Below are 41362 nucleotides of genomic sequence, written 5' to 3'. Positions count from 1 at the left end.
GAAAATATATTAAGTTTGATCAATGAGAGACCGGTAAAACATTGTATAGTATTTTACACAGGATTATGGACTTGACTTTTATTTAGGAGTGGATGACGATGGTGTATCAGTAACTTGTTCAATTGAAGGAGATAAAAATAAAAAGTATAAGGTCTGGGAAGAAACTATAAGTAATTGGGTGGCTAATGGTTTAGACCAGAGGTAATCGGACTTATACATGTAGATCCTAATAGTGATCCGTTTAAAATTTCTGTTTTCTCTGAGTTAAATACTTCCGTCCCAGCCTCTTTAATAGTTTGAATTTTTAGAAAGTTCATCTTTTATTTCTATTTTAGAGATGTTAAAATGGAAGTTAAACTATTATAGGGGTGATGATTTGTTAGATAAGTTTTTGGATATGTCTTTAGTTCAACGAATTGGTTGCGGTATCGTAGTTGGTATTATAGTTGGTATTTTTTTGCCCTCATGGACATTTATCGCCATACTGGGAACCTTATTTGTTAGTTGCTTAAAAGCCATTGCGCCTCTCTTAGTATTTTTTCTGACAGCAGCTTCGATTGAAAAACATAAAGTTGGAAATGAAACCTATGTCAAACCTATTTTATTTTTATACTTAGGTGGCACGTTCCTCTCTGCATTAGTTGCAGTAATCGTTAGTTCGATGGTTACGATTCCGATCACCTTGCAGGAACAGGTCACTGAAAAGGCACCACAAAATATCGGCAGTGTCTTATCTACGATGTTGACTAACGTGACACAAAACCCGATTCAAGCAATCATTGAATCAAATTATCTAGGAGTTTTGTTCTGGGCTGTCTTGTTAGGGCTGGCTTTACGTAGTCGTTCGGAAACAACGAAAGAAGTCGTGGATCAAGTTTCTGTAGCCTTGTCACATGTAGTGCAGCTGATCATTGCATTTGCGCCGGTCGGTATTCTAGGATTGGTCTATCAATCGATCGCAACGACAGGGGTATCTGGATTAGCAGAATATCTTCAACTAGTTCTGGTATTAGTAGGAACCATGTTGTTTGTCGCTTTAGTTGTGTATCCATTTTTGACTTTCTTATTCATCAAAGAAAATCCCTATCCGTTGATTTTCTTTTGCTTAAAAGAAAGTGCGATTCCTGCCTTCTTTACACGCAGTTCGGCAGCCAATATTCCTATCAATATGACGTTAGCCGATCGATTGAAGTTAACGAAGGAGTCCTATGCAATCTCAATTCCATTGGGAGCAACCATCAATATGGGGGGCGCTGCTATAACGATTACCGTGATGACATTGACGACGGTACAGGCATTAGGGATCGAGGCGTCTTTTGCTTCAAAATTGATTCTTAGTCTATTGGCTGCCATTGCTGCTTGTGGAGCTTCAGGTGTTGCAGGTGGCTCATTGTTATTGATTCCTTTGGCTTGTAGCTTGTTCGGTATTTCTAATGAGGTTGCGATGCAAGTCGTAGGTATCGGATTTATTATCGGTGTGATCCAAGATTCGGCAGAAACAGCTTTAAATTCATCTAGTGATCTGTTGTTCACAGCGATTGGGGAATTAAGCGCGCGGAAACGTAACGGAGAAGCAATCTCCTTAAAAGATTCCTTAAGTAACTCAAACTGATTGCTTTTCTCTGATTGATTTTCTGGAGTGGTGATCGACCGAAAACAAAAAGAGACTGGGACAACACTTGTCTCAGTCTCTTTTAGTATCTCTAAAAACGGATAAACGGTGAGACAAACGTCGCATCTTCGGAAAATAAGCAGAAATTTACCAAAAATTTGAGAAGCAATTGTCAGAAATTCCTTCTTATTTCTTGATACTAAACACTTTTGTCTCAACCTCTTTTTATTTTGAAAAAAATATAACCAAGTAATTTTTTTTAGGATGGAGATGAACAAAATAAAAAAGAGTATATAGGATTAAAAAAGACGTTAAACTCCATTTTTAAGGCTTTAGTTGTGAAGAAATATATGTATTTGAAATAAAAAATATCTAGGAACTTCGATGAAGCTAGACTAAAATGGTTTTGTTTGATAGTTCATGTTCATCGTGTTCTAAAAAATAAGCAGTACTAAGAATCCATAACTATCTTGGGTAGAGTGATTTTTGTTAAAGATTTTTTGTGTTAACAGCTTAGATAAAACAATCATCGTCTTTATTAATAAAAAAATGGCTTATTAATGGATGTGAAAAAAAATGGAAGAATTAGAATCAATAATTTTTGAATTAATTATTTAAAATATAGTGAAAAATATTTTCTTGTTAATTCTTCACAAACTAAATGATTACTCAGTACTATACAAGTTTTGGTAGAGGCGTGGAACAAAAGGATTTTCCTTTTGTCCCACGCTCAGACTTTTTTAACTTTCTTCTTTTAAATAACGCCACAATGTTGTTCGACTGATACCCAATTGGTTGGCTGTTTTTGTTTGGTTGCCCTCATTTTGGTCTAATACATGTAAAATGATTTCTTTGGTATAGTCAAACAAAGTGGGGTGATGCAAGGGACTTTTGACGGTAAAGTGATCCTTGAGATTAGTGAAGTTTTGGACCACTCGTTCCTTGTTCAGCAATTCTGTGACTTGGTGTTCCGAAATATAATGGGTGCTTGCGTCGACGACAAGTTCTTTGATACAGTATTGCAACTGATCGAAGTTTCCAGGCCAGTCAAAAGCTAGAAATAATTCGAGAGCTTTTGGTTCAAAGCCCATGATTTCTTTTGTGCATTCGATGTTCATTTTATTCAAGAGCAAAGTTGTGATGATGCTTAATTCATTTCTGCGTTCTCGAATTGCGGGTGCATAGATCTTTGCACAGTTTAATTGGCTTACTAGTCGATTGAAGATCGTCTGGTCTGTTGCTTTATTGCTGTCATAGGTAAAGATCAACTGATTGTGGTTGAGTACATTGGTGGTTTTGATCAACGTGACGAGGCGTTCGGTTGCTGATGCACTTAATTGTTCGACGTTTTCAAAGAAAATCGTATTGTGGATATCCACAAATGGACCATTCGTGGCATTGACCAAAAACTTCCATAATTTGTCTGTAATGAGTTTACAATTGATCGAGATCAGGTAGTTGGTATTTTTTGTCTGATCAAGATAAATTTGGTAAGCGATATTTTTTTGGGCAGTGCCACTTTCGCCAAAGATAAGATAGGAAGAATAGTAAGGCTCATATTGTTTGATTTCATGTTTGATTCGTTCAGGGATAAACTGGGAAAAAAACAGTTTTTTTGCGAAACTATCGGCGACTTCAGTTTTTTTCTGATAGGAAATATCTGGTTTATTGGTTACTGGTGGCGCACTGTTCTTATGAATGAAACAACTAAAATATTTTTGTCGATCAACAGTATAGGATTTTATTGTTAAGGTCACATATCTATTTTGAGTGCGGGAATAATGATGAATCTCTTTTTTTTCTGGTTTCATCTTGAGGACTTTGATGATTTCTTCTGAAAAAGATGGCACCAAGGTTGAAAATTCAATGGTATATGCAGCATCGTAGAGCAGTAGTTCTTGGTGTTGACTCATGATTCCTTTTTTCATGATTTCTTTTTTGTGTTTGACTTGTTCCACGTGATCAATGATCGATAATGCATCTTCGTAGGCACTTTTGATACTTTCAAATCCCGAAGTAATCAAAATCGTATTAAGAGATTTTAAGAGGGCGATGTGATTAGTGATGGCATCGCATAAGATCAATTCATAGTTTTTATCTACTAATGTATCAAGGAGCGCATCCGCATCAAGTGTTTCATCGATCGTATGGATCTCGATCTTGTAGCCCAAAAGGTCGCAGAGTAAATGAGCTTTTTCGGTGATACTGGGATAGCCGACGATCGCAAAATTGTTGGTATAGTTTTCAGCTAACCGAATCGAGCTTAGTACATCATAAATGGACAATGAGACATCAATGACCGGCAAAGAAACGACTTGACGAATCAGTTTGGCGGTTCCTCCTCGGGAGATGATGGCATCATAGCCATCGGTATACAGTTCAGCAGCAAGGGTTTGTCCTTCAACTAAATCAGCTGTGTAGATGGTTGTTTCCACTTCGGGATATTGTTCACTGATAATATGCATGGAATGATTCAATTCTTCATAAGGCGCAATGCCTAAAATCTTTCGTTTCATTTTTTTCCTCCCTAAATCACACGACTGTTTCGTATATGAACAATAATACCATGTAAAAATTAAATATGAATATTTATTTAAGAAAACGTTTCTAAATTAAACGTTTTTTTGCTTTTTTTAGAATGTGAACGCTTTATTATTCCAACTATAATCAAACCATGAAGTAGGAGGTGGTGAGTAGATGTTAAAGTTGTTAGTTATAGCAGACGACTTTACAGGAGCTTTGGATACTGGGGTCCAATTTTCGAAACAAGGTATCCAGACATTGGTCTCTACGGAAACAGTCGTCCAATATGACGCACTTCCACAGGAAATCGAAGTGTTAGTTCTCAATACCGAGAGTCGACATCTGACTTTTGAGCAGGCATATGAGAAGACAAAAAAGATTTTGGAAGATGCAAAAGTTTCCCAGATTCCATTTATTTATAAAAAAGTAGATTCAGCATTAAGAGGAAATATCAGCGCTGAGCTAAAAGCGATTCTTGACACGAGTGAACAAGCGCCTGTACCTTTTTTACCCGCATATCCTGAGATGAATCGGGTGGTGATTGATGGGCATTTATATATAGAAGATGTTTTGGTATCAGAAAGTGTTTTTGCAAAAGATCCTTATGAACCTGTGACTGAAAGCAATGTGATGCGGCGTTTGCAGTCGGAGGCGGGAATTGAGTCGGTGCTAGTTAAAGAGCAGGATTTACCAAAAAAAGGCGTAGTGATTTTTGATGCACAGACAGATGACATGTTGCTGACTCATGCAAAGCGTTTAGCAGATGAAAATCTTTTGGGTGTGACGGTAGGGTGTGCTGGGTTTGCCAAGATCTTAGCGCAACAATTATTTCCTGACGGTAAAGAAGTAGCATACAAATTACAAAAACCGGTGATAGTTGTTTGCGGGAGTGTCAATCCAATTACAAAAAAACAAATTGAGTATGTCGAGAAAGAGTATCCGCGAATCTCGTTAACTGCGCAACAATTATTAGATCCTACATATTGGGAAGCAAGCGTAGGGAAAAATGAGATCAAAGAGTACCTTCAATTGATGGAAACACAGCCATTGGTGATTTTTGAAACATACAGTGACCAAACAACCGCTGAAATTGTGACTTATAGTGAAGAAAAGGATTTATTTGCGGATGTATGTCGGTTTAGAATAGGAGAATCACTTGGAAAGTTAACGAAAGCACTATGGTCACAACATCAGGAGAATACCTTCTTGTTTACAGGAGGCGATACATTGTTCCAAGCGATGACTGTTTTGGGTGTGACTGGGATCAAGCCTCTGACGGAGATCAAACCTGGCGTTGTTTTGTCTGCCATTGAATGGAATAGTGAAGAAATGCAGGTGATCACAAAATCAGGCGGTTTTGGGACAGAAGAATTGTTTGAAGAAATTAGGTTGTACTAAAGGATTGAGGAGGAACTATTATGCTAACAGATTACAGTTTGAAAATGCCAAAGAATATTCGGGCAGGAGAACATGCCATCGAACAATTGGAAGAAATCATCAGCAACGGTGTCCATAAAATCGTTGTTTTCACAGACAAAGGTCTTTTGGGGTTATGTTTGGTGGATCTGCCAATCCAGATTATTGAAAAAGCAGGAATCGATTACACGGTTCTTTCTGATATTCCTGCAGAACCAACTTATCATGAAGCGCAAGGAGTGATCGATACCTTCAAGAAAGAAGCGGCTGACTTAGTCATCGCTGTTGGAGGTGGTTCAGTGATGGATGTTGCAAAATTGGCTTCGATCTTAGCAACAGATGACTATACAGTCAAAGATTTGTTAGATGATCCATTATTAGCGAAAAAACAAGTGCCAAGTTTGATGATTCCAACAACTGCTGGAACTGGCGCTGAAGCTACCCCGAATGCGATTGTGGGAGTGCCAGAAAAAGACTTGAAAATCGGGATCGTCAATCCTGAAATGATCGCTGATTTCGTGTTATTGGATGGACGAATGATCAAAAATCTACCAAAACCAATTGCAGCTGCCACAGGTGTAGATGCGTTATGTCATGCGATTGAATGTTTTACTTCAGCAAAAGCGAATCCAATCAGTGATACCTTTGCGCTAGAAGCGCTTGATTTGATCATGAACAATATCATTGAAGCCTGCACAGATCCAGAAGCATTGGACGCAAAACGTAAGATGCTGTTAGGTTCATTTTACGCAGGTGTAGCAATCACGGCATCTGGAACTACAGCGGTACACGCATTATCGTATCCTCTAGGGGGAAAATACCATATTGCCCACGGTGTATCAAATGCGATTTTGTTGACACCGGTCATGAAATTCAATGAACCAGCAATCAAAGATTTACTAGCTGTTGCGTATGATCGTGTGATCAAAGATGGTCATAAAGAGTGGTCTATCGACGAGAAGTCAGGCTATATGATCCGCCAACTGGATGAAATCGTCAAAGTTTTAGAGATTCCAACGAGTCTTAAAACATTCAATGTCCCAGAAGAAGACTTGGATGACTTAGTAGCAGCTGGAATGGAAGTGACTCGTTTACTTGTCAACAACAAACGGGAAGTTACACCAGAAGATGCTCGTGCCATCTATCTGCAGATCTTATAATTTGAATCCAGAAAGGATGAAGCATGTCATGAAAAAAATCGTTGGCATTACGATGGGAGATCCTGCAGGAATCGGACCTGAAATCTCCCTCAAAGCTTTTGCAGAACCGGCACTTTATGATAAATGTAACCCTTTGTTAGTTGGAGATAAAAGTGTCATTGATCACTATCTAGCAGAACATCCCGAATTAGCTGTGGCTGTGAATGTGATCAGTCAGCCAAAAGAGGGGAGCTATACTTTTGGGACGATCGACTTGATCGATTTGAAGATCGTGGACATGGCAAACTTCCAAGTTGGTGAAGTTTCTGATGTGGGAGGCGATGCGGCCTTTCAATATGTGAAGAAGGTTATTGAGTTAGCTTTAGCAAAAGAAATCGATGCGACAGTAACGAATCCATTGAATAAAGAGGCAATGAATGCTGCCGGACATCACTATGCCGGACATACCGAGATCTATGCCGATCTGACAGGTACGGATAAATATACGATGATGTTGGCGGATGGTAATTTGCGGGTAGTCCATGTGTCTACACATGTGTCCTTACGGGAAGCTTGTGACCGAGCAACCAAAGAACGTGTACTAGATGTGATTCGTATCGCAAATCAAGCTTGTAAAGATTTAGGGATTGAAAATCCTCGTGTCGCAGTCGCTGGATTGAATCCACACTGTGGAGAAAATGGGTTGTTCGGTCGTGAAGAAATCGAGGAGATCAATCCTGCAGTTGAAGCAGCTAAAGAGGAAGGAATCGATGTATCTGGTTCTTTACCTGCTGATACCCTTTTCTCAAAAGCAAATGGCGGTATGTACGATATTGTCGTAGCCATGTACCACGATCAAGGACATATTCCTTTGAAACTTTTAGGGTTCGTCTACGATCAAGAAGCACAAAGCTGGAAAGCTGTGCAAGGGGTCAATATCACGTTGAATTTGCCAATCATTCGTACATCTGTGGATCATGGAACGGCCTTTGACCAAGCAGGAAAATGGACAGCTAGCGAAGCCAGTTTAGAAAATGCAATCGACTACGCTATTCGTCTGGCAGAACACACAAAATAAGCACTAGCACAACATAAATTTTAGGGGGAGAAATACGTTGACACATTTAGAACAAGTACGACAATCAGAGCCAAATGGCGTCATGTACCGAGATGCATTTTTAAATGTTGATTTTGGTCTGATCCCAACTGGAGGCAACAACACGGCTCATGCACCTGCTTTGATCGAAACTACGGATGGCGGGATGTTGTGTGCGTGGTTTGCAGGTAGCTTTGAAGGAAGTGGCGATATCTCGATCGTCGTCTCGAAGTTAGATCCAAAAACACAAAGATGGTCCATTCCTGTCACTGTCTCAGAAGGTGTAGACCGCAGTGAACAAAATCCTTCTTTCTTCCGAGCACCAGATGGCAAGATTTGGCTGATCTATACTTCTCAAGTTAGCCGTCAAGAAGGAAAAGACAATATGCAGTTTACTTCGATCATCATGGTACAAAAATCAGCTGATGAAGGACAAACATGGGGAAAGCCAGAAGTTTTATTTGACAAAGAGGGCACGTTTGGACGACAAGGAATCCAGATCCTAAGTAATGGTCGTTGGCTTTACAGTACATGGTTGTGTGAAGATTCAGCTGATGGATTGACGAATGACCCGACAGAGTTCCAAGTATCAGATGATGCAGGAAAAACATGGCAGGCTGTACGTATGCCAGATAGTAATGGTCGAGTTCATGCAAATGTCGTGGAAATGGAATCTGGTCATTTAGTTGCTTTCATGAGAAGCCGCTTTGCTGATTTTGTCTATAGCAGTGAATCCTTTGATTTTGGTGATAGTTGGAGCGTGCCAGAAGCAACTGTTTTACCGAATAATAATGCCAGTGTTAGTGCCATCAAACTGGCAACTGGGGAAATTGCGTTGGCCTATAATGTCAATTCAGCACCTCATGCGGCTTTTGGGAAAGTTGCTTGGCCGGGCTTGCGAAATCCAGTTGCTGTCTCCATAAGTGAAGACTTTGGCAAGACATGGCCGATTGGTCGGGTTTTTGAAGCTGCAGAAGGCTACATCGGCGTTGAAAACAAAACCAATAATTCACAACATGAATACCCAACCCTTTATCAAGATAGTCAAGGGAACTTACATCTTGTTTATGCCTATCGCAATCGGATCTGTGTAAAGTATGTCCGCTTTACTGTCGCAGATTTGTTTGGTGAAAAAAGAGAAGCGGTCGGCATATACAATCCAACCTCAGGTGAAGGGGTAGAGAAATAACCAGAGTTATAAATTACTAATAGAAAATCAGTCGACAAATGCGTCCTGCCTCCGACAAACGGAGGTAGCGCAAGTGTTTGTCAAATAATAGAAATGAAACCGTATTCCATTGAAAAAAGAGGAGAAAATTACTATGAAACCAATCGAATTAAAAGGCATCATCAGCCCTATTTTGACCCCAATGTATGAGGATGAAACCATCAATTTTGATGAATTACGTAACCAAGTAGACCGCATGATCGATAATGGTATCCACGGGATTTTTCCTTTTGGTACAAATGGCGAGGGCTATATTTTATCTGCTGAGGAGAAAAAACTTGTTTTAGAAGTCGTAGTCGATCAAACGGCAGGTCGAGTACCGATCTATGCAGGGTCAGGAGCAATCTCTACAAAAGAAACGATTGCCCAAAGTAAAATGGCACAAGCCGTTGGTGCAGATGTTTTGTCGATCATTGCGCCAAGTTTTGCAGCAGCTAGTCAAGAAGAAATCTACACGCATTACAAAATGATTGCCGAAGCAGTTGACATGCCGATCGTGCTTTATAATATCCCTGCTCGAACTGGCAATGCCATCGCACCAACAACAGTTGCTCGTCTTGCGCAAATCGAAAATATTATTGGAGCAAAAGATTCAAGCGGAAACTTTGCCAATATTTTAGGGTATATCGATGCAGGAAAAGCAAAAACAAATGGAGAATTCTACACGCTGTCAGGAAATGATCAGTTGATCATCTGGACGTTGTTAGCAGGAGGAACTGGTGGTATTGCTGGTTGTGCCAATGTCTATCCGAAAACAATGGCATCAATCTATGATCTGTTCGTAGAGGGCAAGGTCGAGGAAGCAAAAACGGCGAATGAAAGTATTCAAGCTTTCAGAAACTGCTTCAAATATGGTAATCCCAATACAATCGTTAAAACTGCGGCAGCGTTACTTGGAAATAATGTAGGAAAATGCCGTGCGCCATTCAATCAGATTCCAACAGAAGGCATCGAGGCACTGAAAAAAGTATTAGAGGAAACCACAGCAAAAGGCATGCGCTAAGAAGTTTATAAGCATTTATTTGCTTGTTTGTAGGTGAAAGCAGTGGGAAGAGAGATATGTGACATAAGTGAATACGAAGACTGTCTGAACAGGAAGAGCCTAGGACAGAAGTGTTTAACTCCGAGAAATTATCGAAAATTGTTTTTCAAATTTTTGTGAATTTTGGCTGATTTAAGAAGGAGTTGCTTCTGCTCCCACCGTTTATCCGTTTTTAAAGAATGAGACAAAAGTGTTTCTTACTTTTGTCCCACGCTGCAATTCTACCTGTTCCAGAAAATAGTGATCCTTTGTATTTTTTCTTTTTAGCCTATGTCATCCTCTTCTACTACTTATGCATATGACTAGAGGAGGACACAATGACTATTCAAATGATGATTGCATTAGCAATTACCGTAGTAATGATTGTTTTAGTAATGATTGAAAGAATTCCCTTCGGGGCAGCGCCATTATTTGCTTGTTTGTTGTTAGTCATTTTTGGTATTACTGATATCAAAGGCGCATTTGCCGGTTTCTCAAATTCGACCATCATCATGTTGGCTGAGTTCATGGCGATTATTGCCGCTCTGGAGAAGACCAATTTTATTGTCTTTTTTAAAAAAGCCATGTTTTCGATGGCGAACAAAGGTGGCTTCAAGTCTTATATTCTCATCATTCTGGTAGTGATGTTAGGATGTAGCTTGTTCGGCACAGGGTCAACTGCTTATTATGTATTGACACTTGGATTGTTATCGACATTGCCTTATTCGGAGAAATTACCACCATCAAAAGTGATCATAACGGCAGGATTCGCGACGAATCACCCGTTGATTCCTTTCAATACAGCGTTACAATATGGAATCGTGATCGCCGTCTTAAATTCTGCCGGAATCATGACAGAAGTTTCTGTTTTCAAATTTGCAATTGTTAACTTGTTTTTATCCATGGGCTTTTTAGTCAACTGTATCATTCAGTATAAATTTCTTCCTGATCACCCTACCTCAGAAGAATGCAAAGATGTGGATGTGGTCAACACAAATGAGAACGTTTCCCAGTTGCCAAGATGGAAAGAACTAACCACTTATGGCGTGTTTATTTTTGCAGTGATTGGTATGTTGCTACAAAGTAAAATTGGCGATGCCGGCTACGCAATGGCGGGTTTGTCTGTTGCCGTGATTTTATTGATCGGTGTCTTAGATTTCAAAGAGATCCGCAATGCAATCAGTGCGCCAATCATCTTGATGTCTGCTGGTGTTATTGGTGTGGCGGATGCATTAGGTAGCACTGGATTGACCAATCTAGTTGGGACCTCTGTTGCTGGTATGTTGGGAGACAATGTGAATCCATTTGTGATGATCTTAGTATTCTGTATTTTAACTAGTCTATTGGCTACGCTGACAGGTTCGACCATAGGAACTGTCTATGTATTTACACCATTAGCAATCGCCACTTGTCGAAGCTTAGGGTTAGACCCAACTGCGGCAGCTTGTGCCATCGTTATGGCAGGTTGGTGTGGGCACTTCTTGCCAATTGATGGAATGCCAGCGATGATTTTAGGAACAGGCAAGTATACAGCAGCTCAATTCTGGAAATTCACGATCCCCCAATATTTTATTCGTCTCATCTTTGTAACAGTCGGAGCGACCTTGATGTTTCCAATGTAACAATGGAAAACACAGTAGAACAACTATCATGAAAGAGGTGTAAGACAATGGAAAATCACTTTGAATTAGAACATATTGGTATCAATATGGAGAATGAGACCGAAGCGCAAGAACTTGCAAAACAATTGAGTATGATCTTTAATTTGACACCGCGACATGGACAAAAATCAGAATTTGCTGGTGATTATTTTGAATGTATGAAATCTCCTTTCTTAGGAAAAAATGGACATATTGCTATGCAGACTGCCAATTTGGAAAGTGCAGTAGCAGAGCTGAAAGCTAAAGGGCTTTCCTTCAATATGGAGACAGCAGCTTATGACGAAGAAAACAAACTAAAGAACATATATCTTGCCGGAGAGTTTGGCGGATTTGCTATTCATATCTTAAGAAAGTAAAAACATTACGATTTTCTCCTTATCGAATACCAGTCATAGTAGAAAGAAATTTTGTTCTGCTATGATACTTTTTTGATAAAGAATGAGCGGATGGTAAAAAAGGTTAAGGAACAATGAAACTGGAGGAGATGGAAGTAGTGGAACTATGGTTTACCAAATCGAAAGAGGAAGTCTTGCGCTCACTGGATACTGATGTAAAAGAAGGCTTATCCAGTCAAGAAGCCGAAAAGAGACTGCAATCTTTCGGAAGAAATGAATTGGATGTTAAAAAGAAAGAAAGTATAGTGAAAAAAGTGATCGGACAATTAGAAGATCCAATGATCATCGTATTGTTGATCGCCGCTTTCTTGTCATATGTTTCCAGCGGATTTAAAGATTGGACTGATTCAGTCATCATTTTGCTGATTGTGGTGATCAACGCGATCATTTCGATTTCTCAAGAAAACAATGCCAATAAATCTTTAGAAGCATTGCAAAAAATGTCGGCGCCATTGGCTAAAGTTATCCGTAATAAAAAAATGGAACATATCGAAACAGCGATGTTGGTCCCAGGAGATATCATTGAATTAGAAGCTGGCGATTTAGTACCGGCAGATGTGAGGATCTTGTCAGCAGCAAATCTAAAAGCAGATGAATCTGCCATGACGGGAGAATCTGTTCCGGTGAATAAAAAAGCATTAGAGGGATTACCTGATGATACGGTTTTAGCCGATCGTAAGAATATGCTGATTTCCTCTACTGTAATCACTAATGGTCGTGCAACTTGCGTAGTCACTAACACAGGAATGAACACCGAAGTTGGTCGAATCGCGAATATGTTGATCTCAGAAGATAATAATACGACTCCATTACAACGTAAAATGGCAGAAATCTCTAAATTATTATCGATCATTTGTTTAGGTATCTGTATCTTGATGTTTGTCGTGGGTATTTTGTATAGTCGCCCAATCCTAGAAATTTTCATGATGGCAGTTTCTCTTGGCGTAGCTGCTATTCCAGAAGGTCTAGCAGCGATCGTAACGATCGTGTTAGCTTTAGGAGTGCAAGGTCTTGTTAAACGTCATGCGATTGTCAAAAAGTTACCTGCTGTTGAGACGTTAGGTGCTGCTTCAGTAATCTGTAGCGATAAAACAGGAACACTGACTCAAAATAAAATGACGGTAGTTGAAACTTTCGTTTACGGCAATGTAACACAAGAACAGTTGTTAGCAATCGGAGCATTATGTAATGATTCTAAGCTGACTGTTGACGGTAGTGAGTTCCGTGTGACCGGTGATCCTACAGAAACGGCATTTGTAAGTAAAGCATATGAAGAAAAATTAGACAAAAATGAGTTAGAAACAAGTTTGCCACGTGTGGCCGAAATTCCTTTTGATTCGGAACGTAAACTGATGAGTACGATCCATAAAACTGAACAAGGCTATCGCGTCATGGTAAAAGGGGCACCGGATGTTTTATTGAATCGTTGTACGATCGGTGAAGCAGATGCACAAAAGATTGCTGCTAAAAATGCGGATATGGCGTCGAATGCTTTGCGGGTACTAGGTGTTGCTTATAAAGATATCACTGAGATCCCAGAAGAATTATTCTCAGAAGATATCGAAAACCAATTAACATTTGTTGGACTAGTTGGGATGATCGACCCGCCTCGTCAAGAAGTCAAAGAAGCGGTCGCTCAATGTTATGATGCAGGGATCCGCCCAGTTATGATCACAGGTGACCATAAATTGACTGCTGTTGCAATCGCCAAGGAATTAGCTATTTTCCGTTCAGGAGATCTTGCGATGACAGGGGTAGAATTAGACATGATACCGCAAGAAGTGCTGGAAGAAGAAGTAGCAAAGTACTCTGTTTATGCCCGTGTTTCTCCAGAACATAAAATGAGGATCGTTAAAGCTTGGCAAGCCAATGGCATGGTCGTTGCGATGACCGGTGATGGTGTCAATGATGCTCCAGCCTTGAAAGTTGCTGATATTGGCTGTGCAATGGGGATCACTGGAACAGATGTGGCGAAAGGTGCTGCAGATATGATCTTGACGGATGACAACTTTGCAACGATTGTCCATGCTGTAGAACAAGGAAGAGGAATCTTCTCAAATATCAAAAAATCGATTCAGTACCTATTGAGTTGTAATATCGGTGAAATCATCACCATCTTCGTTGCTACCGCTTTGAATTTCCATCAAATGCCATTGGTAGCGATCCAACTACTATGGTTGAATCTTGTGACTGATTCATTGCCTGCATTGGCGTTAGGAATGGAACCAGGAGTGATGAAACAAAAACCTCGCGATTCCCGTAAAAGTATTTTTGCTGATGGTTTTGCTGCTAGCATGATTTTTTATGGTGTGCTAGTCGGAGTCATCACCTTGGCTGCGTATTGGTTAGGGGAATATGTCTTGTCTAATCCGAACATCGCCGATGGTACGGCAAACACAATGGCGTTTGCCACACTTGTCTTTGGTGAATTGACCCGAGCATTTGCTGTACGTAGTGAAACACGTTCCATCTTCAGCATTGGTGTGTTCTCTAACAGTGCCATGAACAAAGCCTTTTTGGTTAGCTTAGCATTACAATTAGCTGTCTTGTTCATTCCATTCTTGCAAGAAATCTTCAAAGTTCAAAGCCTTACAGGCATGGAGTGGTTGATCGTGATCTTGCTATCATTAGTGCCGCTGATCGTTAGCGAAATAACCAAAGCTTTTCGTAGCAAAGAATTACAGGTTTCAGATAATAGAGAGTTTTCAATGTAAAATTTAATGAAAAAAACATGGTATCATCGAATAGGACAGTAGAATATATGGAGAATTTGATCTATCTATTATAATCATGAAAAGGTCGAGACAGAAGTATTTAATTCGGACAAATAAGAAGAAATTCAGAGATTTGTTTTTCAAATTTTTGTGGATTACGTCTTATCTTTCGCAAGAGTGCTTCTGCTGTTTATACGTATCTAGAGCTTGAGACAAAAGTATTTCTTACTTTTTGTCCCAGGTTCTTTTTTATCAAAAAAATAGTTCAGAGTAAAGAAAATGGCTATATTGTAATGGGTTGAAAATAGATGGTTGAAAAAGTCTAAAATGATTAGACTTCATCTCAAATTTTTAGCGGTCCAGTGGATAATGAGGCTGGGACAGAAATGTTTAACTCCGAGAAATAAGAAGAAGGCGATTCTGCTACCACCGTTTATTCGTTTTTAAAGAATGAGACAACAGAGCTTCTTACTTTTGTCCCACGCTCTTAGCAAAAAGAAAAACGAAGCGAAAAAAACTGATTTTGCGTTCTCTTAGAATACTATGTTTTGATAGAATTGTTTTCTCAAGGATAATCAAACGGATATGCTTGATTGTCTGCCAGTTCAAGTGGCACAAAGTTCTACTTTTTTATTTGTAAGCGCAAACATATACTTAGCACAGAAAGGAAAATCAAATGATGAAAACGAGAACGGTGGAATTACTTCAGAAGTTTAGAGAATATCACTATCCGGTCAACGCGGAGCAGTTAGCGTCAGAATACCATGTAAGTAAGCGGACGATTCGTCAAGACATCCTTGAGGTGAACAGCTGGTTAAGGAACCAGAAGTTGTCAGAAATAAAGTCTATACGAAACAAAGGATTTTTATTATGTTTGACTGAGGATGAAAGAAAAAAGTTAATGGCAAAATTAGCTACATTTCATGAGGAGATATTGAGTCGAGAAGAACGGATCTTTGCATTAGTCTTAGCCATCGCATACGACACTCAACCTGTTTTTCTTAATCGTAAAGAAGCAGCTTTTATGGTTTCAAAGAGTACGATAGATGAAGATATTCGCCGTTTGAGAGCGGCATTGAACAAATATGGTATCGAAATCGTTAGTTATGGAAAACAGGGGTTGGTATACAAAGGAGCAGAGCGCACGATCCGTACGATGCTTTACGATTTGATCAACAAACAATTAGGAAGGATCGATTTTTCTTTTACGGATGAACTCAAGGTCACGCCCTCACAAAAGATATTCTATCGTTATTTTTCTACAGAAGACATCAAAAAAATAGAAAGAATCTATTCCCATAAACTAGCAAGACAAGAAGATGAGATTTATAAAAGTCAACTTTTATTGCTTACATTGATCTGGATTCAGAGGGTGAAAAAACATGAGTGGATCTCGACATTGACTTGGAAAAATTTTGATGATGAAAAAGCAGATTTTTCTGAATTTATCGAGCAGATAAAACGAGAGTTCCAGTTGGATGAGATTCCGCAGGTGGAACGTAACTACTTGCGATTTATGATCGAAACATTCAATTCACGAGATATTTCCAATACGTTTGAGTGGGTCCAAGCACAATTGTTGACGATTCAATTGATCCAGTTTGTTGAAAAAACAACAGCGATTCCATTCCATCTAAAGGAAGAACTACTATTTGAGAATCTCTACAAGCACATCGCTGCACTGATTGTGAGGATACAAAACAATGTGCAAGTCATCAACCCGCTAAAAGAAAATATCCGTACGACATATGAACCAATTTATCGTGTGGTTGCCCAATTCATGCCCGTGATCGAGGAAGCAGCTTCTGGTAAAGTGATCGAAGATGAAATTGCCTTTCTAGTCATTCACTTTTCAACTATCGCTAGTGCACTTCGACAAAATGTCATCGCTAAGTACAGATCGGTGGTTGTCTGCAATCATGGGGTGGCCACGGGAAATCTTTTAGCAGAGAATCTCAAAGAAAAATTTCCACAAATCGAGGTTCTCGCAGTATTGAGTTCCAAAGAAGTACCATTAGTGGATAAATTAGACGTTGATTTGATTTTCAGTACATTCAATTTGGCTTATCAAAGTAAACCGGTGCTTGTTATTGAACCAATTTTAACTGAGAATAATCGGCCAATAGTAGCAGAATTTTTAAAAGTTCATCATAACTTTCAGCGAATAAGGCCTGAAACGAAAGAATCAACTAGCTTATTCACTGATATTTTAGCGATAGTAGAAGGAAGCGGAGGAAAGATTGATCGCCATCTCTACTCTCGTTTAGAGGCATTATTTGAAAAAAACGGTTTAGAGATCAATAAAAGGGAGATTCAACCAATGTTAAAAGATATATTGACTGACAGTCATATTCTGATTCAAGAAAAAGCAGAAACATGGCAGGAGACGATTGAATTAGTCGCTAAGCCCTTAGTAAAGGAAAACATCGTTGAACCACGCTATGTCGATGCGATGGTCCAGGCGGTAGAGGAATATGGTGCTTATATCGTGATTGGGAAGCACTTAGCGTTAGCTCATGCACGACCGGAAGACGGAGTGAATCAATTAGGTGTTAGTGTCACTACGCTAAAACAGCCGATTGCTTTTGGAAATCAGGATATGGACCCTGTAAAAATCATTTTTTGCCTGGCTGCTGTAGATTCTTATTCACATCTGACAATCATGAAAGAATTGATTGAACTGATCAACAATGAGGAGAAATTAACCAAACTGATCAAATGCCAAACAATCGAAACGTTTAAAACACTACTGTTTCAGTAGTTAAAAAGGGGAAGAAGAAAATGAATAAACTGAATATTTTATTTGTATGTGGTGCAGGTTTAGGAAGTAGTTTTGCAGCTCAAATGTCTGCAGAAGATGTTTTGAATAAGTTAGGAGTGCAGGCTAAATTGGATCACTGTGATATTTCATCCGCTGTCTCCATGAGACCAGATGTGATTATCACTGCTGAGAATTTCCGCTCACAATTTGAAAAATTTCCGCTTGATCCGAGTACTGCGATGGTTTATTTGAAAAATATCGTTTCAAAAAGTGAAATTGAAGAAAAATTAACGCCAGTTTTACTGAACAAGGGAGCTATCTAAAAATACTATACAGGGGGAGAGACAATGGGCGTCATCAATTTTATCATAGAAAATATTTTGACACAGGCACCGATCATCATTGCGTTGATTGCGATGTTAGGACTAGTGTTACAAAAGAAATCCACTGGTCAGATCATCTCGGGAACGTTGAAGACATTGTTGGGATTCCAAGTATTAAGTGCAGGTTCAAGCATTATCGTAGGGAGTCTGACCTACTTTGGTCAAATCTTTACCGAAGGGTTTCAAATGCAAGGAATCATTCCATCTATTGAGGCAATCAATGGACAAGCAATGAATGAACTGGGGCTAGGTAGAGATATTGCGTTAACTTTTTTAGCTATTTTTATTTTTAATATAGTACTGGCACGCTTTACAAAGTGGAAATATATTTTCTTGACAGGGCAAGCAATACTTTGGATGGCTACTATGACAACTGTTTTTGGTTATTTTGCTGGATTACGCGGACTTGTGCTGATACTGGTTGGTGGATTTATTGGTGCAATTTTTGCGATTACCATGCCAGCATTGGCTCAGCCAATCATTCGTAAAGTCACAGGTTCTGATGACATTGCGTTAGGACATTTTTGTACGATCGGATATTTGTTTGAAGCGGGGGTAGCCAAGCTTTTTGGTGAACGGGGCGAGAATAAAAAGTCGATCGAGGACATCAAATTACCTGCTCATTTTGAATTTTTACAAGATACCTACTTATCGGTCATGGTGGTCATGGTTCCTCTTTATATCATCACGGTATTGTTTGCTGGAGAATCTTTTGCTGCAGAATTATCAGGAGGGCAAAATTACATTATGTTTGCTTTCTTACAAGCAATACAGTTTGTTGTCGGGGTCTATGTTTTGTTAGCTGGTGTTCGATTATTGCTTGGGGAGATCGTTCCAGCTTTTCGTGGGATCGCAATGAAATTAGTGCCAGATGCCATTCCTGCTTTAGATTGCCCAGTGTTCTTTCCATATAGTCCGAATGCAGTGATCTTAGGGTTTATAACGACGACGATCGGGACAGTCATTGCAATGTTTACTTTACCATTGTTTGGATTAGCGATGATTCTACCAGGAATGTTGACTAACTTTTTTGCAGGCGGTACAGCAGGAATCTTTGGAAATGCTGTTGGTGGACGACGCGGTGCCATCATTGGCGGGATTGCCCATGGATTTTTTATTACATTATTACCTGCACTACTCGTAACGATCTTCAATTCGATGGGCTTCATCAATGCGACTGCAACAGATGTCGATACAGTCGCTGCAGCTTTATTCTATGCATGGATCTTAAGTCCTATCTTAAAAGTATTTTAAAAGGAAAGTAGGAAAAGAAAATGTTTGGGTTTAAAAAAAAGAAAAAAGAAGTACCAAAAGAAGTACCAAAAGAAATGCCTAGTCTTTCTGAGGAAGAATGTACTAGACTCCAACAGGAAATCAAAAAGCTTGAGCAAGAACTTGCTAGTTGTGAAGAATCAGAAAAACAAGCAAAACTATTTGAACAAATAGGGCTTGACTATGGTGATTTGGATGAAATCGAACAAGCAATCTCTGCTTTAGAAAACAGTTTGGCACATAAAGAAAGTATCGGCGATGGGTATAAGCGATTGATGTCCCTTTACAACAGAAAAAGAGGTGAGGCTGCGCGTAAAGGGGATGATCAAGGGATTGATTATTATATGGGGAAAATGGACGATATGCGGCAAATAGCCAAAAAAGTCACGATCAATGGAAACAACTAATACGATAAAGGTGGATGAACAAATGTATACAACATTAACAGAAGTAACCAAAACAGCAGAAGTATTGAATTTTACGGTAGGTGCCTTTAATACGCATAATCTAGAAATGTTGCCGGAAATGTTACGTGCAGCGAAAGAGATGGGGGCACCGATCATTATCCAAACAAGTGTCGATACGGCAAGATATATTGGGATGAATGTATTGGTCAATGTGGTAAAAACGATTGCCAATGAAGAAATGATCGATGCAGTTCTTCATTTGGATCATGCACGTGACTTTGACGATATCAAGCAAGCAATCGATAGTGGCTATAAGTCTGTGATGTATGACGGCTCTCATTTACCTTTTAAAGAAAATATTCTAAAAACAAAAGCTGTGGTGGAATATGCCCATGCTCATGGTGTTTCTGTAGAAGGAGAACTAGGGACGATTGGTGGTACAGAAGAAGGAATTCACGTAGCTGAGAATGATAAGATCTATACAAAACCAGCAGATGCGGTAGAGTTTGTGGCAGCAACAGGGGTGGACGCTTTAGCAATCGCAATCGGGACGAATCATGGTCAGTTCAAATCCAAAACAGAAGTGAATCTTCCTTTATTAAAAGAAATAAACGCTGTAGTAGATGTTCCATTAGTTATTCATGGTGGAACAGGCGTAAAAGAAGAAGATTATCCAGAATTGATCAACAATGGTATTCGCAAATTCAATGTTGGAACAGAACTATTAGTAAACTGGACCAAAACAGCTAAAGCAACTTTCGGTGAAACAGAAATCAGCAAATCTTTGCGCTATAATGTTATCCCAGCCAATGAAGCAGTAAAGGAAATCATCAAACATAAAATCGGGTTATTTTTAAATGTAGGAAATGGGATCTATGCAGAAACGAAGTAAACGAAAAAAGTATTTCATTCTTTTGGCTGGGAGTCCTGGAACTGGCAAAACCTACTTAATGAGCAAACTTCGTGAACGATTTCCTACCATGTATACGATCACACTTGATGAAATCAAGGAATATTATGCAGAATCGCTTGGTTTTACTAATTTAAATGAACGAGCAGAACAAGAAAAAAACAAAGTCTATCCATTCTTTTATCGCGCATTGGAATTATATATGGAAGCTGGTAAAAAAGTGATCGCTTCCGAATATCCATTTAGTGACAAACAAAAGGAGAAACTGCAGTTTTTAGCAAAAAAATATGAGTATGAAGTGATTACCATTCGATTGGTCGCTGATTTTGAGGTTTTATGGGCACGTCGTCATCAAAGAGATCGCGAACCAGAACGTCATCTTAGCTATATCATGGATCATTATCACTATGGGGACCAGTTAGAAGATCGATCAATGGGCACGAATCACATCACGAAAGAAGCATTTAAAAAAATAATTAATGCGCGACAATATGATCGTTTCGCACTAGGAACCCTTTATGAATTTGATGTTACTGACTTTAACAAAGTAGATTATACATCGCTACTCGATCGATTAGAGTGGCAAGTTGCACATGATGAATGATCAAGAATGTCATTTTTGATGTACGTAAAGAAAGTGAAAAATCGGCAGGATAGCATGTATATGATTTAGCAAAAAGTCAATTTTTTTCTTACTAACTCTGAATAAACGGCGGGAATAGAAGTTGCCTCTTTTTGAGGAATACTTCATTCCTGCCCCTTTTTTCTTTAACAATTCAGACTGTATTCATTCCAATTCTATTCTCCAAGTATTTTCTGCAACTAGGGAGAGTGAGACAAATCTAAAAATCAGTTTTGCTGCAGACTCTCGAATAAACGACTTTTGTCTCGACCTCAAATAAAAAATAAAGAGAGGCGTATATTATTTTGAGCAATAAAATAGCCAGTGGATAGTCAACACGTTGAGAGGGGGAGAACGGTGTCAAGGATAATTGCAGTCACACCAGAGCAGTTAAAATCTCAAGCAAAAGTTTATTCGCAAGCATCAACACAACTACAGGAGGCAATGCTAAGAGTCAATACGATGAATCAGCAAATTGCCCAAGAATGGAAGGGCCGAGCCTTTCAAGCATATCTTGAACAATACAACCAACTAGAAGAAAGTATCAAAAAGATGGAGGAGCTACTAAAAAACATTGATCGGCAACTAACGAATTACGCGACTACAGTTGCACAACGAGACCAAGAAGATGCTTATTCCTTTGGGCTTTGAACGTAGTCATGTGTGCATAGCGGCATAGCAAAATGAGTGAAAAAAGAAGCTTTGTTAGGTACAGCTCCAGTTGTCACCCTCTTTTGACTTAGTGATAGTAAATAAAGCGATTCGACTGAGGGAAGGGAATGTCCTAGCTGATGATCCATTAGGAACTGGTGATTCTTTCGCAATAAAAGAAAGTTAAATAATCGAGGGGTTGGTGTTTTGAATGGACAAAGCAAAAGCACAGAAGAACTTACCTTGCAAGAGACACAAGATTATGTGGTGATAACTTTAAAAGAAACACAATATCAACTAGAAAGATTGGATCAATACCGTTTATTTTTAGAGAAACAAAAAAATTTCATGGTCGGGGAAATCCTCTCCTCTACAGAAGAAAAATTAGTGATCCGATATCACAAAGAAAAAGGTATGCAGTCTTTAGCACAAATAGGAAAGGGGATCGATCCTTACCAACGATTGGTGATTGCCCAAAAAATGGGAGATCTAGTGGGTTTCTTAGGTAGCCCAGTTCAACCGTATCTCCATCCTGACAATCTATTTATTTTTGGTGAAGAATTGAGGATCGCACATCGGGGATTCATACAATCCGTAGTTCCTTATGTGATGGAGCAGTCCTTATTTATTAAACAGTATCGTGCGCTGCTCTTGGCTATCTTACATCCTGAAACTGATTATCGAGGATTGATGGAAGGCATCAGTGTATTTAGGGACGTTTTTTCCAAAAAAATACAAGAAGCAGGAACGATCAACGAGCTCCATCAATTGATAGGAACACGGATCGTCCAACAAAAAAACAAACGTCAAACAGAAAATTTCTTTGTGAAAAAACGTAAGTATATGTTATACAAATGGGGAATGGTGATATTTATTTTCCTGACAAGTTGTTTTATGGGGATCGTTGGCGACTATCAGCTAAAACGAATACCAACACTCGAACGTCTCAGCCAAGCAAAAGCATTGTTTATTGATGAGGATTATCCAGGTGTTTTAATGATGTTACAAGAGGATAAAATCGCTGATCTTTCGGAATCTACTCGATATATATTGGCGGTAAGTTCAGTCCATGTAGCCACGTTAGCTGACAAACAAAAAAGAGGGATCTTAGAGCTACTATCAAAAAAAGCGAGTGATGATTTGGTGCTTTATTGGGTGTATATCGGGAAAGGCGATTTAGAAAAGGCGTTAGAGGTCGCCAAGAGATCTGAAGATAAGCCGGCTATTTTATACGTCTATACCAAGTTATACGATGAGTCACAAACAAAGCAACAGATGGAGAGTAAGAAAAAACAGGAACTACGTATAGAGTATAAAGAAGCAATTGAGTACTATTCCGATTTAGTAGAAGGGAAATTTATCACTGACTAAAAAATCGTTCCAGTATTCCTATGGATGATAAGCTCCATTCCTCGTTTCACTGACGGGATAAGAAGAAAGCCTGATCGGTTCTCTGAAATCGATGCAAATGAACGTCAACAGCAAACTACAACAAAGGATGTCAAACTAAGCAATGGTACAACGAATGAAAGAATCATTGAAAATAGAACAAGATGAACAGTATCATTTATTCAAAAAAATTTAAATAAATGACTAGTTGAGATTGTGAAGCAAATCCCATACGGGTATAATGTTCAAAAAAGGAGGAATAAGAAATGAGAATTGCTATTGCAGGTGCTGGCGCGATGGGCAGCCGCTTTGGATTAATGTTACAACAAGGAGGAAATGAGATCTTGTTGATCGATGGGTGGGCAGAACATGTCCAACAAATCCAAGAACATGGACTAAGAGCGAACTACAACGGAAAAGAAGTAGTGGTCCATTTACCGATCCTTTTGCAATCAGAAGTAGGTGAATCTGACCAAGTTGATTTGATCATTTTATTTACGAAAGCGATGCAGTTGGAAAAAATGTTGAAAGACATTCAATCGTTGATCAAAGAAGATACGGAAGTATTGTGTTTGCTGAATGGTATCGGTCACGAAGATATCATCGAGAAGTTTGTTTCAATGGAGAATATCTATATCGGGAATACAATGTGGACAGCCGGTTTAGAAGGTCCAGGCCAAGTAAAATTATTTGGTGACGGTTCAGTCGAATTACAAAATTTAGGTGCTGGGAAAGAAGCAGCAGCGAAAGAATTGGCGCGTAAATTATCGGAATCTGGTTTAAACGCTAAATTCTCTGACAATATTCGTTATTCTATTTATCGAAAAGCATGTGTGAATGGAACGATGAATGGGTTATGTACGATCTTAGACGTGAATATGGCTGGATTAGGTAAAACCACGACCGCACATAAAATGGTTGAAACAATCGTCAATGAATTTGCGAAAGTTGCTGCATTTGAAAATATCCATTTAGATATTCCAGAGGTGATTGAACATTGTGAATCATGCTTTGACCCAGCAACGATTGGAATGCATTATCCTTCTATGTATCAGGACTTGATCAAGAATCATCGCTTGACTGAAATTGATTATATCAACGGTGCTATTTCTAGAAAAGGTAGAAAATATGGCATAGTTACGCCGTATTGCGATTTCTTAACAGAACTTGTTCATGCAAAGGAAGATAGTTTAAATGTAAAATGAGGGAGCGAGATTATATGGAAGAGACAAAACATCTATCACCAAAAATTTTTCTAAATAAGGTACTGGCAGGAACCGCTACAGGAATCATCATTGGTTTAATCCCAAATGCAGTATTAGGAGCCATTTTAAAATATTTTAGTAATTATTCAATAGCAGTGACAATCGCACAAATGGCAGTTGTTTTTCAGTTAGCAACGCCATTGATCATCGGCGGTTTGATTGCATTACAATTTGGGTTTAATCCAATGAAAATGATGGTAGTTGCCGGAGCAGCTTTTGTAGGTTCGGGGGTAGTCAAATTTGCGCCTGATCTTGGGGAAACAGGAACTTATGTAGGTTCTGGAACAGGAGACATCATTAACACGATGCTTACTGCCTCGATAGCGGTTCTTTTGATCTTATTGATTGGTGAACGTTTTGGCTCTGTCGCAATTGTATTGACACCAATTGTTGTTGGGGTAGGAGCCGGTTTGATCGGGTATTACTTGTATCCTTATGTTACGGCTATTACTTCAGCAATCGGTACCTTGATCAATAATTTTACCACGCTACAACCTCTATTGATGTCGATTTTGATTGGTTGTTCTTTCGCCTTTTTGATCATTTCACCGATTTCTACGGTAGCAATCGGTATGGCGATCCAATTAAACGGCGTTTCTGCTGGGGCAGCTGCTATGGGTGTTGCAGCTACTACAATCGTTTTAGTTGTGAATTCGTGGAGAGTCAATAAACCTGGAGTAACGATCGCCATTGCACTCGGAGCGATGAAAATGATGATGCCTAACCTGTTTCGAAAACCAATCATTCTAGTTCCATGTTTGGTCAGTGCGGTGATTTCCGCTATTCCAGTTGCACTGTTTTCTATTTCTGGGACACCGTCATCTGCTGGATTTGGCGTCGTTGGCTTAGTCGGACCATTAGCTTCTTTAGATGCAGGATTGAGTCTCGTTCTTACTTTTGTATGTTGGCTAGTTGTGCCTTTGATTGCGGCTTTACTGACACAATTCATCTTTGAAAAAGTATTGAAACTCTATGATAGAGAAGATGTATTTAAATTTTTAGGTTAGTCTGTGAAACAGTCAGAAAAATTTCCAAGAATATCCACTGATGATAAACTCGTGGGGCTCTGATCAAAAACAATCAATAAGAGTTCTGATACTGAAAACAAAAAAGGTCGGTTGTTCGGATCGAGTGGACAAGAAAGTGATTTTTTGCCTCACCTAAGACAGAAAATCTGTTGGAGGCATTCTTGGAAAGCCTCTTGGGAAAATTTGGTTTAAGCACAGCTAATAATAAGCTTGGATGTTGATTTTTTCGATTATAGAAAGTCCTTCTATAGTGAATCAATCGTTCATCCAAGCTTATTTTATAGGGAGAATAGCAAAATAAAAGCTATCGTTTGAAAATGTTTAATCGATTTACTCCGACAAGGAATAAGGTAGAGCACTTTCGTGGTGGTAAGCTGCGTTTGGCACAATACCTAATCTGTAAGAAATCGTTCCGCCTTCTAGCAAGTCTTCGTGAGTAAAGAAAAGATCTGTGTGAGGGAGATTTTTTCTTTTTACCTCATGAATAAATTGATGCTGCGGCTGATTGGGTGACGTTTCGATAGTCAGCGTCTTTCCGTTAGATAAGGCAATGATTGCTTTATCCATCAGTGGCATTCCAATAACGTATTCGCCTGTTCCTGGCGTTACAGGGTAAAATCCTAAGCTATTGAAGATGTACCAAGCAGCCATGCTGCCATTGTCTTCGTCTCCTGGATAACCGGTCGGCGTATCATCAAAAGTCTGTGTCAACAATTGTTTGAGCAAAGGTTGAGCCATTTCTGGTTTTCCGATATAGCTAAAAAGATAAGGATAATGGAAACTTGGCTGATTCGAGATAGCTAACTGACCAAATTCGATAGCGGCCATTTCACTCATTTCATGGATCTCAAAACCATAGCCCCCCACTTCAAAGCTTGGTGCTTGGTTGCATAATTCGATCAATTTTTCTTCAAATTTTTGCTTTCCACCATGGGCTTTGATCAGGCCAGCGAAATCGTGGTAGACAGCAAAGCTACTTTGCCAAGCACTGCCTTCTGCATAATCTTGGCCCCAACGGATAGCAGAAAAAGGTTCTCTGAAGGTTCCATCTACATCTTTGGCACGCATAAAACCTGTTTTTTGATCGAAAACATTTTGGTAATTCAATGCCTGCTGCTGATAATGCTGGTTGATTTTTTCTTTTCCTAGCACTTTAGCTACTTGGCTGATACAAAAATCACTGTAGGCATAATCCAATGTATGGTTGATCGACTCATGATAAGTACTTGGTACATACCCATATTTAAGATAGTCTTTTGTTCCTTGTCGTCCATAGTTTTGGTTCGCACTTTGAATAGTAGCACCTTTATGCATCGCTTCTAAGAAGTTTTCCATCAAATCTTCTCGAATACCTTTCACCGCTGCATCTGCGATAACTGCATCGATCAATGTGCCTGGCATCAAACCACGTTCATCAGGCGAGAGCCACTTTGGTAAGAAGCCGGTTTCATTATAACTATTTAAAAAACCTTCGAGCATTTCTTCATATTTCTCCACGGCAATCAAGGAATAAAGAGGATAAACAGTTTTATACGTATCCCAAAAGCCATTATTTGTGTAGAGTGCACCAGGCTTTACAGTGCGGCTAGTCGTATCATAATGGATTTTTTGACCATTAGCATCGATCTCATAGAAGGTCTGTGGGAATAAGAAAGTCCGATAGAGATTATGATAAAAGGTACGTGTTTGTTTTGGATCATGATGTTCGATTTTTATGCGATCAAAGTAGTCTTGCCACTGGTTTCGGCTATTTTTCAAATAATCAGCAGCTTCTTGATGAAGTTCTTGGCTCAAATTATAGTGAGCTTGTTCTTCACTGATAAAAGAAGTTCCCAGTTGAGCAACTAAATTCCTAACATCACCAAAATACAATGGAATGGAATCGGCTTGGTCACCGGAATTTGTTACACGAGTTTTCGCTAAGAGCGGCTGATTGAATTTTAGAACAAAATAAAACGTAAAATCAGGATCTTCTGAGCCGGCAAAATACGTGATCTGGCCGAAAACGGTATGACTATCTTTCACATTTAGAGAATATTTTCCAGGAAAAGTCAGTAGTAAACCGCTTTCTTTTTTACTGTAATCAATCGTTAAGATTCCTCCATACATACTTGGAATGAGGGATGATTGTGTTCCGTCACGCAATTGACGAATAGATACGTGTGTTGGTGCAAAGATACTTTCTTCTGGTCGATAAGAGCTTTGCGCATGGAATAACGTATTTTCTGGCAATTCCCCTGTGAAAGGGGTCATGACAAAATGACTGAAATCACCCATCCAAGGACTTGGCTGATGGGTAAGGCGGTAACCTTGAAACACACGATCTTCTGGATGGAACCACCAACTGCCTTTTTGATCTGTTGTTTGCGGTGCAAAATAGTTCATTCCAAAAGGAACGCCAGTGTAGGGCTGGCAATTCCCGTTGGAGAAATTTGGTTGATTCGCGGTACCGTGACGGGTATCGATTTGTTGGATGTCCATATTACATCTCCTTTGTTGAGTGTCGTTTGATAAATGAAACTGGATAACTACTATCAGCGGGTATCTCTTTTGTCTGTAGCCATTCAATGAGCGATCTTCCTGCAATTTCCCCTAATTTATGAAAATCCTGAGCTACGGTGGTTAATGGAGGATCGACCAGAGCAGCGGCCTGGATATCATCAAAGCCGATAACAGAAAAGTCATTAGGAATGTCATAACCATGTTGCTTCAAGTAGTTCATCGTTTGAATTGCGACAAGATCGTTTTCACAGACAAAAGCTGTTACTTTATGGTCATTGACATAGTTCATCAAGGTATCGATCGTAGCACTTTTATCATCTAATGGGGTATGAAAAGGCAATCTTGCTTTATTCAATGCCTCTAAGTAACCCAAATAACGTTGGCGTACAGATTGTGGATGAGTCTGTTCGCCAAAAAGATACGCAATTTTTTGATGTCCTTCTTTTATTAAGTGTTCTGTAGCTAGAGAACCGCCTTGGAAATTGTCTGAAAGAACAGTAGGAAAAGGCAATTCATAGATTTTTTTATCTAAAATGACCACTGGAAATTGCTTCAATGAAAGTTCAAAGAGCAAATCGAGGTGATGATCTGTATCAAAAGCATAATAGATCAAACCATCAAATTCCTGCATAAGTTCATGTGCTGTTTTATTCGTGAGAAAATCTAGCGTAGTCATCATGACTTCCAACTGCTGTTCTTGCATGACAGGATTCAATCCTTTGGTAAAGTCACCTACGGAAAGATCTGACAAAAAAGGCAATAGGAATAAAATACGACTATTTTTAGGAAGCACTACATGCTTTTCCACACTAGTTGCGGCCTTAACAAAGCTTCCTTTTCCACGTACCCGATAGATCAATCCTAATTGCTCTAATTCTGTAAGGGCTCGTTTCGAAGTGATTCGACTTACTTGATATTTTGCTGATAATTCTTTTTCTGTAGGGACTTGGCTATCGACTGGCAACGAACCGTCAGCAATAGCAGCTTGTAGGTCATTGAATATTTTTTGGTATAACGGTTGATCCATAAAAACACCTTCTTATATGATATATCATAGATAAATGATAGCATAAAAAAGGGAAAAGTAAATAAGAAAAATCTCATTTTGAAAGCGTAGACATTTTTCTGATAGAGAGGTATAATTCGTTTGTGATATACCAAACCGGAAAGAGGGAAAATAATGGCTTATAAAGATATACCAAATTCAGTTGAACAATTTATGGAAGAAATAACAGAAAAATGCGGAGATAAACATGCGGATTGGGCGGAAAACTTTTCTGCGGCATTTGCGAATACACTGTTAACGACTGTAAAACGTCATGAGGATGGAACGACTTTCTTATTAACTGGCGATATTCCTGCGATGTGGCTACGTGATTCTACTGCACAGGTACGTCCATACCTTGTACTGGCAAAAGAAGATGCAGATTTAGCCGACATGATCAGTGGGTTAGTTAAGAAACAGTTCAATTACATCAATATCGATCCTTATGCGAACGCATTCAACGAAGAGGCGAATGGGGCGGGCCACCAAAACGATCATACAGAGATGAATGACTGGATCTGGGAACGAAAATATGAAATCGATTCCTTATGCTATCCGGTGCAATTATCCTACCTATTATATAAAAATACAGGACGCACAGATCAATTCGATACCTCTTTTGTAGAAGGTATCAAAAAAATATTAGGCGTCTTCAAAACAGAACAGGACCATGAAAAATCGCCTTATATATTTGTGCGTGACACGACACGCAAAGAGGATACTTTAGTAAATGATGGGCGCGGTACCAAAGTTGCGCCGATTGGCATGACTTGGTCAGGGTTCCGTCCTAGTGATGATGCATGCCAATACGGCTATCTGGTTCCTTCCAATATGTTTGCTGTTGTGGTCTTAGAGTATATAGAAGATATCTTTACAAACATTCTTTCAGAAGAAGCATTGGTAAAAGAAGCGAGAAAATTAAGGACAGATATCCAACAAGGCATTGATGATTTTGCCTATACACAAAATAAAAATGGGGAAAAAATCTACGCTTACGAAGTGGATGGTTTAGGAAATACATCGATCATGGATGATAGCAATGTACCTAATCTGATCTCTGCGCCATATCTAGGCTATGGTTCGATGGATGATCCCCAGTACCTTGCAACCAGAGCGACTCTATTGAGTAAAGAGAATCCATATTTTTACGAAGGAGAATATGCGAAGGGAATAGGTTCTTCCCACACACCTGAAAACTATATCTGGCCAATTGCTTTGGCGATGGAAGGGATGACGACTGAGGATAAAGCAGAAAAAGAACGGATTTTAGATTTGTTAGTAGCGACAGATGCGGGGACACACTTGATGCACGAAGGCTTTGATGTGAACAACCCGCAAAATTACACGAGAGAATGGTTCTCTTGGGCAAATATGATGTTTTGTGAATTAGTCATGGATTATTTTGATATTCGAGTAGCGAAATAGGAGGAAGCACATGAAAAAGAAAGTATATATCATTTCTCATAGTCATTGGGATCGAGAGTGGTACATGGCGTACGAACAACATCACATGCGATTGGTTGAATTAATGGATGATCTTCTGGAATTATTCGAGAAAGATCCAGAATTCAATAGTTTCCATCTTGATGGGCAGACGATTATTCTGGATGATTATCTGCAAGTTCGACCTGAAAAGAGAGAGTTGGTTCAGCAAGCAATCACGGTAGGAAAATTACGGATCGGTCCGTTCTATATTTTACAAGATGACTTTTTGATCAGCTCAGAATCAAATGTGCGCAATATGCTGATTGGTATGGAGGAAAGTCAAAAATGGGGAACACCTATCATGCTTGGTTATTTCCCAGATACCTTTGGCAATATGGGACAAACACCGCAGATGATGAAACAAGCTGGATTAGAGGCAGCCGCATTTGGGCGAGGTGTTAAGCCGATTGGATTTGATAATCAAGTATTAGAAGCGGAAAATTACTCTTCGCAGTATTCTGAGATGTGGTGGAAAGGACCTGATCAAACAGAGATTTTTGGGTTGCTTTTTGCGAACTGGTATAGTAATGGTAATGAAATACCATCAGAAAAAGAAGCAGCAAAAGTTTTTTGGAAGCAAAAACTGTCAGACGCAGAACAGTATGCTTCGACAGATCATCTTTTGATGATGAACGGGGTCGACCATCAACCAGTTCAAAAAGATATATCAAAAGCAATCCGTTTAGCAAATGAACTATATCCTGATTATGAGTTCGTCCATTCTAACTTTGTGGATTATCTTGAGGCAGTCCAAAAAGATCTACCAAAAGATCTGGGGGCTGTTGAAGGTGAGTTGACGAGTCAAGAAACGGATGGATGGTACACTTTGGCAAACACAGCTTCAGCACGAGTATACTTGAAACAGTGGAACACAAAAGTCCAAAGACAACTTGAAAATATTACAGAACCGTTGGCGACGATGGCGTATGAGGTAACAGGAGAGTATCCGCATGATCAACTAGACTATGCTTGGAAGACACTGATGCAAAATCATCCTCATGACAGCATCTGCGGTTGTTCCGTCGATTCTGTGCATCGAGAAATGATCACACGATTTGAAAAAGCCAATGAAGTAGGAAAGTATCTGGCAGATGAAGCACTAAGACAACTAGGCGAAGCAATCGATACGAGTGGATTACCAGAAGCTAGTTATCCATTTGTTGTGTTCAATACTGCTGGATCGCCTAAAACAGGTGAAGCAGAAGTCAGCATCGAATTAGAAAGAAAACGGTTTGCAGAAGGAATACCAGAAGCACTTTATGTGGAATTGGAACAGCGACCAAAGAAAGTGTATCATGTCGAAACAGTCGACGGGAAAAAATTATCTGCATTGATCTCAGAAGAGAAAGTCGCGTTTGGCTATGACTTACCAAAAGATCGGTTTAGGGTACCATATATGGCACGAACGATCACAATTCGTTTACCTATAACTGAAATGCCTGCTTTTTCTTGGGAAACATTTGTTTTAGTTGAAGGGGCGGCCGAAGAACAAGCAGGTACGCTGATCGAAGATGCTGGACGAGTGCTGAAAAATGATCAAGTTCAGTTAGAGATCCAGTCAAATGGGACACTCACTTTGACAGACAAAGGTACTGGGGTTATATTAGACGACTTATTAGTTTTTGAAGATGTGGGAGATGTTGGGAATGAATATATTTTCAAACAACCTGAGAATGACCAAGCGATTTTATCTAAAGAAATAAGCAATAGTACAATTGAAATCGTGACCGATACAAAAGAACTCGCACAAATCCGATTGACGCAAGAGATGGTGATCCCAGTTGCGGCAGATGAGCGTCTAGAAAAAGAACAAGAAATGGTCATCGAATTTCGGCATAGAAAAGCAGGACGTTCCACAGAAACAGCGGTATTAGAGCTGACTACACTGATTACTTTAAGAAAAAATAGCAAGAAAATCGATTTTGAAACAACTGTGGATAATCAAATGAAAGACCACCGTTTGCGTGTCTTATTCCCGACAAAGTTACATGTGGAACAACATGAGGCAGATAGTATCTTTGAAGTAGTCACGCGTCCTAATACTGTCGCAAAAGATTGGGAAAATCCTACGAATCCACAACACCAACATGCATTTACTCACTTAGAGGATCAAACGTACGGTGTAACAATTGGAAACTATGGACTGAATGAATATGAGATTGTCGATGACGGTGTGATTGCTTTGACATTATTACGTTGTGTAGGTGAATTAGGTGACTGGGGATATTTCCCAACTCCTGAGGCACAATGTTTAGGGAAACACCAATTTAACTATAGTATCGAAGTACAGCCAACGGCAGAAAAATTCGTTAGCTATCAGCATGCCTATACTGCCCAGATTCCTTTCTCAACAAAACAATTAGCAAAACAAAAAGGAACACTTCCACAAAAAAATCAATACTTATCTTGTACAGGTGAAACATTTGCAATTACAGCTTTGAAACGGAGCAAATTTAGTGATAAAGCAGTAGTAAGAGGATTCAATATGTCTAGTCATTTAGAAAAACTACAGATAGAAAAAAATGGTCAATCTGGACACTTGTTGAATCTACTTGAAGAAACGTGGGAAGAAACGGTTGATCCAGATCTTAAGCCTTATGAAATTCGGACAATCGGATTTAAGGAGGAATAGCAAATGTATGGTGGGATAGAAGCAGGTGGAACAAAATTTGTTTGTGCGGTTTCTGATGAAGGCGTTATCGTAGAAAAAATCAGTATTCCTACAACAGCGCCGGAAGAAACATTGAAGCAAGTCTTTGACTTTTTCGATCAATATGAGTTAGAAGCGATGGGCATCGGTTCTTTTGGTCCTATCGGTATTGACAAGAATACAGATAGCTATGGCTATATTTTAGCCACACCAAAAAAAGGTTGGACGAATTACAATTTTTTGGGGAGCATCAAAGACCATTATGATATTCCAGTTGCATGGACGACAGATGTGAATGCTGCAGCTTATGGTGAATTATTGAAAGGCGCGGCTATTGGCAAAAAAAGTTGTATTTATTTGACTGTTGGAACTGGAATTGGGGCAGGCGTAGTGATGAATGGAAACATCTTTTCAGGGATTGCGCATCCAGAAATGGGGCATATTTGGGTCAAGAGACATCCAGACGATACGTATGAAGGAACCTGTCTTTACCATAAAGATTGTTTAGAGGGATTAGCCGCTGGACCTTCCATTGAAGCACGCACGGGGATCAAAGGCCAAGACCTTCCTCAAGATCATCCAGTTTGGGATATGCAAGCTTTTTATATTGCGCAAGCTTTAGTCAACTATACACTAACCTTGGCTCCTGAAAAGATCATTTTAGGTGGCGGTGTCATGAATCAGGACCACTTGCTTCACAAAATCCGTCAACAATTTGCTGAACTGATGGGTGGTTATATGGAAACACCACCAGTCAGTGAATATATCGTTCGTTGGGAACTACCTAATGAGAGTGGCATCATCGGTAGTTTGTTATTAGCAGAGCATGAGTTAGCTCAAATAAAATAATCAGAGGATTTCTGTCCTCTAAAATGAAACCGAGATTGAGATAAAAGTCGTTTAGGTTTGAGAAATTGGAGAAAAAAACGAACAATACGTTTTTTGTATTGCTCGTTTTTTTTTTTTTGAAATTTCCGAAAAACCTGACTTTTGGCCACCGTTTATTCGCGAGTCTGTGGCAAACCTGATTTTTAGATTTGTCCCAGACTCTTTTTTTACCATAGACCAGGGGTTGCTGTTCCTATGATTTTTTCTTGAGTGAATGGGTGGGGCATATGCAGTTCTAAAGCATGAAGCATTAGACGTTTATCAGGACGCTCTTGATAAAGCGGATCACCAATGATCGGATGACCATAGTTTGCCAGATGTACTCTGATCTGATGAGTTCGACCAGTTTCTAATACACAATAGACTTGGGTTTGCCCATGACTTACTTGGTTGACTGTCACACGTGTCAGCGCGGTTTGGCCATTTCTGTTATCGACGACTCGTTTTCTTCGATCATGACGGTCACGCCCGATTTTGTCTTGAAGAACCAAGTCATGATTGATCGTTCCCCAAACAATTGCTTGATAGCGCCGGTAGATTTTCTTTTGTTCTAACATTCTTCCTAAAATGGGCAAAACAAAAGGGTTTTTGGCAAATAAAATAGCGCCACTTGTTTCTTTATCCAAGCGATGGACGACATATGGCTGTTGCCCTTTATCTGCTAAATAGGCAGCCAGATGATTGAGCAAGGTATCATTTTCTGTAGGCGCATTGGGATGAGTTTTCATTCCAGCAGGTTTGTTGAGGATGATCAAATGATCATCTTCATATAATGGATGGATATGTTCTGCCACTCCTAGCTGAATTTGTTGATGGTGGTAGTCTATTTCCTCGAAACGTAAGGTGATATGATCGCCCCCGTGAACTTCAAAATGAAACAAGGCTGGTTCTTGATTGATCCAAACATTCCGTCGTGTTCGTAAGAAATGGCGGACTTTTCTTGGAACAAGCCATTCTTGCTCTAACAATTCTCGAACGGTTGTTGTAGGATGGTTGCTAGGTAAGGTAATCGTGATTTCCATAAATTTACTCCTTTTAGTCAAATGCAGTTTCATTGTATCATTTTTAAAATATATTTAAGAAAAAAATGAACGATTTCTGACATTTGGTATGCTAAACTAACGGCACGATTGCAAAAAGTCGATTTTATACATCTTAAGCAGGAAGTAACACAAAATAACTTGTGTTAAAATAAGGCAATTGAATCAAAAAGATAGGAGAAGTAACTATGGATTTTCAAAGCATTTTAAGGAAAATAAAAGCTGCTTTGATCAGTTTTTGGCAATGGATCAGACCTTATCTCGGACAGTTTCATCGATGGCGAAAACGGATTTGGAAAAAATACCACATCAATAAAGTCATCTTATTACTCGGGCTTATTGTTGTATTGATCACCAGTATCTATCTTTTTATTTTAGCAAAACAGGCAAATGTTGAGACACTGAAATCTGGCTTAAGCCAGTCAACAGTTATTTATGATAAAAAGAATGAAGAAGCAGGAACACTTTATGCACAAAAAGGAACGTATGTCGAGTTACAAGCGATTTCCCCTCATATACAAGATGCGGTGATTTCAACAGAAGACCGAAATTTTTACCAGCACCATGGATTTGATATCAAAGGGATTGCCAGAGCAGCGGTGAGAATGGTTTTATCCGGAGGAACATCCGGTGGTGGCGGAAGCACGATCACACAGCAACTTGCAAAAAATGCGTACTTGACACTTGACCAAACCTTTGATCGGAAAGCAAAGGAACTTTTCTTAGCGATTGAAATCGAGAAGAAGTATAGCAAAGAAGAAATTTTGACGATGTATTTGAACAATGCCTATTTCGGTAATGGAGTGTGGGGAGTACAGGACGCTTCACGAAAATACTTTGGCGTTGATGCAAGCCAGGTAACGATCTCTGAGGCAGCAACCTTAGCGGGAATGTTAAAAGGTCCCGGAATCTATAATCCGATTGATCATCCGGAAAATGCAAACAATCGAAAAAATACCGTATTAAGTGTAATGGAAGAAAATGGGAAGCTGACAAAAGAACAATATCAAGCAGAAAGTCAAACCGATATCAGTCAATACCTCAACGACACATATGATAATTCTGAATCGGGTTATCGCTACCCTTATTATTTTGATGCGGTCATTGATGAAGCGGTAAAAGAGTATGGTTTAGATGAAGCGGATGTGATGAATAAAGGCTATAAAATCTATACCGCATTGGATCAAGACTATCAGAAACAATTAGAAACAACATATCAAAATAATGCCATATTCCCAGCTAATGCTGCAGATGGCGCAATGGTCCAATCCGCTTCCGTTGCTTTAGATCCACAAAGTGGCGGCGTTGAAGCACTAGTTGGACGACGTGGGGAACATGTCTTTCGTGGTTTCAATTTTGCCACGCAAATGAAACGATCACCAGGTTCAACGATCAAACCGCTGAGTGTCTATGCGCCTGCATTAGAAGCAGGTTATACACCATCAAGTGTGTTGAGAGATGAACCACAATCGTATTACGATGCGCATAACTTTGATGGAACGTATCAAAGTAGTGTTCCAATGTATCAAGCAGTCGCCAATAGTTTGAACTTGCCAGCTGTTTGGTTGCTTCATGAGATTGGCTTGCAAAAAGGATACGACAAAGCAGAAGAATTTGGGTTACCTTTATCAAAATCAGACAAATACTATGGTCTGGCATTAGGTGGTCTGGAAAAAGGGGTATCACCATTGATGATGGCAGGTGCTTATAGTGCTTTTGCCAATAAAGGAAAAATGTATACACCACATTTAATCACTAAAATCGTTGATTCTACTGGTGCAGTGATCGTTGACAATACGAGCAAAAAGCCAAAACAAGTGATTTCTGAAGAAACGGCTGATCAAATGACAAGTATGCTTTTGGGTACATTTTCAAATGGAACAGCGGTTGCGGCAAATCCAACTGGTTATACAGTGGCCGGAAAGACAGGAACTACTGAAACCAACTTTGATTCTACCAAAGCCAACGACCAATGGATCGTAGGATATACCCCTGACGTAGTGATTTCTACTTGGATGGGATACGAAGAATCGAGTGAGATCCACTATTTAGAAGGTACCAGTGGGAATGTTGTCGGGAGAGTCTTCAAGTCAGCAGCAGAAGGGATCCTTCCTTACACGGATAAAAGTAGCTTTAGTGTAGCGGATGCATATGCCACAGGCGGACAAGTCGTTGCTGCCGATCAAGTGAACAATGACACGCAATCTAACGGAGAAACGAGTCAGTGGCAAGATAACCTGAATCAGTATGGTGAGCAGGCAAAAGATGGCCTGAAAAAATTTGGCGATCTAGTGAAAGATGGTGTCAAAGGGATCGGAGAAGCGGCCAAGGATCTTTGGCGTAAATACCAAGGAGAGTAGACTCTATGAAAACGGATAAACAAATGTTACAATAATAGGGAATAAAAAAAGAAAAGAGGCTAATTATGTCAAATATTTATGATAGCGCAAATCAAATTGAACGTGAAATTCGCGAATTACCAGAATTCAAGGCTTTGGAAGAAGCTTATGAAAAAGTAAAAGCCGATGAAGAAGCGCATCAGTTGTTTAAAGATTTCCAAGCAATGCAAATCGAATTGCAAGAAAAACAAATGAGCGGCCAAGAATTCAGTGATGAAGACGCAGCCAAAGCCCAAGAGATGGCAATGAAAATCCAAGCAGAAGAAGTCATCAATGATTTGATGCAAAAAGAACAAGGATTCAGCACGATCATTAATGATTTAAACCGAATCATCATGACACCAGTCAGAGATTTATATAGTGAATAGAAGTCTTGAATAGTATGGACTGAAGCTAAGAATGGAAAAATAGGTCGAGACAAAAGTCGTTTAGGTTTGAGAAATTGGAGAGAAAAACGAACAATACGCTTTTTGTATTGCTCGTTTTTTTCGAAATTTCCGAAAAACCTGACTTTTGGTCGCCGTTTATTCGAAAGTCTGTGGCAAACCTGATTTTTAGATTTGTCCCACGCTTTTTTTTGAATGAATTTAACGTGAAAAACGGCTTTTCCAGATTTTAAGATGGTCGAAACATGAGGTATAAAATGTGAGAAGTAGAGAAAATACGTTTATTGTTTTGACTGCTTCAATGAGCAATTATGAGGGAAGATTATTTTTTTCGTTTGAAGAAAAAAGAGTTCTGCGATTGCCACCATTCTCCAACATTTTTTGCTATGGTTACTTAGATAGTAACTAAAATACAGAATATTAAGGGGAGCTAGCGATGGAGCAGGAAAAATATTTTTTAGGTATTGAGAATACGCCATGCTTTAATTCCAAACGAATGACGGAACTATGCGAAAAATCTAAGACTAAAACACTCTTGACGTATCTGATGAAACTGGAAAATACGGTACAAGATGCCGCATGTCAGTATGCACAGAAGCAGACTGTGGATAGCTTTACCAACTATGAAAGCAGTATTAATTGGTTAGCTAGTTTAAATAAAGAAGTTTCTAAAAGGTGCCAAAACAAGAAGAACTTTCTGATGAAATACATACGAAAAAATAAATATACTAAACTCAACGAACGAGTAGAACAACATGTGAACTACTTTAAATCCTGTAAAGAAGCTTGGCAAACTCATCATCAAATGAAGCAAGCAAATCAGAACCAGCAGTCTGAACAGTCAGAATACCCGATGGGGCGATCAAATACGCAACGGCACTCAAGCACTTCTCACCAAACGTCTGAGCCACCAAAAAAGAGGATTGATCTAAGAAAAATACCGCAACGTTCAGATAGTGGAGTCTCCAGAAAAACTGTGATCCTTCATGGGATAGCAGTCAAAGAATTGCAGATTAAGCAAAGAGCTACTCTTGTCCGTTCTGTTGATTCCGATTCAAGATAAAACAAAAAAACTCTGTATAGACGATAACAATTGATCGTTGTATGCAGAGATTTTTTGTTTATGCTGAAAGTAGTTGGAAAGACAGGTTTGTTTCTTAACTATCAAGGTGTATCTGCTATACTAGAGATAGTTTTCCAGATGATTCTCGTTTAAAGATTCAGTTGACGATTTAAAGTAAGGTGGTGTATCAGAATGAAAAATAAAAAATTTTCTTGGAAAGATTTTTGGGAAATCATCGGGTCATATCTTTTCACGATTCTCTTACTCCCAGCAATTTATTCTTTGACAACTGCCCAAGTAGTTTCTTCTGTATTTGATGAAAAATACCTGATAGACATCATTATCTTATTTTGTGTCATCATTGTGCCTTTTGCTATCTACAAAGGAATACGAAAACGTAAATAAGTACTTTTCGTTATTCATGTTGCATCTGATAAAAATCCCCCTTGTTAGCCATTAATTCTTCGTAGGTGCCAGTTTCGATGATTTTTCCTTTCTCGATCACAATGATGCGATCTGCTTCTTTGATGGTAGAAAGTCGATGGGCAACAATAAATAGTAAAAGTTGAAAATCCTATTTTAAGAGGATTTAATCCAGATCCTAATATTTTGAGGGTCAATGACATGTATTACATTGTTTTCTCTTCATTTGAGTGGTTGCCAGGTGCAAGAGTTTATGGATCTACAGATTTAGTCAATTGGCATTATGTAACAGATATCTTGCACCACCAAGTAGATTTAAAGGGGAATCCAACGAACGGCAGTATCTGGGCTCCGCAACTTAGTTATGCTGATGGACAATTCTACTTTGTTTTTACAGATGTAAAAAGTGTTGCTCGCCCTTTTAAAGATGCGCATAATTATTTGATAACAGCAAAAGATATCAATGGGCGATGGACCGATCCAATTTATTTAAATAGCAGTGGTTTTGATCCTTCCTTGTTTCATGACATACACACAGGAAAAAAATGGCTCTTAAATGGACAGTGGGATTATCGGATAGAAACTCCTAATAAATCAGCAGGAATTGTTTTGCAAGAATATGATCCTAAAGAAGAGGCGCTAATAGGCGAAATCTACCCAATATTTTCTGGTACTATTCTTGCAAAAAACAGAAGCACCACATCTGTATTTTGTAAATGGCTATTATTACTTATTAACGGCGGAAGGTGGAACGGGAAGAGGGCATTCGGTTACTGTCTGTCGGAGTAAAGCAATAACCGGTCTTTATGAACTAGCCCCCAACTCACCAATATTAACAGCAAGTGATAAAGCGGATTCTTCTCTACAGTGCGCAGGTCATGGTAGTTTAGTCCAAACGGAGAATGGAAAGTGGTATATGGCATATCTCTGTACAAGACCTCTAAAAGATGCAACGATTTTAGGGCGGAAAATAACTATTCAGGAGGTATATTGGACAGAGGATCACTGGTTGCGTCTAAAGAGTGAGAGGAATTCGCCACAAAAAAATACGATAGTTCAGACAGTAGATAAAGTCGAACAACAGGTAAATCATCATTTTTTGGATACTTTTGAACGAGATATCAGTCCGATATAGAATACCCGTCGTATTCTACCAGAACGTACATGGTGTGATGCAAATAGTCGTCAGGGCTACTTGAGAATCCACGCTGGAGAATCGATCCACTCTACATTTGATCATCATTTGCTTGCTATAAGTCAAACAGATTTTTCTTTTGAAGTGACTACCGCATTTGAGTTTGAACCAACACACTTTAACCAGATGGCCGGATTAACCTTATATCTTAATGAAGAAAATTATTACTATTGCTACGTTACTTGAGATGAAATGGTAGGGAAATGCTTGCGTTTGATCCAATCAGTGAGAGGAGAAATGTATTTAGATACTTGGACAATTCCTTTACATGGAGAGCAAGTCTATTTAAAAGTTGATGTGAAGGATACTCAGGCTTTCTTCCAAGTGAAGGAAAAAAGAGTGAACGGTGGGAAGTGGTAGGATCTGCAAAAGATGTGACCACTTTATTTGGAGGCTTTACAGGGAACTTTGTTGGAGTTGGGGTCCATGATCTCAATAAAAAGAAAGGCAGCTACGCAGATTTTTCTTTCTTTGAATACAAAGGTAGAGATTAAAAGAATAAGAAGAAAAAATAAGGTATAGTTAAAATTTATTTTTAACTTGACCTTTTATTTTTTTAATGGTAAAGTAAACAACGTTGCTGAAACGTGAAAACTTCAATGAAATTTATTTAGAAAAATTCATTGACAAACATAAAAGCACGTGATAAGATAACTAAGTCGTTTGAAAAGAACCTGTTGAAAAGCTTGATCTAATCAAGAAAAACTTCGAAAAAGTTCTTGACAAATAACAAGAGATAAGTTATGATATACGAGTTGCTGAAAGATTTCTAAAAACGAAATCGAAAATAACT

The 41362-nt window shown here is 39.1% G+C and carries 30 protein-coding genes and 2 pseudogenes; 27 read left to right on the top strand and 5 right to left on the bottom strand.

Translation table 11 applies throughout. From position 1 onward, the window contains the following. The first annotated feature begins 337 nt into the window (after positions 1-337). Positions 338-1612 carry a serine/threonine transporter SstT gene (gene sstT, locus DVW83_RS10485; RefSeq protein ID WP_137239351.1) on the top strand — a complete coding sequence of 425 codons (1275 nt, stop codon included), beginning with the start codon at positions 338-340 and terminating at the stop codon, positions 1610-1612. Positions 1613-2352: 740 nt separating this feature from the next. Here the strand turns inward: sstT and DVW83_RS10480 are convergent. Next, positions 2353-4128, bottom strand: a complete 1776-nt coding sequence (locus DVW83_RS10480) for a sigma-54-dependent Fis family transcriptional regulator (protein WP_104661374.1) — start codon at positions 4126-4128, stop codon at positions 2353-2355. Positions 4129-4309: 181 nt separating this feature from the next. On the opposite strand from DVW83_RS10480, the gene DVW83_RS10475 reads away from it, so the two are divergent. The 18 genes from DVW83_RS10475 (at position 4310) to DVW83_RS10385 (ending at position 25472) form a co-directional block, all read left to right on the top strand. Next, positions 4310-5533, top strand: a complete 1224-nt coding sequence (locus DVW83_RS10475) for a four-carbon acid sugar kinase family protein (RefSeq protein ID WP_104661375.1) — start codon at positions 4310-4312, stop codon at positions 5531-5533. 20 nt (positions 5534-5553) lie between these two features. Next, complete coding sequence (locus tag DVW83_RS10470) at positions 5554-6711, top strand: iron-containing alcohol dehydrogenase (protein WP_104661376.1); 1158 nt, start codon at positions 5554-5556, stop codon at positions 6709-6711. Positions 6712-6739: 28 nt separating this feature from the next. Continuing rightward, on the top strand, positions 6740-7768 hold the full coding sequence (gene pdxA / locus DVW83_RS10465) for a 4-hydroxythreonine-4-phosphate dehydrogenase PdxA (protein WP_104661377.1): 1029 nt from the start codon (positions 6740-6742) through the stop codon (positions 7766-7768). An 82-nt stretch (positions 7769-7850) separates the two neighbouring features. Then, positions 7851-8975 carry a sialidase family protein gene (locus tag DVW83_RS10460; protein ID WP_104661379.1) on the top strand — a complete coding sequence of 375 codons (1125 nt, stop codon included), beginning with the start codon at positions 7851-7853 and terminating at the stop codon, positions 8973-8975. Positions 8976-9108: 133 nt separating this feature from the next. Further along, complete coding sequence (gene dapA / locus DVW83_RS10455) at positions 9109-10017, top strand: 4-hydroxy-tetrahydrodipicolinate synthase (RefSeq protein ID WP_137239349.1); 909 nt, start codon at positions 9109-9111, stop codon at positions 10015-10017. A gap of 356 nt (positions 10018-10373) precedes the next feature. Further along, complete coding sequence (locus tag DVW83_RS10450) at positions 10374-11657, top strand: SLC13 family permease (RefSeq protein WP_137239347.1); 1284 nt, start codon at positions 10374-10376, stop codon at positions 11655-11657. Positions 11658-11704: 47 nt separating this feature from the next. Then, positions 11705-12052, top strand: a complete 348-nt coding sequence (locus DVW83_RS10445; RefSeq protein WP_104661633.1) for a 2-dehydro-3-deoxyphosphogluconate aldolase — start codon at positions 11705-11707, stop codon at positions 12050-12052. 128 nt (positions 12053-12180) lie between these two features. Next, the gene (locus tag DVW83_RS10440; protein ID WP_174784279.1) at positions 12181-14805 is read left to right on the top strand and encodes a calcium-translocating P-type ATPase, PMCA-type; all 2625 of its coding nucleotides are present in this window, start codon (positions 12181-12183) and stop codon (positions 14803-14805) included. A gap of 679 nt (positions 14806-15484) precedes the next feature. Next, entirely contained in the window at positions 15485-17566 is a 2082-nt protein-coding gene (locus DVW83_RS10430; protein WP_137239353.1) for a BglG family transcription antiterminator, read from the top strand. 20 nt (positions 17567-17586) lie between these two features. Continuing rightward, positions 17587-17889, top strand: a complete 303-nt coding sequence (locus DVW83_RS10425; protein ID WP_104660729.1) for a PTS sugar transporter subunit IIB — start codon at positions 17587-17589, stop codon at positions 17887-17889. A gap of 24 nt (positions 17890-17913) precedes the next feature. Continuing rightward, entirely contained in the window at positions 17914-19203 is a 1290-nt protein-coding gene (locus DVW83_RS10420) for a PTS sugar transporter subunit IIC (protein ID WP_104660730.1), read from the top strand. 20 nt (positions 19204-19223) lie between these two features. Further along, the gene (locus DVW83_RS10415; protein ID WP_104660731.1) at positions 19224-19628 is read left to right on the top strand and encodes a hypothetical protein; all 405 of its coding nucleotides are present in this window, start codon (positions 19224-19226) and stop codon (positions 19626-19628) included. 22 nt (positions 19629-19650) lie between these two features. After that, positions 19651-20520 carry a class II fructose-bisphosphate aldolase gene (locus DVW83_RS10410; protein ID WP_104660732.1) on the top strand — a complete coding sequence of 290 codons (870 nt, stop codon included), beginning with the start codon at positions 19651-19653 and terminating at the stop codon, positions 20518-20520. Continuing rightward, the gene (locus tag DVW83_RS10405) at positions 20504-21142 is read left to right on the top strand and encodes an AAA family ATPase (RefSeq protein WP_104660733.1); all 639 of its coding nucleotides are present in this window, start codon (positions 20504-20506) and stop codon (positions 21140-21142) included. Before DVW83_RS10410 ends, DVW83_RS10405 begins: the two co-directional genes overlap by 17 nt. A 375-nt stretch (positions 21143-21517) precedes the next feature. Beyond that, positions 21518-21811, top strand: coding sequence for a WXG100 family type VII secretion target (locus DVW83_RS10400; RefSeq protein WP_104660734.1), 294 nt, complete (start codon positions 21518-21520; stop codon positions 21809-21811). A 207-nt stretch (positions 21812-22018) separates the two neighbouring features. Then, positions 22019-23182, top strand: a complete 1164-nt coding sequence (locus tag DVW83_RS10395) for a type VII secretion protein EssB/YukC (RefSeq protein ID WP_104660735.1) — start codon at positions 22019-22021, stop codon at positions 23180-23182. 284 nt (positions 23183-23466) lie between these two features. Then, positions 23467-24405 carry a 2-dehydropantoate 2-reductase gene (locus DVW83_RS10390; RefSeq protein WP_104660736.1) on the top strand — a complete coding sequence of 313 codons (939 nt, stop codon included), beginning with the start codon at positions 23467-23469 and terminating at the stop codon, positions 24403-24405. Between the two features lie 14 nt (positions 24406-24419). Continuing rightward, positions 24420-25472: a PTS transporter subunit IIC gene (locus tag DVW83_RS10385; RefSeq protein WP_104660737.1), complete on the top strand. Its 1053-nt coding sequence runs from the start codon at positions 24420-24422 to the stop codon at positions 25470-25472. Positions 25473-25823: 351 nt separating this feature from the next. Here the strand turns inward: DVW83_RS10385 and DVW83_RS10380 are convergent, their stop codons facing one another. Next, positions 25824-27974 (bottom strand): GH92 family glycosyl hydrolase, encoded by a 2151-nt coding sequence (locus tag DVW83_RS10380; protein WP_224784489.1) that lies wholly within the window; start codon positions 27972-27974, stop codon positions 25824-25826. Between the two features lies 1 nt (position 27975). Next, positions 27976-29022, bottom strand: coding sequence for a GntR family transcriptional regulator (locus tag DVW83_RS10375; RefSeq protein ID WP_104660738.1), 1047 nt, complete (start codon positions 29020-29022; stop codon positions 27976-27978). 153 nt (positions 29023-29175) lie between these two features. On the opposite strand from DVW83_RS10375, the gene DVW83_RS10370 reads away from it, so the two are divergent. From DVW83_RS10370 to DVW83_RS10360, 3 genes are read left to right on the top strand one after another with little or no spacing between them, the layout of a single operon-like run. Next, complete coding sequence (locus DVW83_RS10370) at positions 29176-30465, top strand: glycoside hydrolase family 125 protein (RefSeq protein WP_104660739.1); 1290 nt, start codon at positions 29176-29178, stop codon at positions 30463-30465. A gap of 10 nt (positions 30466-30475) precedes the next feature. After that, a complete protein-coding gene (locus tag DVW83_RS10365; RefSeq protein WP_104660740.1) occupies positions 30476-33157 on the top strand; it encodes an alpha-mannosidase in 2682 nt (893 codons plus the stop codon). A 3-nt stretch (positions 33158-33160) separates the two neighbouring features. Continuing rightward, positions 33161-34024, top strand: coding sequence for an ROK family protein (locus DVW83_RS10360; protein ID WP_137239345.1), 864 nt, complete (start codon positions 33161-33163; stop codon positions 34022-34024). Between the two features lie 206 nt (positions 34025-34230). Here DVW83_RS10360 and DVW83_RS10355 read toward each other — a convergent pair whose 3' ends face one another. Beyond that, positions 34231-35085, bottom strand: a complete 855-nt coding sequence (locus DVW83_RS10355) for an RluA family pseudouridine synthase (RefSeq protein ID WP_104661831.1) — start codon at positions 35083-35085, stop codon at positions 34231-34233. 206 nt (positions 35086-35291) lie between these two features. Here DVW83_RS10355 and DVW83_RS10350 point away from each other — a divergent pair, with 206 nt between their 5' ends. The 4 genes from DVW83_RS10350 to DVW83_RS10335 all read left to right on the top strand — a co-directional run bounded on the left by DVW83_RS10350 (position 35292) and on the right by DVW83_RS10335 (position 39356). Beyond that, a complete protein-coding gene (locus DVW83_RS10350) occupies positions 35292-37463 on the top strand; it encodes a PBP1A family penicillin-binding protein (protein ID WP_104661830.1) in 2172 nt (723 codons plus the stop codon). Positions 37464-37528: 65 nt separating this feature from the next. Continuing rightward, positions 37529-37870 carry a YlbF family regulator gene (locus DVW83_RS10345; protein WP_104661829.1) on the top strand — a complete coding sequence of 114 codons (342 nt, stop codon included), beginning with the start codon at positions 37529-37531 and terminating at the stop codon, positions 37868-37870. Positions 37871-38324: 454 nt separating this feature from the next. Then, positions 38325-38951 carry a hypothetical protein gene (locus DVW83_RS10340; RefSeq protein ID WP_104661828.1) on the top strand — a complete coding sequence of 209 codons (627 nt, stop codon included), beginning with the start codon at positions 38325-38327 and terminating at the stop codon, positions 38949-38951. Positions 38952-39143: 192 nt separating this feature from the next. Continuing rightward, a complete protein-coding gene (locus DVW83_RS10335) occupies positions 39144-39356 on the top strand; it encodes a hypothetical protein (RefSeq protein ID WP_104661827.1) in 213 nt (70 codons plus the stop codon). A gap of 10 nt (positions 39357-39366) precedes the next feature. Here DVW83_RS10335 and DVW83_RS16125 read toward each other — a convergent pair. Continuing rightward, positions 39367-39507: pseudogene (locus tag DVW83_RS16125) on the bottom strand (ABC transporter ATP-binding protein); the annotation flags it as partial. Between DVW83_RS16125 and DVW83_RS10330 the strand changes: the two are divergent. Continuing rightward, positions 39507-41063: pseudogene (locus DVW83_RS10330) on the top strand (glycoside hydrolase family 43 protein). The pseudogenes DVW83_RS16125 and DVW83_RS10330 sit on opposite strands and share 1 nt — an antisense overlap. Positions 41064-41362: the final 299 nt, after the last annotated feature.

This window comes from Enterococcus sp. VV15 (assembly GCF_005236045.1).
Taxonomy (GTDB): Bacteria; Bacillota; Bacilli; order Lactobacillales; family Enterococcaceae; genus Enterococcus_B; species Enterococcus_B durans.
Note: the sequence above shows the minus strand (reverse complement) of the source record. Positions and strands in the feature narration are given on the sequence as shown.

What these genes read in the sequence shown, in the direction of transcription:
- sstT (WP_137239351.1), top strand. Translation starts at nt 338, where the DNA reads ATGTTAAAATGGAAGTTAAACTATTATAGGGGTGATGATTTGTTAGAT.
- DVW83_RS10480 (WP_104661374.1), bottom strand. Translation starts at nt 4,128, where the DNA reads ATGAAACGAAAGATTTTAGGCATTGCGCCTTATGAAGAATTGAATCAT.
- DVW83_RS10475 (WP_104661375.1), top strand. Translation starts at nt 4,310, where the DNA reads ATGTTAAAGTTGTTAGTTATAGCAGACGACTTTACAGGAGCTTTGGAT.
- DVW83_RS10470 (WP_104661376.1), top strand. Translation starts at nt 5,554, where the DNA reads ATGCTAACAGATTACAGTTTGAAAATGCCAAAGAATATTCGGGCAGGA.
- pdxA (WP_104661377.1), top strand. Translation starts at nt 6,740, where the DNA reads ATGAAAAAAATCGTTGGCATTACGATGGGAGATCCTGCAGGAATCGGA.
- DVW83_RS10460 (WP_104661379.1), top strand. Translation starts at nt 7,851, where the DNA reads ATGTACCGAGATGCATTTTTAAATGTTGATTTTGGTCTGATCCCAACT.
- dapA (WP_137239349.1), top strand. Translation starts at nt 9,109, where the DNA reads ATGAAACCAATCGAATTAAAAGGCATCATCAGCCCTATTTTGACCCCA.
- DVW83_RS10450 (WP_137239347.1), top strand. Translation starts at nt 10,374, where the DNA reads ATGACTATTCAAATGATGATTGCATTAGCAATTACCGTAGTAATGATT.
- DVW83_RS10445 (WP_104661633.1), top strand. Translation starts at nt 11,705, where the DNA reads ATGGAAAATCACTTTGAATTAGAACATATTGGTATCAATATGGAGAAT.
- DVW83_RS10440 (WP_174784279.1), top strand. Translation starts at nt 12,181, where the DNA reads ATGGAAGTAGTGGAACTATGGTTTACCAAATCGAAAGAGGAAGTCTTG.
- DVW83_RS10430 (WP_137239353.1), top strand. Translation starts at nt 15,485, where the DNA reads ATGAAAACGAGAACGGTGGAATTACTTCAGAAGTTTAGAGAATATCAC.
- DVW83_RS10425 (WP_104660729.1), top strand. Translation starts at nt 17,587, where the DNA reads ATGAATAAACTGAATATTTTATTTGTATGTGGTGCAGGTTTAGGAAGT.
- DVW83_RS10420 (WP_104660730.1), top strand. Translation starts at nt 17,914, where the DNA reads ATGGGCGTCATCAATTTTATCATAGAAAATATTTTGACACAGGCACCG.
- DVW83_RS10415 (WP_104660731.1), top strand. Translation starts at nt 19,224, where the DNA reads ATGTTTGGGTTTAAAAAAAAGAAAAAAGAAGTACCAAAAGAAGTACCA.
- DVW83_RS10410 (WP_104660732.1), top strand. Translation starts at nt 19,651, where the DNA reads ATGTATACAACATTAACAGAAGTAACCAAAACAGCAGAAGTATTGAAT.
- DVW83_RS10405 (WP_104660733.1), top strand. Translation starts at nt 20,504, where the DNA reads ATGCAGAAACGAAGTAAACGAAAAAAGTATTTCATTCTTTTGGCTGGG.
- DVW83_RS10390 (WP_104660736.1), top strand. Translation starts at nt 23,467, where the DNA reads ATGAGAATTGCTATTGCAGGTGCTGGCGCGATGGGCAGCCGCTTTGGA.
- DVW83_RS10385 (WP_104660737.1), top strand. Translation starts at nt 24,420, where the DNA reads ATGGAAGAGACAAAACATCTATCACCAAAAATTTTTCTAAATAAGGTA.
- DVW83_RS10380 (WP_224784489.1), bottom strand. Translation starts at nt 27,974, where the DNA reads ATGGACATCCAACAAATCGATACCCGTCACGGTACCGCGAATCAACCA.
- DVW83_RS10375 (WP_104660738.1), bottom strand. Translation starts at nt 29,022, where the DNA reads ATGGATCAACCGTTATACCAAAAAATATTCAATGACCTACAAGCTGCT.
- DVW83_RS10370 (WP_104660739.1), top strand. Translation starts at nt 29,176, where the DNA reads ATGGCTTATAAAGATATACCAAATTCAGTTGAACAATTTATGGAAGAA.
- DVW83_RS10365 (WP_104660740.1), top strand. Translation starts at nt 30,476, where the DNA reads ATGAAAAAGAAAGTATATATCATTTCTCATAGTCATTGGGATCGAGAG.
- DVW83_RS10360 (WP_137239345.1), top strand. Translation starts at nt 33,161, where the DNA reads ATGTATGGTGGGATAGAAGCAGGTGGAACAAAATTTGTTTGTGCGGTT.
- DVW83_RS10355 (WP_104661831.1), bottom strand. Translation starts at nt 35,085, where the DNA reads ATGGAAATCACGATTACCTTACCTAGCAACCATCCTACAACAACCGTT.
- DVW83_RS10350 (WP_104661830.1), top strand. Translation starts at nt 35,292, where the DNA reads ATGGATTTTCAAAGCATTTTAAGGAAAATAAAAGCTGCTTTGATCAGT.
- DVW83_RS10345 (WP_104661829.1), top strand. Translation starts at nt 37,529, where the DNA reads ATGTCAAATATTTATGATAGCGCAAATCAAATTGAACGTGAAATTCGC.
- DVW83_RS10340 (WP_104661828.1), top strand. Translation starts at nt 38,325, where the DNA reads ATGGAGCAGGAAAAATATTTTTTAGGTATTGAGAATACGCCATGCTTT.
- DVW83_RS10335 (WP_104661827.1), top strand. Translation starts at nt 39,144, where the DNA reads ATGAAAAATAAAAAATTTTCTTGGAAAGATTTTTGGGAAATCATCGGG.